Below are 56,194 nucleotides of genomic sequence, written 5' to 3'. Positions count from 1 at the left end.
TCGGTGACTTCCAGCACGGTGAGGCGGTGCTCCCAACCGTCCCCGAAGTCGTAGACGTATGTCGCCTGCGCCCCCTGGCCGGGTAGCAGATCGGCCACGGAGGCCTCGGCTTCCTCCTGCACCGAGGGCGCTTCCGGGAGGGGGGAGTCGAACACCTCCGGGGACTCCTGCCAGACCTGCACCTGGCCGCCGGCACCGGTACGGCGGAAGGCGTGCAGATGGGTATCCATCCACCCCATCGCCTCCTGCAGCACGCAGTGCAGGACCGGGAGCGGTCTGTCGGCACCGATGCGCACCTCCCGCCAGATCGGCGGGGTGACATCGTCCAGGTCGACCCGGACACGGTAGGTGGTGGGCACCGCCCCATCGTGCCCCACCTGAACCCGGATCGTGGCCGGATCGGACCTGCAACCCGCACGCGATATCGGCGGTGCGATTCGATCAGCCGACGTCGCGGATGTAGCGGGAGATCACCCGCACCTGCCGGTAGCCCACCGAGCGGTAGAGATGGTCGGCGCCGGTCGGGCTGGTGGAGTCCACCTCCAGTTCACTGACGCGGTACCCGGCGTCGCGCGCCGCGCGCAGTGCCGAGATCAGCACGTCCTTGGCCAGGCCCTGGCCGCGCACTTCCCGGCGCGTTCCGACCAGGTTAATGTGCACCACCCCGGGTTGGTACTCCCCCGCGATCGCGTAGGCCAGCACCCGGTCGCCGTCGAGGATCACGCGCGAGAGGTGCGGCCGCACGGTGGACATGGTGGCGAAGTGCTCCCAGTCCGAGGCGGAGATCTCACTGTGGTTGCGGTGGTCGCGGAAGGAGTCGTTGTGCGCCTCGCGCGTCGCAGCCTGCATCGCCGCATCCGGGGCGACGGCGCGGGTCACCGTGCCCGGGTCGGTCCAGGAGGCCAGGTCCACCTCCATGGTCAGGAAGTAGTTGTCCGGGGTGAAGCCGAAAGCCTCCAACAGGCGCTGGGTGGGCGAGTCGGCCGGGCCCCCGGAGGTGCGCAACCGCACCGGCTCACCGGGGAAGCGCTCGGCAGCCAGAGCCAAGGCCCGCTCCTGCAACCAGGTGAGCAACTGCGTGCCCAGACCCTGGCGGCGGTGCGCGGGGTGAATGTGCCCGTGCGTGCCCATCAGGGCCTTGCCCTCCACCAGCGTTTCGCGGCTGGACACCGCGCCCACGCCGATCAGATCCGCGCCCTTCCACACACTCATGGTGTCGGTGGCCGGATCGAATCTCGGTTGCTTGAAGGACTCGGCCAGGGCGTCCTGGGTGACCACCGCGCCGGTGCCATCGGCGAGGGCCACGGTGTTGTTCAACTCCGTGGCTGCCGCCACATCGTGCAGGGTCAGGGGCCGCCAGATCAGATCCACGGCGTTGACCTTAGCCTGCCCACGCACCGCAGCGGACCAGACCGTGGGATGGGACACACACGGGCGAACCGTCGGGGTCAGTCGCGTAGGTGAGCCGGCCGAGCGACGACTCGGGCGAGCACACGAGAGATGGGCAGGTGCGCCCGTCGAGGGCATGGTTTACGCGAGCCGGCCGAGCAGGTCCCGGGAGATGATCAGGCGCTGCACCTCGCTGGTGCCCTCATAGATCGTGGTGACCCGGGCATCGCGGTAGAGGCGTTCGGCCGGCACCCCACGGATGTATCCGGACCCACCCAGAATCTGCACGGCATGCCCGGTCGCGCGCACCGCCGTCTCGCTGGCGAACAGTTTGGCCATCGAGCACGCCACCCCGGCCTCCTGAGCGGCGTCCAGACGCGCGGCGCCGGACTCCAGCAGCAACCTGGCGGCCTGATACTCGGTGGCCATGTCCGCCAGGGTGAAGGAGACGGCCTGGAACGCCCCGATCGGCTGGCCGAACTGACTCCTGCCGATCGCGTAGTCGCGGGCGGTGTCCACCGCTGCACGGGTGATGCCGTTGGCGAGCGCGCCGATCCCCAGGCGCCCCTTCTCGAGCACCGACAGGACCGCGCCGAAGCCGGTGCCCTCGGCACCGAGCATGGCGGTGGCGGGCAGGCGGACGTTCCGGAACACGAATCCGCCCACCGGGGAGGCCCGCTGACCCATCTTGTGCTCGGTGTAAGCGCGCTCCACACCGGGCTGGTCCACGTCGACCAGGAACATCGACATGCCACCGCGCTTGCGCTTGGACGCATCCGTGACGGCCAGCACCATCGCGAAGTCAGCCACCGGTGCGTTGTGGATGAAGACCTTCTCCCCGTTCAGGATCCAGTCATCGCCGTCGCGCCGTGCCGTCGTCGCCAGGCCTCCGAGATCGGAACCGGCTGCGGCCTCGGTGAGTGCGTAACTGCAGCGCAGCGTGCCGGCCAGCAGCCCGGGCAGGTACTGCTCACGCTGGTCGGGGGTGCCGTGCGCCACCAGCAGCGAGGCCACCAGTTCCACCAGCCCGCACTGGTCGGCCACGCTGGCGTATCCGTAGGAGAGTTCCTCCATCACCGTGATGTAGTCGGCGACGGTTCCGCCGGCTCCCCCCTCGTCCTCAGCAACGGTGATGCCGAAGAGCCCGAGCCCACCCATATCCTGGTAGATCTCGCTCGGGAACCGCTCGGTCTCGTCGAGTTCGGCCACCACCGGGGCGATGCGGGCTGCGGTGAATTCGCGCACCATCTCCCGCAGGTCGTCGCTGGCTCCGGTCAAATCGGCGGGCGCCGTCATGGGATTCTCCTTCGGGGTGACGGCCGCGTCCGCGGCGTCGGTTCGGGGTTACTGCGGCCCATTGGTTGCGCCGCGGGCATGTTGGCGCCCGCGGGCAGGTGGTTCGGGAAGATGCACGGTCGTGGCGGTAAGCGCCCCGGCCAGTGACCGGGCCGGGAGCAGGACCGGCAGCAGGCAGGCCTGCACGGCGTGGTAGATGTCGGCCTTACCGGGCCTGATGCGGGTGGAGGGGGTCAGGTCCGGGCCGAGTTCGTGGTGCCAGGAGCCCCCGACGGTATCGATGTGGTGCTCCCTCGCGTAGCGCCACCACCGCTGCAACCAGGTGGGGTACTCGAGCAGTTGGGTGGTCTGACCCAGCACGCTCGCGGCCGCGAGCGCCTCGCACAGCACCCAATGCAGACGGTTGCGCACGATCGGTTCACCCTGCCAGTCCACGGTGTAGACGAACCCCTGCTCGCCGTCGACCGCCCAGGCGTCGGTGACGGCGCGGTGGAACAACCGCTCGGCCGCCGCGGTCAGGTCCGCATCGCCCTGCCCCAGGTGCACCAGCAGCCGGGCCCACTCGAAGGAGTGTCCGGGCGTGGCGCCATAGGGTTTGAACGGGTCCTCGCGCTGGTCCGCGTTGTGCTCCAGGTCGGGCCGCCAGTGTTCGTCGTAGTGCTCGGGCAGGCGCCACTCGTGATCGCGGGCGGCCGCGATCATCCGCTCGGAGATGCGGTGGGCCATCTGCGCCCAGCGCCCGTCGCCGGTGGCATCGGCGGCGGCGAGCAACGCCTCCACCCCGTGCATCGCCGAGTTGGCCCCGCGGTAGGGGCTCAGTGTGGTGAAGGTGCGGTCCCACTCCTCCACCAGCGCGCCCTGGGCCTCATCCCAGAACCGCTCGGTCAACACCCCCAGCGCTTCCTCCAGCAGTTCCCGCCCACCGCGCACGCCGGCGAGGGTGGCCGAGGCCGCCGCCAGCACCACGAAGGAGTGCGGGTAGGCCCATTTGGTCGACTGCACCGGCTCGGAAGTGGTCTCATCGACGGCCGTGAACCATCCGCCGTGGTCGGCGTCGCGGAAGACGTCGTTGAGCGCAGCGATGCCGTGGCGCACCATCTCGGTGGCGCCGCGGTGACCGGCGAGCGCGCCGAGGGCGTAGGTATGGGTCATCCGGCAGGTCACGTACAGCATCCGCGGGCGCCCGGGCATCGGCACACCGGTGGTGTCGAGCCATCCGAACCCGCCATGGGGCAGCCGCGCGCCGGTACCGAAGTCCAACAGGTGGGCGGCCTCGGTGAGCATCTCCTGGCTCAGCCCCGCGATCGGCGTGGTCATGACATCACCCCGCCACCGTTGACGTGCACCGTCTGGCCGGTGATGAAGGAGGCCTCGTCGCTGAGCAGGAACCGCACCGCCGGGGCCACCTCAGCGGCGCGGCCGAACCGGCCCTGGATCATCCTCGCGGTCTTACGGGCGCGCCACTCCTCGGGGTAGCCGACCGTCATCGCCGTCTCCAGCGGTCCGGGCGCCACGGCATTGCACCGGATATTCGGGCCCAGTTCGTGGGCGAGGGCGCGAGTCAGGCCGAGCAGGCCCGCCTTGGACGCGGTGTAGGCGCTGGCCTGTGATCCACCGTTGTAAGCCAGTTGGGAAGCGATCGAGACGATCGCGGCCGAGGGTTGGCGGCGCAGGTACGGCACCGCGATCCGGGTCACCCGGTGCGCCCCGTCCAGGTTCACCGCCATCGTGCGTTGCCACACCTCATCGGCGCGGGCGTCCTCCACGCCGACCTCGTGCAGCACCCCGGCATTGTTGACGACGGCATCCAGGCGGCCCCACGACCGCTCAGCGGCTTGCATTCCCGTGAGCACCGACGCCTCCGAGGTGACGTCCAAAGCCACGGCGTGCACGCCGTCGTCGGTGGTGGGCACGGCCTGCAGGTCGGCGGCCACCACACGGGCGCCGGCCGCGCGCAACGTGCTGATCAGTGCGGTGCCGAGGGCCCCGCCGGCACCGGTGACGAGCACCACCTGGTCGTCCAACCGGGCGAACGCATCGGGCACTGGGGAACCCGAAGGGTGACCTTCGGCGGAGGGGGTGGATCGCATCATCCCTGCATGTTACCGTCTACCTTCTACTCACCGGGAGGGCTTTCCACACCATGGAAACCAGCATGCTGGCGAAGGGGCTGCGCGTTCTGCAGCACCTGATGCAGCATCCGCACGGGCAGGGGGTCAGCGCCATCGCTCGCGCCCAGAACCTGCCGGTGAGCACCACCCACCGGATGCTGACGACCCTGGTCGCCACCGATTGGGTCACCCGTTCCCCCTCGGCCACCTACCGGCTCGGACCGCAGATGTTCCTGGCCGTGGAAGCGGTGCACGCCTCCAGTGGGCTGAGCGACATGCACGCCATCCTCACCGACCTGGCCGACAGCGTCGGCGAGACCGTGATCCTGGGCACCTTGATCGGCAAGGAGTTCATCTACCTGGACGTGATCCACGGACCCGGCATGCTCGGCATCAAGGGCAGCGTGGGTCAGCGTGGTCCGCTGCACTGCACCGCGATCGGCAAGTCCTTGCTCACCGCCTTGCCGTTGCCGCAGCGCAACGATCTGATCGTGAGCCTGGAACTGTGTAGTTTCACCCCGAGCACGATCACCAATGTGGCGGACCTGGCCGCAGAGATCGATCGGAGCCTGCAGCGGGGGTACACCGAGGCGAACGAGGAGAACGAGGCCGGCGTGACGTCGGTCGGGATTCCCGTCCCGATGCAGAACGATCCCGATGGCTACTACGCAATCTGCGTCTCCGCGCCGACCCAACGCGCCGACGCGGAGCGGCGGCGCGGGTTCCTGGCCGCCCTTCACCGCAGCCGGGAACTGTTACGTACCACAGGAGTGAGTCCCCGATGAGTCTTGCCCCATCCATTCCCGCTTCCTCCGACGTCGCCCACCCCAAGGGCCAGTGGAGTCCCAAGCCGGTGCTGGCCGCGGCCGAGGTCGCCGCACGCATCCCGGCCGGTTCCACCGTCTTCGTGGGCGGTTCCGGCGGAGGCCTGCAGGAACCGGGCCGGCTGTTGGCCGCGCTCGAGGAACGCTTCACCACCGAGGCCGCTCCGACGTCCCTGACCATCTGGCACTGCTCCGGTATCGGTGACCGGGAGAGCACCGGACTGAACCACCTGGCCCACGAGGGCCTGGTCAAGCGCGTGGTCGGTGGGCACTGGGGCATGGCGCCCAAGATGGCCGACCTCGCCCAGCGCGACGTGATCGAGGCCTACAACCTGCCGCAGGGAGTGATCGCCCAGTTACTGCGCGAGACCGGCGGGAAGCGCCCCGGCCTGGTCACCGGCGTGGGTCTGCGCACCTTCGTGGACCCGCGGGTCGAGGGCGGCCGGCTGAACGCGGTGACCACCGAGCAGATCGTGGAACTGGTGGAACTGGCGGGCCAGGAGTACCTGTTCTACCCGTCGCCACAAATGGACGTCGCGCTGCTGCGGGCCACCTGCGCCGACGAGTTGGGAAACCTCTCCTTCACCGAGGAAGCCTCGATGCTGGAGGCCTTCTCCGCGGCCCAGGCCGTCAAGGCCAATGGCGGCAAGGTCTACGCCCAGGTGAAGTACCTCACCGAGGCCTACGCCATGCACCCCCACGCCGTGAAGGTTCCCGGTGCGCTGGTGGACGGCGTGGTGCTCGCCCCGGATCAGCCCCAGACCTCCCGGCAGTACTACCAGCCGGCCTTCACCGGTGCGGTGCGCGCTCCGGCCACCAGCCTGCCGGGGCTGCCGAAGGGGCCGCGACGGGTGGTGGCCGAACGTGCCGCCGAGGAACTCACCCCCCACTCGGTGGTCAACCTCGGCGTCGGGATGCCCGACGGGATCGCCCAGATCGCGTCCGAACGCGGCCTGACCAAGAAATTGGCGTTCGCGGTCGAACACGGCCACATCGGCGGAACCCCTGCCGGGGGCGTGGAGTTCGGCGCAGTCTACAACCCCGCGGTCAGCATGGACGCGGCCTACCAGTTCGACTACTTCGACGGCGGCGGGTTGGACATCGCCTTCCTCGGTGTGGCCGAGGTGGACCAGTACGGCAACGTCAACTCCTCCCGCCCCAAGGGAGCGATCTCCGGGGCCGGCGGCTTCATCAACATCACCCAGGGCACCAGGCGGGTGGTTTTCTGCGGTTCCTTCACCGCCCTCGGCGCCAGGTTCGAGATCGGCCACGGCCAGTTGCGTGTCACGACCGAAGGTCAGGTACACAAGTTCGTTGAGGAGGTCGCCCAGATCACCTTCAGCGCATCCCGGGCCCGCGAGTTGGGCCAGGAGGTTCTCTATGTCACCGAACGCGCCGTGTTCACCCTCGGCGACGAGGGTCTGGAACTGATCGAGATCGCTCCCGGGATCGATCTGCAGGCCGACGTCCTGGACCGGATGGACTTCACCCCGGTGGTCCGCGACGTAACCCTGATGAACTCCACGTTCTTCCAGTAGGCCCTTCCGTGCTTATCCTCTGACCCATCCAGACAGCACCAACCCAGCAGCAACCCAGCACCAATCCACGCACAACGCACCCCACAGAAGACTCACTCAAGAGAGGTTCACTCCCATGACCAAGTCCATGACCCGCCGCGCACTGGTCGCGACCGCGGCCGCAGCCGCGCTCGTACTGGCCGGATGCAACGGCGACAACGGCGACGACAACGGCACCGGTGACACCAACGGAAACCGAGGCGGCGGTGGCGCCGAGGCCGAGTTCGTCCTGACCGCCGGGCACCAACTGGCCGTCGATACCCCCTTCGACGAGGGCCTGAACCGGTTCGCCGAACTGGTGGAGGAGAAGACCGAGGGCCGTGTAGTGGTGGAGACCCACCCGAACGCGGCACTGGGCAACGAGACCGAGATGTTCCAGGGCATGCAGTCCGGCACCATCGACGTGGGCATCATCGCCCCCGGTTCGATCGGTGAGTTCGCACCGGAGATGTCCATCCTGTCGGTGCCGTTCCTGATCAACTCCCAGGAACAGCGCGACGCCGTCATCGAGGGAGACATCGCCGCCGGACTGGCCGAGAACCTGGCCGAGACCACCGGAACCCGACCGCTGACCTACTTCGGCGGTAGTTTCCGGCAGCTGTTCTTCACCGAGCCCGCCGAGTCCCTCGACGACATCGAGGGCCGGCTGCTTCGCGTGCAGCCCTCGGCCGTGCTGACCGACTCCTTCGCCGCGATCGGCCTGGAGCCCACCGTGGTGGCCTACAACGAGCTCTACAACGCACTGCAGCAGGGCGTCGTCGAGGGCGCGGACAACGAGGCGGTCTTCATCGACTCCCAGAAGTTCTACGAGGTGGCCCCCTACATCCTGCGGACCAACCACGAGGTGACCATCCGTCCGCTGCTGATCTCCCAGATGACCCTGGACAACCTCGGTGAGGAACTGTCCGCGCTGGTGATCGAGGCCGCCGAGGAGGCCGGCGAATTCGAGCGCAACCTCGAGTCCGAGGTCGATGGTGAGATGCTCGACGACCTCGCCTCGCGTGATGGCGTGGAGGTCATCGACGTGGACACCTCGGGTGTCCAGGACGCCGTCGAGGACGTCTGGTACGACTACGCCGAGCAGTGGGACGCGGTGGACACCCTCGAGCAGATCATCGCGCTGCGTTCGGAGGGCTGATGCTTCGGCGTCTCACCGACGCGCTCTACAAGGTCGCGGTCGCCCTCAGCGCCTTTGCGCTGGCGGTGATGGTCGCCGTCGTCGCGTACCAGATCCTGGGCAGGTACCTGCCCTTCCTCACCCGCGCGCTGTGGACCGAGGAGATCGCCCGGATGTGCCTCATCTGGTTGGTCTTCCTCGGCGCAGCGGTGGGGGTACGCACCTCGGAGCACTTCCTGATCGACCTGATCCCCAAGAGCATCGGGGACCGGGCCCAGCGTGTCATCATCACGCTGGGCCTGGCCCTGGTCACCGTGATCGCGGTGGTGTTGTTCATCGGGAGCGTGTCCTTCGTCGAGACCGGCACGGGGCGGACCTCCACTACCTCGGGGATGTCGCTGGTGTATACCTTCACCGCCCCGATGGTCTCCTCGATCCTCATGATGCTGTTCTCCATCGAGGTCTGGTGGGAAGGCATGCGCCGGCCGGACAAGGGCGGTCTTCGGCTCGACGAGGGAGCCCTGATCGAGCCGATCACGAGCGAGACCACGCACCCGAACGAGGGAACCAAGGGGGGTGAGGTGCGATGAGTGCGATGGCCGTCATGATCATCATCCTCACCATCTTCCTGCTGGCCAGCGCGCTGCGGGTGCCGGTGGCATTCGGGCTGTTGCTGGCGTGCGCGCCGTTCCTGCTGCTGCATCCCCAGCTCAGCACCGAGTTGATGGTGCAGCGGATGTATGCGGGGCTGGACTCCTTCATCCTGTTGGCGGTCCCGTTCTTCATCTTCGCCGCGGCGATCATGACCGCCTCGGGGATCACCGAGAAACTCATCGACTTCGCCCGGGCGACGGTGGGCTGGATCCGCGGTGGTCTGGGCATCGTCAACGTCGGTGCCTCGATCGGGTTCTCCGGTATGTCCGGGTCCTCCACCGCCGATGTGGCCGGAACCGGTTCGGTGCTGATCCCGCAGATGATCAAGCGGGGCTATCCGGCCGGTTTCACCGTCGGTATCACTGCTGCCTCGGCCGTGATCAGTTCGGTGATCCCTCCCAGCATCCAACTGATCGTCTGGGGATCGCTGACCAACACCTCGATCGGGGCGTTGTTCGTGGCCGGGATCGTGCCAGGGCTGATGATGGGTGTGGGCATGATGATCGCCGCCTACATCGTGGCCCGCCGGAAGAACTACCCCCGGGAGTCCTCGTTCAAGGCCCGTGAGGCCGGGCGCACGTTCCTGCAGGCGGTGCCCGCCCTGGGCATCATCGTGATCGTGCTGGGCGGGTTCCGCCTGGGATTCGTGACCGCCACCGAGGCGGCGCTACTGGCGGTGGTCTACTCGCTGTTCCTGGCTCTGGTGGTCTACCGCACCGTCAGCCTGCGCGAACTCGGCCGGGTGCTGGTCTCGGCGGCCAAACTTACCTCCGTGGCCCTGTTCGCCCTGGCCGCGGCGACCATGCTTGCCTACGTGCTGACCCTCTACCGGATCCCGCGGCTCTTCCAGGGGCTCGTCGATGCGGTACCCGGGTGGGCGCTGCTGGGTGTGATCGTGCTGATCCTGTTCGCGATCGGACTGTTCATGGACGCCCTCCCGGCCATGGCGATCATGATTCCGGTGCTGGGGCCGGCCGTGGTGCTGGCCGGGATCGATCCGGTGCACTACGGGATCGTGGCGGTGATGACCCTGGCCCTGGGCCTGATCACCCCACCGGTGGGCCTGTGTCTGCTGGTGGCCTCCTCGATCGGGAAGATACCCGTGCTCTCCGCGGTCAGACCCATGATGCCGTTCTTCTTCGTCATGGTCCTGGTTCTGGTGCTGTGCGTGGCCTTCCCCCAGATCGTCCTGTTCCTGCCGAACCTGATCGGGACGTGATGTGGTGATCGACTCCGGAACGCCACTGGTGCAGACCGAACGTGACGGCTCCGCGGTGCGGGTGCGCCTGGACCGGGAGGGCAAACTCAACGCCCTGAACCGGGAGATCCTGCACGGGTTGGACCGGGTGCTGGATCAGGTCACCGAGGGCGCTACCGGCGATGAGCCGATACGCGCGCTGGTGATCACCGGGGCCGGCTCGCGTGCGTTCAGCGCCGGGGCGGACCTGAAACAGGTCAAGTCCGCCGGTGGCACGCAGTTCCACGCGGACAACATGGGCGGGCATCGCCTCTTTGCCCGGTTGCGTGCCCTGCCGGTGCCGGTGATCGCCGCGATCAACGGGGTGGCGTTGGGCGGCGGGCTGGAACTGGCCCTGGCCTGCGACATCCGGGTGGCGGTGGCCGGCGCCCGCCTGGGCCTTCCGGAGGTCAAGGTGGGGGTGCTCCCCGGTTGGGGCGGAACATGGCGGTTGGCCGAGGCCGTCGGTCCGGCCAAGGCCAGGGAACTGGTCCTGACCGGGGAGTTGATCGGAGCCGATGCGGCCGCGCGGCTGGGCCTGGTCAGCAGCGTGCACGACGACGAGGCCGCCCTGGGCGCCCGGGTCGCCGAACTGATCGGGCTGCTGGAGCGGACCAGTGCGGCCGCCGTGGGGCACGCCAAGACGCTGCTGAACGCCCGGGAGGATCCAGCCGGCGTACACGCCGCCGCCGAGACCGGATACGTGGCGGCGTTACTGGGCACCGACTACTTCGGGGCGGCCACGGCCGACTTCTGACACCCCGTGCGGGCCCTGTCCCCGGAGGGACCGCAGGAACTCCCCCGCCCGAGGCGGGGGGCAAATCCGGGGAGCCGATCCGGCCGCGAGGCCGATATGACCGCGGGGAACCCTGGCGAGGATGCGCCGGGAACGTCCCGGAAGGAGAACCCATGGATGAGGCACAACTTCTCGCCCGGCTAGAGACCTGGTGCGCCGAGCGGCTGCCGTGCTACGGCACCGACTTCTTCCCCGGAGCCTTGCACGAGCTGGCCGACCTCGGCCTGCAGTCGCTGCTGTTCGACGGCGAGGAGCTCAACCTCGACCGCGGGCTGCTCGTGCACGAGACCAGCGAACGCCTGGCCCGGGTGATGCCGGGCCTGGCCGTGGCCACCAGCGTGGCCCGGCTGCACGCCTACCTGCTCGCCAAGTACGCCCAGCCCCGGGTGCGCCGGAAGTACCTGGAGGCAACCAAGCGGGCGGAAGCCTTCGGCGGGTTCGCCATGACCGAACCGCATGCGGGCACCGACGTGCGGGCCATGCGCACCGTGGCGGTGCGCCGCGGGGATGAGTACGTCCTGAACGGGTCCAAGAGCTGGATCGGCCTTGCCCCGGTCTCGGACTACGTGATCGTGCTGGCCAAGGAGGGCCATGACGGGCGCGACGCCGACACGATCGCCCTCGTGGTGGAGATGGACTCCCCCGGCGCAACCGGCGCACCCGGACCGGCGCTGTCCGGCGTGCTGGGCATGCCCAACGGCACCCTGGAGTTCACCGACGTCGTCGTTCCGGCCCAGAACCTGCTCACCTGTGACGGCTTTGCGGGGATGATGGACGGGTTGAACCTGGCCCGCATCGAGGCAGCCTCCTACTCCTGCGGGCTCATGTACCGCGCGCTGGAACTGGGCACCGGGCGCGCCGGCTCGCGCGAGGCGTTCGGCAAACCGCTCAGTGCGCTGCCGAGCATCCAGATCAAACTGGGCCGGATGTGGACCGACTACCGGGCCGCCCGCGAGCTCACCCTGGCCGCGGTGGCCTCGTTCGCCGACCAGCCCGGAGGCGACCGGGACCTGATCTCGATGGCGAAGCTGTTCGCCTCCGACGCCGCCCGCCGGCACACCGACGAGGCGATGCAGATCTTCGGCGCCGCGGGCCTGGCCCAGGACGCCCAGGTATGGCAACTGCACAACGACGCCAAGGTCATGCAGATCTTCGATGGCACCAGCGAGATCCACGAGACGATGCTCGGCCGCCGGGCAGTGAAGGAGTTCACCCATGTCTGAGCGCACCTGGCTCCCCCCGGTGGGGGCACGGGCGGAGTTCCGCAAGACCGTCGGGGAGACCGATGTGACGCTCTTCGCCGGCCTCACCGGCGACTTCGCCCCGCAGCACATCGACGCCGAGTACATGCGGGCCCGCCCCGAGGGCCAGCGCGTGGCGCACGGGGCGCTGACGTTGTCGCTGGCCTCGACCGCGGCGTCGAAACTGTGCGCCGACCACGGGCTGACGGCGCTGTCCTACGGGTATGACAAGGTCCGCTTCCTCGCGCCGGTGTTCCTGGGCCAGACCGTGCGGGTCCAGTACGAGGTGGAGTCGGTGAACCCCGAGAAGCAGACCGCCTACTGCCAGGTCCGGGCCAGCACCGAGGACGGCCGGTTGTGCATGGTGGCCGTGCACGTCCTGTACTGCTACCGGGACTGAGGGAGCCGGTTATGGATATCGCCGAGATCTCGACCCATATCCTGCGCGTGCCGCTGGGCGAGCAGCGGTTCTACTCCTCCCAGGCCGCTTTCGGTGAGCGCAAGAGCCTGCTGGTGCGGGTGGTGACCACCGATGGCCTGGTGGGGTGGGGTGAGGGCGGACAGTACGGCCCGGCCGAACCGGTGGCCGCCGCCATCGAGCACGTGCTCGGTCCGCTGCTGATCGGGCGCCGGGCCGACCAGCCGGTGCGCCTGTGGGAGGAGTTGTACGCCTTCAGCCGCGACTTCGGTCGCAAGGGCACCTACATCGAGGCGATCAGCGCACTGGACATCGCCCTGTGGGACGTCTGGGGCAAGTCGCTGGACCGACCGGTGCACGCACTGCTGGGAGGGGCGCACCGGGACAGGGTCGGTGCCTACGCCACCGGCGGGTACTACAGCGACCGCTACGCCGACCAGGCCGCCGCGATCGCCGAACTGCGCGAGCAGGCCCAGACCTACGTGGGCAGTGGGTTCAACGCGCTGAAGGTCAAGATCGGTCTGTTGCCGGTGGCCCTGGATGCCCAGCGGGTGGCGGTGGTGCGCGAGAGCATCGGCACCGAGATCGCTCTGCTCGTGGATGCCAACCACGCCTACAACGCCGCCACCGCCATCCGGATGGGCCGGGCACTGGAGGACCAGGGGGTGTTGTGGTTCGAGGAGCCCGTGGTCCCCGAGGACCGGGACGGCTACCGCCGGGTGCGCGATGCCGTGGACGTCCCGATCGCCGGCGGGGAGGCGGAGTTCACCCGGTACGGCTTCCGCAGCCTGCTCACGCACGGGTGCGTGGACATCATCCAACCCGATATCTGCGCCATGGGCGGGTTCAGCGAGTTCACCAAGGTGCTCGCGCTGGCGAGCAGTTTCGGGGTGCTCACCGTGCCGCACGTGTGGGGTTCGGGAGTGGCGCTGGCCGCTGCCACCCATGCCCTCGCCGTCATCCCTGCGACGCCGCACACCTACGCCCCGGTTCCGCTGGAGAACGCCCCGGTGATCGAGTACGACCGCAGCCCCAACGCCCTTCGCGATGACCTGCTCACCGAGGGGTTCCCCCTCACCGACGGCTCGGTCGCGGTGCCGCAAGGTCCGGGGCTGGGTGTGCAGATCGACGAGGATGTGCTCCGCCACTACACCACGGCCTCGGCCACGGTGAGTCGCTGAGCCAGTCCGCCGCCTGAAGAACGGAGCAGCACGTGCCACACCAATTCGACGGCCTGACCGCGATCGTGACCGGCTCGACCACCGGGATCGGCTACGCAATTGCGCGAGCCTTGCTGGACCGGGGCGCCCGGGTACTGTGCAACTCCAGGTCCAGCGACTGGGAGGGCCCGGATCTCACCACGCAGTACGACGACGCCGCTTACCTGCGCGCCGACGTCACCGTGCCCGGCGAGGCTGCCGACCTGGCCCGGGCCGCGGTCGAGCGCTGGGGCCGGGTGGACATCCTGGTGAACAACGCCGGGGTGACAAGGCAGATCGCCCACGACGACCTCGCCTCGGCCACCGATGAAGTCTGGACGGCGATGCTGCAGGGCAACGTGCTCGGCGCGTGGCACATGGTCCAGGAGTGCGCGCCACTGATGCAGCAGCAGGGTGGCGGCAGCATCATCAACATCACCTCGATCGCCGGGGTGGAACCCAGGGGTAGTTCCATTCCCTATGCGGCGATGAAGGCCTCCCTGAACCACACCACGAAGTTGCTCGCCAAGGCACTGGCGCCGACCGTGCGCGTCAACGCGGTGGCACCGGGTTTCATCGACACCCGGTGGACCGCGCGGTGGCCACAGGCCCGTGAGGGCGCGGCCGCCCGGTCACTGCTGGGCAGGACCGGTACGCCGCAGGACGTGGCGCAGGCCTGCCTGGCGCTGCTGGGGCAGGACTACGTCACCGGCACCGTGGTGCCCGTCGACGGCGGCGCTCACCTGGCGTAGCATCCGGGCCGTACCGGCGTCGTGCCGCCCAGGGGCACGGCCGGGGCACGGAGGTGAGACATGTCTGACGATGACAACACCGGACCGCGGCTCCTGTCTGGTGGAAACCCGCAGATCCCCAAGGGCGAGGGCGACGGACCGGTGCAGGACTACATCCGCGCCATGCCCGGCTGGAAGCACCAGATCGGCCGCCGCCTCGATGACCTGATCGGCGAGGCCGTGCCGCAGGTACGGAAGGCGGTGAAATGGAACCAGCCGTTCTACGGCAGCGGGGATGAGGGCTACTTCCTCTCCTTCCGGTGCTACACCAGGTACGTGCAGGTGCAGTTCCTCAAGGGCACCTCACTGGATCCGGTGCCGCCGAAGGCCTCGAAGCACCCGGAGGTCCGCTACCTCGACATCGGCCAGGACGAGGACGTGGACGAGGCGCAACTGCGCTCGTGGATCGAGCAGGCCAGCGCCTTACCCGGCGAGAAGATGTAAGGCCCGGGCGCCCGGAGCTCAGTGGGCCATCCACCCACCGTCGACGACGAGCACCTCACCGTGCACGTATGAGGCCCCTGGGGAGGCCAGGAACACCACCGCGTGGCCGATATCGGCCGGGGTGCCCCAACGCCCGGCGGGGATGCGCCCGGACAACTCGGCGTAACGGGCTTCGTCGTCGCGCAACTCCGCGTTGATGTCGGTGGCGATGTAACCCGGTGCGAGCGCGTTGACGTTCACGCCTTGCCCGGCCCACTCGTTGCACAGCGACTTGGTCAGTTGCGCCACCGCGCCCTTGCTGGCGGCGTAGGCGGGGATGTTCAGCCCGCCCTGGAAGGAGGTCAGCGAGGCGATGTTGATGATCTTGCCCTCACCGCGCTGCAGCATCGGGCGCCCGAAGTCCTGGCACAACTGGAACACCGCGCGCAGGTTGATGTCGATCACCCGCTCCCAGTCCTGCATCGGGAAGTCGACCGCGGAGTGGCGGGCCTGGACCCCGGCGTTGTTGACCAGGATGTCCACCTGGTGCTCGTCCAGCACGGCCTGCACCACCTGCTCGGTGGCGCTCCGGTCGCCCAGGTCCACCCGGTGCTCGGTCAGGTTCCGCCGGAGCGAGGCGGCGTAGTCGCGATCCTCGGCGGGCACGTCCTGGCGGGCGAGGACGACGACGTCGGCGCCGGCGGCCAGGAGCGCCCGGGTGGCGCCCTGACCGATCCCGCGCCGACCTCCGGTCACGACCGCGGTGCGTCCGGACAGGCTGAAGGGATTGGTGCTCATGAGGACATTCTTGCGCAGTGGGCGGGTGACCCTGTGCCGCCACTCACTTCTCGTCGTCGGCGAGAGCGGTCGGGTTGAGCACCAGAACCTCGTGGTCGATCACCCGCGGGACGTCGATGTGGATGCGGGTGCCGTCCTGATGAACAGGGAGGTCGGCCCCGCCCACCAGCGTTCGGGCGGTGTATCCGGTTGGCTGCCGGCCACCATCTCCTGCCACGGCATGGTCGATCACGACTGTGATCGGTCCGATCGGGATGTCCTCATGCATCGGCATCCGCCAGGCGCCCGCGCCGCTGAGGTTGACCAGGTGCACGATGTAGCGATCATGCTGGCGGTACAGGTGCAGATCCACGGTTCCGACACCGGTGTAGGTCGCCGCGAGCCGTCCCCGCCCGGCCCACCGGATCGCATTGCCCAGCAGCCGGGCGTGATCGGGTTGCAGGCCGCGCCCGAACAACCGGTCCACGTCCGCAGGGAAATAGACCACGCGCCCCTGCGCTACCTGATGGGTGACCACAGCGGGAAGGTCGGTCGCGGCATCGCGCTGCCACGACGTCTCCGGTGGATACGCCGGGAACGGGGCCACGAAGGCGGCCAGCACCCGTGCGCCACGGGGCTCGACGCACTCAAGCCGCCCGCCGAAGGGAACCTGGTCGGTCTGCTCGAACCCGCTGAGCAGTGGATGTCCACCGTCCTTGTCATCACCCCGGACAAGTTGCAGGTAGGTGTGGGCCGGAGAGACCTCCCAGGAGACGTCCGGCAGCGAGACCGCACCGTGATGCCGGTGCTGCGCGCGGACACCGAACAGGTCCGCCAGGGCGAAGTCACGACGGACCGCCCCGTGCTCGTCGTACAGGCTGGTCTCACCCGTTGCGACCAAGGCGCCACCACCGCGCACGAAGTGCCGGATCCGTTCGGCGTCCTCGTCCGACAGCGCCCCGACGTTGGGCAGGATCAGCACGTCCAGGTCGGTCAGGACGTGATCGAGGCGACTTTCGTGCACCGCCCGGTAGTCGATCCGTTCCCGTAACAGCCCGTGCAGGACGCCGTCGTAGGGTGCCTGGCTTCGCACCCGGCCCTCGCCGCGACCGTAGAAGTCGTAACTGCGCTGGGACCACAGGATGCCGACGTTGGCCGCGGCCTCGCGGTCCACCAGGTGCTGCTGGGCCCGCTGGTGCCAGGACCACAGCAGCGGCGCGATCTCGTACTGGCGTCGGTCCTCGTGCGTGGCGCCGATGTGGTGCCACCAGGGCAGGATGCCCCCGGCCATGCCGGCCACCGCCCACATCCGCGCCTCCGGTTCCGGTGCGCTGGCCCGCCGGAACGAGGGGGTGTAGTGGTTGTACATCGCCATGCTCTCCGCGGTGCGTCCCCGCCACCCGAGCAGTTCGTGGACCAGTTTGCCGGTATGGGCATTGGCCTGGAAGCCGGTGGCTTCCTGACGCCGTTGATGGTCGATGAACACCAGCGGCGTCCGCTGCGCGATCCTGCCCAGGTCCCGGAAGCACTCGGCCTGGTCGGCCATCTGGGCGCTGTTCATCCCGATCCACCGGCAGTGCGGTCCACCGGCGGCGGTGGTGACGGCGTTGAAGTGGTCCCAGATCAGGATCCGGCGATCGTAGTTCCACTCGATCCACGCCCGGTACGCCGGATCATCCCAGTCCTGCGCGGCCGGCAGCGGGCGGCCGGCGTGCTGCTCGAAGCCCTCCCGGCAGTGCCGGCAGTAGCAGATACTGCTGCGGGTCAGGCCGCTCCAGCTGTTGTCCGCGAACCCATCGGGCGCGTACCCCTTCACCACCTCGGTCAGGATCTGCGGGATGTAGTCCGTGTAGTACGGGCTGTGGATGCAGGAGATGTACCGGTCACCGGCGCGGTAGGGCTCACCGCCGGCGTCGACACAGAACCAGTCCGGCTCCTGGGCGTAGAACTCCTCCCCGGCCCGGTTGCAGTCCATCCGGGCCACGACGGACAAGCCCTTCGCCCGCGCCCGTTCCGCGATCTCGCCGAACAGGTCCCGCCCGCCCAGGAACGGCGTGCGGTAGTGCCAGGGAACCTCGGTGGGGTAGTACGCCACGATGCCACCGGCGTTGATGATCAGGCCCTGGACCGCGGTCCGCTCCCACTGCCGCTCCCAGAAGGCGTGGTCGTAGCGCTGCGGGTCGATCTCGGTCAGGTTCGTCTGGCCCCACCGCAGCGTCCGTTCGTACCACGGCACCTGGTCGGCTCGCGTCGGGTTCACTTCAGGCCGGTGGTGGCGATGCCGCGGATCAGGTATTTCTGCGCGAAGGCGAAGAAGCACAGGATCGGGACCAGTGAGAGCAAGGACATCGCCATCAGGGTCCCGGTTCCCTGGGCGGATTCGGAGTCCACCAGCGCGTTCAGTGCGACCGGCACGGTGTAGACCGGGGCACTGGTCAGGTAGATCAGTTGACCAAAGAAGTCATTCCAGGTCCAGATGAAGGTGAAGATCGCGGTGGTGATCAGCGCCGGACGCATCAACGGGAACACGACGTACCAGAAGGTTCGGAACGGCCCGGCTCCGTCGATGGCGGCGGCTTGGTCCAACTCCCGCGGGATCCCGCGGATGAACTGCACCATCAAGAAGATGAAGAAGGCGTCGGTGGCCAGGAATTTGGGCAGGATCAGCGGCACGAAGGTGTTCACCAGGCCCAGGTTGGAGAACACGATGTACTGCGGGATCATCGTGGCGTGCATCGGGAGCATCACCGAGACCAGCACGATCGCGAAGTAGATCTTCCGGGCCCGGAAGTCCAGCCGGGCCAGTGCGTAGGCCGTCAGCGAGCAGGCGAACAGGTTGCCGATGATGCAGCTCACCGCGATCACGAGTGAGTTGCCGAAGAACACCAGGAACGGATAACCGGCCACGTGCCAGCCCTGGCGGAAGTTCTCCAGGGTCACCTCGGTGGGGATGATGCTGGGGTCGGTGAGGACGAGGTGCGAGGGCTTGAAGGCGCTCACGCCCATCCAGACCAGCGGGTACAGCATGATGATCCCGAACAGGATCAGCCCGATGTGGCGCAGCAGGGCGTTCCGGCGCCGCGCCTTCAGCGCCGGAGAAACCTCCCGTGCGGCCGACGGCGGGCCGGAGTTATGCACCGATGGGGTGGCCAGGGTTGTCTGCGTGGTCATATCAGTCTCCGTAGAACACCCAGTACTTGGACAGGGTGAAGTGCACCGCCGTGATCAGACCGATCACCACCAGGAGCACCCATGCCAGCGCCGAGGCGAACCCCATATCGAAGTTCACGAAGGCCTGTTGGTAGATGTACAGGGTGTAGAAGAGCGTGGAGTCCATCGGCCCACCGGTCCCACCACTGACCACGTGCGCCTGGGTGAACGCCTGGAACGAGCCGATCGTCTGCAGGATGAGGTTGAAGAAGATGATCGGGGTGAGTAGTGGGATGGTGATGCTGCGAAACTGCCGGACCACCGAGGCCCCGTCGACGCGCGCCGCTTCGTAGAGTTCCTCCGGGATCTGGCGCAGCCCGGCCAGGAAGATCACCATGGGGGAACCGAACGTCCACACGTTGAGCACGATGAGGGTGGACAGCGACGTGGAGGGGTTCTGCAACCAGTTCGTCCCCTCGATTCCGATGAGTCCGAGCACCTGGTTCACCAGGCCGTTGTGACCGAAGATCTGGCGCCAGAGCACGGCCACCGCCACGCTTCCGCCGAGGAGCGAGGGCAGGTAGTAGGCGCTCCGGTAGATCGTGAGGCCCTTGAGACCCTTGTCGAGCACCAGGGCGATCGCGAGGGCGAAAGCGAGTTGCAGCGGTACCGAGATCAGCACGTACATGACGGTGACGCGCGAAGCGTTCCAGAACCGCACGTCGTCGAGGAGCCGCTGATAGTTCTCCGCCCCGACGAAGGTCGGCGAGCTCAGGATGTTGTAGTCGGTGAAGGACAGGTAGAGCGAGGCCAGCATCGGGATGGAGGTGATCACCACCAGCCCGACGAGCCAGGGAAGCATGAAGAGGTGTGCAGCGCCTTCCTGGCGCCGCACACTTCTCCTGCCCTTGCGCTCCCCGGCCTCGTCGGGTGGAGGGCGAAGAGTCTCGGTCCGTGCCGATGTGCTCTGGGCCATGGTGTGGGTCAGTCCGCCGCGCGGTCGATACTGCGGGTGACCTCTTCGATCATGGAGGCGGCGGCTTCGGAAACGCTGGTGTCACCCAGCGTGACCTCTTCCAGGACCCGCTCCATCACGTCCCGCCAGGTACCACTGCCCGGAGGTGCCTCGTAGCGGGGCCGCCGGTTCGGCACCTCACGGTCGTGGTTGACGACCCGGATCATCTCCAGTTCCACGTCGTTGGCGAACTCCTCGTACTCCTGGGCCACACGGGGGTTGGGTGGCACACCCATGGACAGCCCGACGCTCTGCTGCATCGCCACGTTCGAGCTGCAGTAGGTCAGCACGTGCCCGGCCAACTCGGCCTGGTCGTCCTCCAGGCCGGAGTAGATCGCCATCCGCGGGAAGTACAGGTACTGGTGTCCCTCGACGGCGTCGGAGGCGATCGGCAGGTTCCGCAGGCGGAACTCGTAATCGGGGTACATGGGCGCCTCGTCGACGATGTGATTGGAGTTCCCGAACCACAACAGGCAGTCATCGCCCACGTCGGTCCAGCTCACCTGGACGCCGTCCTGTTCGCTGATCGAGGCGGTGGCGCCGGCATCGAGGAGGTTCTTCCACCACTCGATCCAACTGGCCAAGCCGTCCTCGCTGAAGCCCGGTCGGCCGTCCTCGGTCCACAGATCCTCGCCGCGTTGGCGCAGCCAGCCCTCGAAGGGCAGGTCGAAGTGGGCACCGAAGGGCAGGGCGCGCCGCCCGTGCGGGTTGTTCTCGGTGTAATCCACCGCGAACTCCGCGATCCAGTCCCAGGACCAGTCCTCGGGCAGTTCCACCCCATCCTCCTCGGCGAAGGTGTGGTTGTACCGCACAACCGGGATCGAGGAACCGTGCGGCATGGTGTTGTACTCACCATCCAGCTTGAAGTCCTCGATGTCCTGGTCGCTGAAGTCGGACAGGTCCAGGGAGTCCAGGTCATCCAGTCGCCGGTAGAGCCCGTTGGCGTGGTACGTCAGGACTTGCGGCGAGGGGACCCAGAAGATGTCCGCCACGTCGCCGGCTGCCATCTGCGTCGTCATCCGCTCCTGGAACGCACCGTAGTCGGCGAACTCGATATTGAGGTCGATGTCCGGGTAGTCCTCCTGCAGTGAGGCGAGGCCCTCCGCGTACCGCTCGCGGCGCTGGTCGTTTCCCCAGAACGCATATCGGATGCTTCCGGAGGCGTTGCCACCCCCGCCGGCAACCCCACCGCAAGCGGCGAGCACACCGGCGCCGGTCACGGCTCCGGCCAGTACCAGAAGACTGCGTCTGCTGATTTCCTGCATGTCCTGCTCCCTTCGTTGGAAGTACTCGGCCGCGTACGGACCGGTGGCCCTACTCTGCGAGATCCCAGATTGTCTGTCAAGTATTCATGCCGAACTTGTTACCAAACGGTGTCGATCACCTCGAACCGACCGAACTCCGGTAGTGAGATGACCAGATCGCGGCCCTCGATCGCCCACTCGGGTTCGGCGCCCGCCACGCGGGCGCGCACCACCGGGTTGGAACTACGGGCCGGCATCCTGAGGGTGGCGGCCCGGATCGGCACCGGTTCGAGGAAGCGCTGCGGGCCGTCTCCGGTGCGGTTCAGCAGGTGCACCACGGTGCGCCCGGGAGCCTGACCGTGCACGATCTGCGCCTGTACCGGGAGGTCTGTCTCGATCTGACGCGCGTGGCCGCTCAGGCTCAGCACCTTCTCCACCCAGGCATCGCGGACCCGGGCCAGTCCGATCTCGCGGTACACCAGGCCCGGTCGCCACGGGATCATCGCCAACCGACCGGCGCCGACCCGAGCGCTGACCCATCCCGGATGCCCGGTCCGGCGGTGCCCGTAGCACTGCTCGGGAGGCCCGTAGCGGGCCCGGCCCAGCGCCAACCAGTCACGTTCGGCCTCGGGGTCCGGCTCGAGGACGGCGAACCCGCCCACCACCGGGGCCAGGTCGCCGCCATCGGTGTCGCGCATGCTCAGGTGCAGGGATCGGGTCGCCTCGCCCGCGGCGTACCGGGCCAGTTGCCGGGCCGGTCCCCCACCGCCCAGCTGTGACCGACCCTCGACCCAGGCCGAGTCCCCGGTCGCCACCACGGCGGCCCCCACCGCCAGGGCCGCATCGAGCGAGGCGGCCGCGGCGGGATCCAGGACGCCCAGGTCTGGCAGCACGATCAGGTCGTAACGTTGCGGATCCACCTCGGGCAGCGAGTCGAGCGCGACGACGTCGAAGGGCACGTGGCGCTCCGACAGCGCCAGATAGCAGCCCTGGAACTCCGATCTGCGGTCCGTGCTCTGCTCACCGGTTCCCCGCACCAGCGCCACCCTGGCCGCAGAGTGCAGCCCGTCGTAGAGGTCGGTGTTATCCCGGTGGAAGCGAACGATCTGACCGCCCACCTCCAGCGCCACGTACGGGCTGTGCGCGGTTGTACCCATTACGTACGTGGAGGGCTGAGCGCCGTGGGCCATGGCTTGGAGCAGGTACTGGGCGAAATGCTCAGGGTCCTCACCCGCCCAGCGGTAGGGCATGTCAACGAAACCGACGGAATTGACCAGTACCGGGCGCATCGGATCGCCCGAGCGTGCGGCACTGACCGCCTCGGCGGTGGCGTGGTGCCACAGCGGCCGGCCGACGGCGTTGTTCGCCTCGTGGAACGTGACGTCGGCGCCGGCCCCCTGGATGAGTGCCGCATCGGGGTTGAGCCTGTGCACATGTGCCCGCATCCTGGCGGTCAGATCCTTCAGGACCTCGGTGGTGTGCTCCCGCCACCTCGGATAGGACGGAGACGTGTGCTCGGTGGGCAGTGGCACGCCGGGAGCGAAAGCCCGGAACCCTGCGTGACAGGCCTCGCACTGACACACTCCCCAGTAGCGGCGGGAGTAGTCGTACTCGTTGAACGAGAGCCAGTTGAAGAAGAAGCCGCTCAGATCGTAGGCGCCCAGAACCTCGGCGACGACGTCGAACATCACCTGTTGGTAGTACGGTCCGCTGGGACACACGCTGGAGTAGCCGTTGTAGACCTGGTGGGTGCCGTGGGTATCGACGAAGCACCACTCCGGATGCGCTTCGGCACGGCGGGCGTCCACCTTGGAGAAGTCCATCCGGCCCAGAACCCGCAGGCCACGGGCCTTGGCTGCCGTCACGGCGTCACCGATGAGGTCTCCGGACTCGCGTTGCGCCAGCGCCGGATTAACCGTCTGGGAGCTCAGCGTGCTCGGATAGTTGGCGATGATCCCGGCCGTGCTCAGCAGCCAGACGTTGGCCCCGTACGCCTCGATGACGTCGAGTTCGCGGTCCACGTCCAGGCCGGCGTCAATCTCCCTCAGGTTGGTCTGGAAGGTTCGGAAGGGCCGGGTCCACCAACGTGCCTCGGAGTTCATCGCTTCCTCCGCTCCGCTGCCGGCAGTGAACCTTCCAGGCCGTCGGGGACGCCGTAGTCGGAAGCACTCCCCTCCCCCGTCTCCCAGACCAGGTGCACCACCTCCAGGACGCCGATCTGACCGACCGGGACGCGCAGTAGCCCGTCGCGCACCGCGATGGAGACGTCGGCCTGGGCAAGGAGCAACCTCACCCGGGCCCGCCGTGCACCGTCCGGGGCGCGAGCCACCACCTCCTGATCGCGGACGGGCATGGTGCAGCGCCGCTGCCCGCGCATCGCCATCGGGTCGTTGAGGTTCACCAGGGTCACGGCCATCTCACCCTCCGCCCGGCGCACCGCCACATCCAGCAACCCCGGGCCCCGGACGTCCACGAGGGGCGCCTGCTCCCCCAGGGCCCAGCGCACCGAGTTGGCGATCAACTCCCCGTGATCGGACTGCAGGGCGGTCCAGAAGATCTGCCCCACGTTGAAGGCCAGATAGACCGTGCGGCCGCCGGAAGGGTGGTCGCGGGCCACTACCGCAGGCGTCGGTTCGCCGGGGCGGGGATAGACCTCCTCCATCGGGAGATCGGGGTAGTCCGGCACGAACTCCAGTACCGTCGCGCCCTCAGCCGCCTCCACACCCAGGACGTGCGTCCCCCCGACGATGCGTTGCGCGCCGGCGAAGCCGCCGGTGATCGGGTGCTCGCCGGTGAGCGCGACGTAGTTGTTCTTGACCGGCCCCCGCGGCCCCGAGGTGAGCCGCACGCCCAGGAGCGGCCCGAGCGCGAGCTCTGGATCGCCGTCGTCGGCTCGCCGCAGACTGGTGTCGTGGGCTGCGACCACACTGCCGCCGGCGGTCACGAAGGCCTCGATGACGCCGGTCTGTTCGGCGGTCAGATCCGGGCAGGCGGGGAGCACCAACACCCGCACGTGCCGCAACCGGTGCATGCTGAGCATCTCGGCAGCGATGTACTCGAACGGGATCCGCGCCTCGATCATCGCCTGGTAGAAGCCGTTCTCGTGTTCGGCCGCGTGGCGGCGCCGCTCGCTCGTGCCCTGTGCGCGCACGTCCAGCAACGCAACCTCGGCGGTCAACGGCAGCTCGAGCGCTCGCTCGCAGCGGGCGTGCAGCTCGAAGGCCTGCACCACCGGCGCCACCCAGCGGTCATCGAAGTTCTCCGCCTTGAACTTGGTGAACCAGGGACGCGCTCCTTGGGCGAACCCGTCCACGATCCAACTGACGAGTTCGTGCGGGTTGGTGACCGAGTCCTTCCATCGCCACTCCCCGTGCTCGGGGCCCACGGATGAGATCAGCGCCACGGGACGGTCCGGGTACATTCCCCGGCTGCGCTTGCCGATCTGCCCGGAGGTCCAGGCCGGTTCAAGCCCTGAACGCCCCTGTTTGTCGATGAAGAACATCGGATAGCGGTCATCGACCAGTTCGTGCACCAGGTCGCGCGTGAGATTGGCTCCGCGGTTGGGAATGAAGCGCACGTGCGGCTTCACCGCCCGCACCGCGTCGTCCCAGAGCACCACGAGCTCGCTGAGTTTGTGGCCGCGCCAGTTGCGGTAGGCCGCCCACGCCGGATCTCCGGGGCGGTCCGGATGCGGCAGGTGGTACCCGGTGTCGTCGCGAAAGGCCCGGGCGGTGGCCTCGGCGTAGGAGATGGTGTCGTGACCCTCCCAGCGGTTGGCGAAGACGGCGTCGACGTCGTAGTTGCGCACGATCTCCACCGCGACGTCGGTGATGAAGTCCCGGTGGTAGGAACTGAACGGGTCGGTCCACCACACCCCGGGCTGGGAGACGTGCGGGATCGGTTCGCCGTCCGCGTCCCGGGCGAGCCACTCCGGGTGGGCGGTGGCTGCGTCGGCGTGGATGGCGTGCGGATCAACCCGAGCCATCACGTGCATGTTCATGGATCGGGCGGCCCGGACCAGCGTGCCGAAGGGATCGGAGTCGCCCAGGTGGGCGCTGCGGTGGTGCAGCGGAATCTGGGTGGGATAGAAGGCCATATACCCACCGGCGCTGAGGCAGAGCGCGTTCGACTTCGATCGGCGCATCACGTCGATCCAGAAGTCTGGGTCGTAGCGCGAGGGGTCGTCGTCGGTGAAGGTCAGTTGCGTCCACCGGGTCGCGCCGGTGAACCAGTCCGGTGTCCGCAACGGCCGCCGAGCGTCCGATCGGCCCTCCATGAGCGTCACTGCAAATCCCCGTCCACATTGATTGACAGACAAGTTAGCATGTAAGCCATCATGGCACAATCATGAACGATCCGTATCCGGTCAGATCCGTCGGGCACGCTCACATCGCGGACAACCTACTGGAGAACCGAAAGGCCACCATGCGCGACTCCCACTTCACCTACAGCGCGAACATCTCGATCATGTTCGCCGAGCACCCCATGCTCGAGCGCCCGGCGGCAGCCGCTGCGGCAGGGTTCGAGCACATCGAGATGTGGTGGCCGTTCGCCACGGCCTCGGCCGAGCAGGACGACGTGGACAGACTGCTCAGCGCCATCGATGCGGCGGGCGTGGCGCTGCGTGGCCTGAACTTCTACGCCGGCGACATGGCCGGTGGTGAGCGAGGGGTGGCCAGCCATCCCGACCGCGTAGCGGAACTTCAGGCCAGTACCGCGCCGCTGCTGCAGATCGCGGAGGCCACCGGCGTTCGGCACTTCAACCTCCTGTACGGGCGGCGCGACGAGCGCTGGAGCGCGTCGGAACAGGACGAGACCGCGGTCACCTCGATCCGCGCCGCGGCACAGGCCGTGTCCGGTATCGGTGGGACGGTCCTGCTCGAGCCCCTGGCCGAGGGACTCAACGGGGCTTACCCACTCACCCGACCGGAGCACGTGATCGCACTGCTGGACGGCCCGCTGGCGGACCTGGACAACGTCGCACTGCTCTACGACGTCTTCCACCTGGGCAGCAACGGGTTCGACATCGTCGGCGGGGTGGCCGCCCTGGCCGAGCGGATCGGTCACGTCCAGATCGCCGACTCTCCCGGGCGCGGAGAACCCGGCAGCGGCGCCCTTCCCATCGCTGCTGCCCTCGATGCCCTCGCCGATGCCGGCTACCCAGGCCTGATCGCCTGCGAGTACATGCCGACCACCCGCACCGAGCAGACCCTGGGTTGGCTCGGGCGGACCGGGTGACCGCTGCATCCCGCCCGGCCGGGCACGAGGATGGGCCCGCGGGGAATCATGGCGCAGGGCCCCGGGTGCTGCTGGCCGTGGACAAGTTCAAGGGCTGTCTTCGCGGCCGTGAAGTAGCCGCACACTTGCGCGAGGGCATTCTGGCCGCTCTGCCGAACGCGCGGGTGCGGATGCATCCGGTCTCCGATGGCGGGGACGGATTCGCCGACGAACTCACCGCTCACGGCTTCACCCAGCATCGGGTCGCGGCCCGGGACGCGCTGGGCCGGCCGATCGTGTCCTCATTCGCGTTCGGGCGCGGTACCGCAGTGGTCGAAATGGCACAGGCCAGCGGGCTGCAGCTCATCGCCCCCCAGGAGCGCTTGCCGCTGCAGGCCGACACGTTCGGCTTGGGTATGGTCCTGCAGGCAGCCTCGTTGCTGGGGCCGGACAGGATCGTGGTGGGCGCGGGCGGTAGTGCTACCAACGATGGCGGTGCGGGTGTTCTCGCCGCGCTGGGTGCGCGACTGTTCCGGGAGGACGGCAGCGAACTGACCACGTACGGGCCTGCGGCGCTGACCCAGGTGCACCGTGCGGACCTGAGCGGGCTGAGCAGATGGCGGGGACTGGACATCCAGGTGGCCACCGACGTGACGAACCCCCTCCTCGGCCCCTCCGGAGCGGCCGCGATCTTCGGACCGCAGAAGGGCGCCGGCCCGGCCCAGGTGCAGTTGATCGAGTCCGCCCTTCTCAATTGGGCCGATGCGCTGGAGGCGCCCGGCACCGAGTCCGGGCGGGACCGGCCCGGGGCGGGAGCGGCCGGCGGGCTCGGGTTCGGCCTCTGCGCCGGCCTGGGAGCGGAGGTGGTGGACGGGCTGAACACCTTCGCCGCCCTCTCTGGCCTGGCCGAGGCGGTGGCCTGGGCCGATGTGGTGATCACCGGTGAGGGCTCCCTGGATTCCCAGACCACCTCGGGCAAGGCGCCCTCCGGGGTGCTGCGCTACGCGACTGGTGCACGACGTCCGTGCTGGGTGGTCGCGGGCCGAAGCGAGTTGACCGATGAGCACGTACGCGCGCTGGGCTACCGGGGTCAGCGGGCCTTGATGGACCTCGCACCGGATGAGCAGGAGAGCCTGGCGCAAGCGCCGCGCTGGCTGCGCCAGGTCGGGGCCGGGCTGGCCGCTGAGTTCACCGAAGCAGCACCACGGCCTCAGCCGCTCTCGGCGCCGCCGTCCGCCGAGGCCTGACCAATCGTCTCGTGGCGAGCCAGCAACTGGTCCCGAGCACTATGCAGGTGTGAGCGGATCGCATCGACGGCCGCCTTCGGGTCACGTTCCTCAAGCGCCGCGAACACCGCGCGGTGTTCACCGTCGATCACACGGGCGTGCAGCAGATTGCGGTCCTGGACCTGCACCATGCAGATGTGCGCCTCTCCCATCAGTGTGCTGTGCAGCCGGGTCAGGCGCGGGCTGCCCGCAGCGTCCACGAGAGCGCGGTGCACCGCTACGTCACAGCCGGCCATCCGGTCATGGTCACCGCGATCGGCCCAGACCATCAGTTCCACGGCGTGCTTGATCGCTTCCTCCGGAGCCGCGCCCTGCGCGGCGAGCCGGCGGATCGCCTCGGCCTCGAGCAGCACCCTGGTGTCATAGAGGTCGGCGATGTCCTGCGCGGTCAGGACCGGGGCCCGGGCGCTCCGGTGGATGGTGCGTTGCAGGAAGCCGTCGGCCACCAGCCGCTCAACTGCGGCTTTCGCCGTCGTGCGCGCCACACTGAACCGGTCGGCAACGAACTGCTCGGTGATCGCCGCCCCCGGTTCGATCGTCCCGGTTATGACATCCACGCGCAGGGACTCGGCGACCGCATCCACCAGCGAGACCGCATTCAGCGCTACACCCCTCATCGCACCCCTTCGATTGTCAGACTAGATTGCTTGCCATTCATTAGTGTGCCAGGATGGCCGAGCATTCGGCAGGGTTCACGCTCGCCGACCAACGACGCAGATGGGAGATCACATGGCAGCCATCGGCTTCATCGGTCCCGGGATCATGGGCGCGCCGATGATCGACAACTTGGTCGACGCCGGACACCAGGTCCGAGCCTTCGGGCGTTCGGCCACGTCCCGGGAACGAATCCAGGCGGCCGGCGCGACCGTGGCCGATTCTCCGGGCGCCGCCGCAGCAGGAGCCGACGTCGTGGTCACCATGCTCCCGGACACCCCGGATGTGCAGGCGGTGCTGCTGGGCGAGCACGGGCTGGCTCAGACCCTGGCGGCGCCGCAGGTGTATGTGGACATGAGCACCATCCGTCCGGATGTGACGCGAGAGATTCACCGGGTGTTGTCCGAACGGGGTGTCGGCGTGCTCGATGCGCCGGTCAGCGGGGGTGAGGCCGCCGCGAAGGAGGGCACCCTGAGCATCATGGTCGGCGGGGAGGCGAGCGTACTCGCGAGCGTTCACGAGGTCCTGGCGGTGATGGGGGCCACGATCACGCACGTCGGCCCGGCAGGATCGGGCCAGTTGACGAAGGCCGCGAATCAGTTGATCGTCGCGGCGAACATCCAGGCGGTCGCTGAGGCGATCGTGTTGTTGGAGTCAGCCGGAGCCGACGTCGGTGCGGCGCTCAGCGCGATCGGTGGCGGACTGGCCGGCTCAACAGTGCTGGAGCGCAAGCGGGAGGCGTTCCTGGCGGGCACCTTCGCACCGGGGTTCCGGATCGACCTGCACAACAAGGATCTGCGCATCGTGCGCGACACGGCCGACGACGCCGGGGTGGGCCTGCCGATGACGGCGACGGTCTCCCAGTTGATGGTGGCGGCCGGGGCGAAGGGCTACGGCGGGCTGGACCACTCGGCGCTGCTGAAGGTGACCCGGGAGTTCAACGGCGCAGATTGATGGGCAAGTGAGCCTGTGACACAGTTGATGCCATGACTGCTGAGTTCTCGTTGGCACCCTCCTCCCTGACGGATGCGCTCTACGACTCGCTTCGGCTACGCATCATCAATGGGGAGATTGCCGCCGGGGAGAAGCTGACCGAGGCGCGGGTCTCGAGTGAGTACTCGGTGGCCCGCCCGACCGCGAAGGCTTGCCTGGAACGGCTCACGGCGGCCGGTCTGCTGCGCCGGACGGCGCACAAGACGGCGGTGGTCCCCACGTTCGGTGTCGAGGAACTGGAGGACCTGTTCATCGCCCGCGAGGCGGTGGAGAAGGCCGCGATCGAGCGCCTCTCCACGGCCAGGACGGTGCCGCAGGCCGCCGTGCACGCCCAGGGCGCGATCGAGGTCGCCGCCGAGCAACTGAACTTTCCGGATCAGGTCACCGCTGATATCGAGTTCCACTCGGCGCTGGTGGATGCAGCCGGCAGCACCAGGCTCGCCAAGATGCACTCGCTCATCATGGGTGAGGTGCACCTGACGATGGGGCAGTTCCAGGCTCACCGGGCCACCAGTCCGGGGAACGTCGTGGGTGAACACGCGGCCATCATGGAAGCCATCGAGCGGGGCGATACGGACGGGGCCGCGCAGGCGCTGGTGACCCACCTGGAGAACGCGCGCGACCGGTTGATCGCACGCGCCACGAAGGAGCAGTGAATCGCCATGCCATTGATCGAGTTCGAGGGCCAGGCCCCTGACGTTCACCCCGACGCATGGGTTGCGCCCAACGCCACCGTGATCGGCCGGGTGACGCTGGGAGAGGGTGCGAGCGTCTTCTACGGCAGCGTGTTGCGCGGTGACATGGAGAAGATCGTCATCGGTCCGGGGAGCAACATCCAGGACGGATGCGTCGCCCACGTCGACCCCGGTTTCCAGGTAGTGGTGGGATCCAACGTCTCGGTGGGGCACCGGGCCATCCTGCACGGGTGCACCGTGGAGGACGACTGCCTCATCGGCATGGGCGCCGTGGTCCTCAACGGCGCCCGGATCGGTGCCGGCACGCTCGTTGCGGCCGGTGCTGTGGTGCCCGAGGGCGCGGACATCCCGCCCGGCTCCCTGATCGCCGGCGTTCCGGCCAAGGTCCGGCGCGACCTGGACGAGGAGCAGATCGAGGGGCTGCGGCGCAACGCTGCCGTCTATGTGGATCTCGCGCGGCGCCACCGGGCGGCGAACGGCGGAAAGGGCGCCTGACGGTCCAGCTCCGTCAGGGGAGGATCAGTCACGCGCGAAGGCCTTCAGTTTGCCGAAGAAGTCCTCGAGCATGAAGCGGGCATCGATCGCCTCGGCCACGCGGATCCGAGTCCCCGTGGCGGCCTCCTCATAGCCACCGGCCTCGGTGAACCGGACCGGGGACTGCTCACGCCACTCGGCACTGACCGGGCTGATCATCAGCCCGATCGCCGGGGTGTCCCCCAGCGGGCGGCTCTCGATCGGCAGCGCGTGATGGGCGGCGTTGAAGTCCAGCAACTGCTGCACCAGATAGTCGCCGATACGCCCGTGCGGGCGGACGCGCTCCTCCAGCTCGGCGTAGCCGACACTGATCATCCGGTACGTCGACTGCGGTACCTGCCAGATCTCGATCCCGGATGCAGCAACCACGTTCGCTGCCGCGACGTCGTTGGACAGGTTGAACTCGATCTTCCCGCCCTGCGGCAGTTTGTGGCCGTACGGCGCACCCCCGATCCACACCACGGTCACCTCCCGGTCCACGATCGCGGGCTCGAGCAGAATCGCGGAGGCCATGTCGGTAAGCGGACCGAGGAAGGCCACGAAGAGGGGACCCGCGCCCTCCCGCATCGCCTCATCGACTATGAGGCGGGCACCTGGGGAGTCCACCGGGGTTCGCTCATCTGGAATCGCACCCTCCGCCCCGTTGGCGACCACCACGTCTCCCTGCATATCCATCAGCCGCAGGATCAGATCCACCTCCTCGGCGCTCTCCTGCAGACTCTGGTTCGTGCGACGCGTGCCGAAGTGGGCCGGAATGATACCGCGCAGGTCGAACATCGGGGTCAAGAGGGCATGCACGATCGCGAACTGATCATCCGCCTCATTCTTGGCGTCGGTGTTGACGATGACGCGCCGCCGTTGGGCGGGGACTGGCAGGCTCACTACGGCTCCTTTGCGTGACGACTCTCACCTGCACCTAATCACGGCACACCCCCCGGTGCCCCTCAACCCAAGGCGCCGTGCCCAAACCCGGATACGCTCCCGCGGGAGCGTCACACCTCTCGCTCGGCCAACCCGCGGAAGTCGTCGGGCACTCCCCCGGCCCCGCCCAGGGTGGCGGGGAGATAGCCGACGGCGCTCCTGCCGAATCGCTTCCGCGCGGTGTCCATCGAGTGGTCCAGCGCCCAGCGGGCCGCGCCCGCCTGTGATCCGGGGCGCCAGGGGTCGGCGAGGAGCGGCAACTCGAGTTGGACGGCCTGCTGGGTCTGCAGGTTCGAGACCGCGATCCCCAGCAGGGTGACCTCCACGCGGTCCCCGTCTTCGGCGTCGATGGCCCGCCAGGCCAGTGTCTCGGCCACCTCGGTGAGCGTGAGTGTCGCGGAGACCGGCTGCGCCAGCGTGTGGGACCTGCTGGCCGTGCGCATCCCCGGGTACCGCACGCGCACCGTGACCGTGCGCCCGGCCCGGCCCTTGGCGCGCAGCCGCCCGGCGATGCGTTCCGCGAGCCCGCCCATCACCCGGCGCACCAGTTCGGGCGAGACGGCCACCCGGCCCAGCGCGGACTGGGCGCTGACTGACCGGGCCCGGTTCGACGTCGTCACCCGTCGGGGGTCCTCGTTGTGCGCGAGACTGTGCAGTTTGGCGCCGGCGGCACTGCCGAGGAGGTGCTCCAGCACCGGCCGTCCGAGGTCAGCGAGTTCAGCGATGGTGTGGATCCCGAGTTCGGCCAGGCGGCGCTGCGTGACCGGGCCGATGCCCCAGATGAGCCCGACCGGGAGCGGGTGCAGGAAGGCGGTCTCCTCGTGGGGCTCCACCACCACCAGCCCGTCCGGTTTGGCGACCTGGGAGGCGATCTTGGCCAGGTGCTTTGTCCGGGCGGCACCGACCGAGATCGGCAGCCCGACTTCGGCGCGCACCCGGCGGCGGATGAGTTCACCGATCCGCGCCGGCGGGCCGAACAGGTGGACCGAGCCGGTGACGTCCAGGAAGGCCTCATCGATCGAGACGCGCTGCACGGCCGGGGTGAGGTCGCCCAGGATGGCCATCACGTCGTCGGCGATCGGCTGATAGCGATGGAAGTGCCCGCGGATGAAGATGAGGCCGGGGCAGAGTTCAGCCGCTCGCCGGCCCGGCATCCCGCCCTGCACGCCATGAGCCTTGGCCTCATACGAGGCCGCCAGCACCACGCCACCACGCGCGCTGCCACCGACGGCCACCGGGCGGCCCCGCAGGCCCGGCTCCAGCAACTGCTCGACCGAGGCGTAGAACGCATCGAGGTCGGCGTGCAGGATGGTGGGCCCGGTGGACACAACTCGTAGTGTAAACGAACATATGTTCGATTACTAGTGAGGCTGAGTATTGAGACGGCCATGCGGGCAGCGGTGAGCGTGAAGGCGCCCGGGATGGACGTAACAGGCCACTGCGTCGACCGGAGGCCGGCGGCTCCCGCCTACGGCGCTGTCTCGGCGAGCCAGTGGTCGCGCATCTCCACCATGTCTTGGCGGGCCTGTGAGGTGAGCAGGTCCGCGGTGCCCAGTTGCACCACGCCGTACTGATCGCGAGGGTCCACCCCGATCGCCCGCAGCATCGGCTCGGCGCGCTGCGACACGCTGCCCTTGATGCCGAAGGACGCCAGCAGTTCTCCGACCGAGATCGCCGACCCCCGGTCCCCCACGGTTCCGTTCGCCCGGCCGATCACCCAGGCCACCGCCGCGGCGGCCCGGACCGGAGATGCCTTGCGCCGGAAGATCACCGGATCGGTAGTCGCGACCCGGGCCAGGAAGCGTCGCATCGCGGTGCGGTGCTCACTGTCCAGCAGGTCCTCGGCACACTGGTCGCAGGTATCGAGCACCTGCTGGACCACCGGGTAGATGTCCTGCGCGATGCCGGCCCACTCGAAAGCCTCTTCAGGCAGCGGATCAACATCCAACTCCAGCAACGCACGCCGCCCCCCGACCGCCCGATCCAGGTCCCGCAGGACGATCTCTGCGACGCCGGTTTCGGTGCTCTGACGAAGGAACGTAGCCAACTCGCCCGCGACCCCCGGGGGCCGGTCGGCGTGGATGAGTTCGTTGTACCGCGGCTCCCATGTGCCGACGGCGGCGAGAACCTGCTGCGTCAGGCCCCCGCGGATCCCGGCCCGCTCGTGGGCGTAGCGAATGAAGGCACGCAGCAGGTCCGGCAACTTCGCCAGGAAGGTGGCTTCGGCGATGACCTTGCGCGGGAACCAGTCGGCGAGCAGGATCTCCACATTCACCTGGCTCCAGCGCAAGGGGTCCCCAGAGCCGTAGTCGGTGCCGAACCACAGCACGCTGCGCAATAGGTCGCGGTTGTCGGGCCGATCCAGGGCGCGCCCGACAGCGGAGGTGAAGAAGTCCTGCGCGATCGCCTCGGTCTCTTCATCCGTCCACTGCTTGCGCTTCGGCGCGGCACCGCCGGTGGGCAGCATCCGCACGATCCACTCCACCGCGGGTCGGCACATCGGCCAGGTGTCGGTCTCCAGGGGCGGGATGGTGCGGGCACCGAGGTCGATTGCCTGCTCGACCCGTACACGGGTGTCCGCGGGGTCGGCCGGGGCCAGCCGTTGGTCCTGGCCCTCGGGCGAGTCCTGCGGTGGCAACTTCCGGGAGAAGTGCCCCACCACCTCCTCGACCGGCCCCGGCATGAGGAACGCATCCTTGACCACCGTGCCCATGTTGTGGTCGATGTACACCACTGCCGTGATCGACTGTCCCGTGGCCAAGGTGGTGCCGATCAGGTGGTTTTCGCCGTCGCGCAGCACGTGGCTGAGACTCCACGCCTGCTCGTGCGCGCGGGCGTGGCCCAAGCCGGTGAGCCAGTGGGGCATCGGATGACGACGTCTGGTCAGTTCGCGCCCGATCCGTCCGGCGAGCAGGTCGTCCTCGGTCAGCGCCTGGATGATCGTCAGCGCGGCGGTCGTCTCCGCGTAGGGAGTGCCGATAAAGGTTTCGACCAGTTCCGCCAGGCTGACCGGGGCCTCGGCGAAGGGGTCGTGGGGCAGAGTGGCCGCCATCAGGCTGCTCACGGCGCCAAGCAGGTCCAGCGGCTGATCACTGCGAAGCGCCTGGCGAAGCCCCTGGAACAGGCTGAGGTGTTCGGGCGTCTCCGACACCGCAGGCCCTGGCTGGACCGACGTCAGATGACGTTGCTGCGGGCGGCGCTGGTGGCCCTTGCGGCGCTTCTTCTTCGGCATTTCCCCAGGATAACGACCAGGCTCACACCCGTGAGAACAGGGCCTCGTGGTGCCAGACCTGCGTGGCGGGCCTCCCCGTCATCCTGGTCGACACCGACGTGCTCATCGCACATCTGCGCGGTATCCCGGCGGCACGAGCGTGGTTACACGAGGCCCGCGCGGCGAGCTCGCTGGCGGTCAGCGTGGTCACGATCGCCGAACTCGCCGGGGGTATGCGTTCAGCCGTGCGACGCGCGGTCTGGAACCTGCTGTCGATCATGCAGTCCATTCCGGTCACCGAGCCCATCTCGCGCACGGCCGGTGAGTTCGTGCGCGAGTTCCGGCGCAGCCACACCAGCATCGGTCTACCCGATTACCTGATCGTGGCCACGGCCGCCCATGCCGGAGCCGAGATCGCCACGCTCAACGTCCGGCACTTCCCGATGTTCCAGGACCTACAGCCATCATTCGCTGTGCGGTGATCTCGCCGCACGACCGATCTCAGGTGCCGCCGCTGCGGACCCTCCAGGCAACCGTCGCGGCACTCTGTCCGACATCTGTTCAGGTAGCGGACCCCAGAACTGCTCGATCCAGTTCCGAGCAGTTTCCCCGCTGGACGGTCCGTGATCCGTGCCGTCCATGGCCCAGACCGAGCAAGCCCCGCTCGGGGACATCGGTCACCGAGTTCAGCGGCAGGCGATGTCGAACTCCACCTCGAGGGCGACGTCGTGGCGGTGCCGGTTAGCAGGATCATCGGACACAACGAGCGCTGGCCGTAGGCAGGCGGCAGGCGGCAGGCGGCAGGCGGCAACCATCGGAATGCCCGCGGAACAGGTGAGCGGTGATGTTTAGATCGGGCACTGGTTTCGGTGTAAACCGGGCACTACTCAGTGCGTAAAATGAGCATCCGTAGGTGCGTAGAACGGACACCGGCGAATATTTGCCAACGAGAGGACCTGACCAGCATCTGCCTCAACACCGCGGGCCTGGTCAATCTGGCCACGTTGTCTGAGAGCACGGGCATCGACCGAAGGACAGCCCGAGCCTACGACCTGCTCCTGGAGAACCTGCTGGTCACCGAGCAGATACCGGCCTGGTGGACGAACCGGATCAAACGCCTGGTTCAAAGCCCTAAGCGCTACGTCATCGATTCCGGTCTCGTCGGCGCGACACTCGGGCTCGACCGCCAGGGCGTGCGCAAGGACGGCAACATCCTGGGACGGCTGCTCGATACCTTCGTGATGTCCCAACTCCGGGCGGAAGCAGCCGCAGCCGCAGCGCGAGCACGACTCTTCCACCTGCGCACCCACGGTGGACGCAACGAGATCGACCTCATTGCCGAGTACGAGGACGGCCGCGTGTTCGGCATCGAGATCAAAGCGGGCAGTGCGCCCACCCCACGAGATGCCCGACACCTGCGCTGGCTGGCTGACGAACTCGATGATCAGTTCATCGGTGGTGCCGTGCTGCACACCGGCCCGCGCCGCTACCGCCTCGACGACCAGATCGTGGCCGCCCCGATCTCGGCGCTGTGGGCGTCATAACCCTCGCGACTACCGCGAACCGCCGCGATCAGGCTGCGCGTTCACCTCGAGCCAGTCGCTCACGCGGAAGCATCACAGCGAGCGGTGGCGGCCACGCGCTCCAGCGGGAGCACAGATGGAGGACATAGCTCCCGCTCGGCAAGCCCGTCCTGCGGCACACTGGCCGGGTGCCCGCTGACCCGTTCGCCGCGCTGCTCGCCGACCCGCCGGACCTGCCGGTGCGCCACGGTCTGGAGCAACTGGACGAGGCCCTCAGCGGCGGCGGCACCGCGGTGCTGCAGTCCCCGCCGGGCAGCGGCAAGACCACCCTGGTTCCCCCGGCGCTGGCGGCGGGAACCGGTGCGCGGGTGGTCGTCACCCAGCCTCGCCGGATCGCCGCACGGGCCGCGGCAGCCCGGCTGTCCCACCTGATCGGTCGTCCCGTGGGTAGCGAGGTGGGCTTCAGCGTCCGGGGTGAGCGCCGGGTCTCCCCGGGCACCCGGGTGGAGGTGGTCACCGCCGGGCTGCTGCTGCGCCGGCTGCACGCCGACCCCGAACTGCCCGGCGTCGGCGCCGTCGTCCTCGATGAGGTGCACGAGCGCCACCTGGACACCGACCTGCTGCTGGCCCTGCTCGTGGACGTGCGCTCGGCGCTACGCGAGGACCTCACGGTGCTGGCGATGTCGGCCACGATCGAGGCCGAACGGGTCGCGGCCGTGCTGGGCCCGGCCACACCGGTGGTGACCGTGCCGGGCCGGCTGCACCCGGTCACGACCAACTGGCGCCCGCCGCCGGCCACCGCCGCCCGCCTCGACCAGCGCGGCACCACCCCGGCCTTCCTCAACCACGTCGCCACCACCACCGCCGAGGCCATGCGGGCCGATGACGGCGATGCACTGGTCTTCTTGCCCGGCGCCCGGGAGATCGACGACGTCGTACGCCGGTTGCGTAGCGCCGGTGCGCTGCCGGCAGGTACTGACGTGCTGGCCCTGCATGGGCGCCTGCCGCCGGCCGAGCAGGACCGCGCACTGCGGGAGGGCCGACGACGGCGGGTGGTCGTCTCCAGCGCCGTCGCCGAGTCCTCGCTCACCGTGCCGGGAGTGCGGATCGTCGTCGACGCCGGGCTGGCGAGGGTGCCGCGCACCGATCACAACCGCGGTCTGGCCGGTTTGGTCACCCGCAACGTCAGTCAAGCCGCCGCCGAGCAGCGCGCCGGCCGGGCCGGACGGGAGGGCCCGGGCCAGGTGTACCGGTGCTGGGCCCAGGCCGACCATGCCCGCCTCGATGCCCACCCCGCACCGCAGATCCACACCGCCGACCTCACCTCCGCGATGCTCGAACTGGCCCGCTGGGGCACCCCGCGCGGTGAGGGCCTGAACCTGCTGGATGAGCCCCCAGCCAGCAGCGTCCAGGCTGCCGAGGCCGTGCTGGTGGAACTGGGTGCGATCGATGCCGCCGGAATGATCACCGCTCGCGGGCGGGCGATCGCCGACGTCGGTGTGGAACCGCGGCTGGGCCGGGCGCTGCTGGATGGTGCCGGTGAGGTCGGCGCGAACCTCGCCGCCGAGACCGTGGCCATGCTGGACCAGGACACCCCAGCCCCCGGCGGTGACCTCACCGCACTGCTCCGCCAACTGCGCCGGGGCGGGCAGGCCACGGGTGCGTGGGAGCAGCAACGTCGCCGGCTGCGCGCCGCCCTTCCCGGCAGCGGGGCGCGCTCCACCCCGCCGGCCAGGGTCACGCCCGGACGCCGGGGCGTCGACGGCAGCACAAGACTCGACCTGGCCGTCGGCACGGTCACCGCCCTGGCCCACCCCGGCCGCATCGCCCGGTTGCGGCCGGGCGGGTCCACCTACTTGATGGTCGGCGGCACCGGCGCGCGCCTGGCGCCGGGCAGTGCCCTGGCCGGCAGTTCGTGGCTGGCGGTCGCAGACGCCGCCCGCTCCCCCGGGCAATCCGATGCCATCATCCGCGCGGCCGCCCCGATCGATGAGGCCACCGCGCTGGAGGCTGCCGGTCGTGCATTGTCGGAGGAACGCGAGGTGACGTGGCACGAGGGTCGTATCCGCGCCCGGCAGGTGCTGAAGCTGGGCGCGATCGAACTGTCCAGCCAGCGTCTGGTCGATCCCGATCCCGGTCTGGTCGCCCGGGCGGTACGCGAGGGTCTGCAGGCGCAGGGCTTGGACCTCATCGGCTGGCCGGCAGCGGCGGCCGGGTTACGCCGTCGGCTGTCGTTCCTGCACGCCGCGCTCGGCGCACCCTGGCCGGATGTCTCCGACGAGGCGCTCCTCGACACGGTCGAGCAGTGGCTCGGCCCGGACCTGGCCCGGGTGCGGACCACGGCGGACCTGCGCCGCATCGACACCACGGCTGCGCTCCGGCGCCTGCTTCCCTGGCCGCAGGCCGGTGAGTTGGACCGCCTCTCACCCGAACGCATCGAGGTGCCCAGCGGGTCGAAGATCGCGGTGGACTACACCAACCCACAGCGCCCCGTGCTGCCGGTACGGATACAGGAGGTGTTCGGGTGGGACCAGGCGCCGCGGCTGGCCGGGGGCCGGGTGCCGCTGGTGTTGGAACTACTCTCACCGGCTTCCCGACCGGCCGCCGTCACCGCAGATCTGGCCACGTTCTGGGCCTCCGGTTACCCGCAGGTGCGCGCGGAACTGCGTGGCCGCTATCCGAAGCATCCCTGGCCGGAGGACCCGACGACGGCGAGGCCCACCACGCGGACCAAGCGCGCCTCCCGGCGCGCTCGCGACGCGTGAATCATCCGGGCGAACCTCCTCATCTCGTCACGAACTTTCCTCATAGGGTTGGTTGACGGTGGTGAATTACCCTCGCTAGTTTGTCGGGCGAAGCAAAGGAGCGCTCCGTCCGTGATGTCACTGAAGCCGTTGCTGAAAACTCCTCGAGACCCGTCGGGTCTGTCGACGCGAGTTTCCGGTGCCTCGGCGGTGGCGTCCGCGGCCGGTCCCAACCCCCATACACCCGAGGATGTGGTTCGATCATGGCTCGCTCTCGCTCGCGTCTGACCCGCACCGGCAGTGTCGCCGCTGCCGCTGCCCTGGCACTGGCCGGCTTCACCGCATCGCCCGCGGTCGCCGATGACGAGGATTTCCGTGTTCAGCCATACCTGCAGAACCCGGCCACCGACGGGATGCTCATCACCTGGATGTCCTGGGATGACGAGCCGGGCGAGGTGCAGCTGGAGGGCCAGGACCCCATCGAGTCGGACCCGGAGGTTCAGGAGGCACTGGACTGGACGGACAACAACCGGCAGCAGGCCATCGATCACCCTGAGTGGGGCGACTGGTTCCGCGAGGGCCGCAACTACCGCCATCAGGTCCAACTGAGCGACTTGGAGCCGGACACCACCTACACCTACACGGTGCGCCAAGGGACCTCAGAGATCACGAACACCTTCACGACCGCGCCCACATCCGATGACTGGGAGAACATCAGGCTCGTCGCGATGGCGGACTCCGAGACCGATCCGGCGGGCCGCACCTCCCATCGCGAGTGGGTCCCGGGTGCCATCGCCGAGGGGAGCGAGCGCCCTTCGGTCACCGACAGCCTGTGGGCCGAACGCTTCGGTACCACGGAACAGCAGGGTGAGGAGATCCTGCAGTACGCCCTGACCGAGGATCAGGGCTTCGCCTACAACATGGAGATCGTCACCGAGCGCGACCCCGACCTGATGCTGTTCGCCGGTGACCTGGTCCAGGGTGGCGGTTTCCAACCCGCCTGGGACGAGTGGTTCCGGTACCTGGCCGGAGAGGTCGGCAACCCGGCCTCCAGCCGGCCGGTGGTCACTGCCCTGGGCAACTGGGAACCGTTCGGAGCCTCCGATGGTGGGTATGAGATCGAGGCGGTGATGAACGGTCGGGACTCCTTCCACTCCTATTTCACCCCGTTCCCGAACGGCACGCCGGAGCACCAGGGCAACTACCACCGTCTCGACTACGGCCCGCTCACCGTGATCACCCTGGACTCCACCAAGGGCATCCCGGACGACCACCCCGACAATTACGCCGAAGAGGACAAACTCTCCGGCATCGAGTACGACGGTCCGGGCCCGGACACCCAGTCGAGTTACACCAGTACGGAATACATTGCCGCCGGCGGTGACAACCTCTCGCCCTACAACGAGGGCAGCATTCAGTGGAACTGGGCCGAGGATCAGTTGGCGGACGCCCGCGAGCAGGGGCAGATCATCGTGGTGCAGTTCCATCACGCGCCCTACTCCTCCGGGGAGCACGGGCTTCCGATGAACCACGAGGACACCTCGGGTCAGGGCGGGACCCCGATGCGCATTTATTCGGAGATGTTCGAGCAGTACGGAGTGGCGGCGGTGTTGTCAGGGCACTCGGAGATGTTCGAGCGCTCACTGGTCGACCTCACCGGTGACGGCAATGCCGTCAACTACTACGACGTCGGCGTGGCCGGGGACGGCCTGCGCGGCGAGCGCAGGGCCAACGGGAACCTGCTGTCCGAACCGATCCTGGAATACAACCCCTACCGGGTGTGGTCCGCCGACCAGTTCGAACCCGAGATCTGGGATGGGGAGACGCTGGTCGACGGCGGCAAGCACTACGGCCACCTGGAGATCAACATCGAACGCGACGCGGACGGCGGGGCGACGATGAGCCTGACGCCGGTGTACTCCTTCCCGCTGCTCGATGACGACCTCGACGTACTCGGCACCGAACGGCGGATCTACGACGACGAGGTGTCATTGGCGATCGGCGCTGACGGCACCGTGGAACCGGAGGAACGGGACGCCGTCGACGCGGTCGCTGACCTTGCCACCGCGTTGCAGGAGTACGTCGACGCCGGCGATGTCGCTGGTCCGATCGCGAACCAGCTGGAGAACGCCCTGCGCCAGGCTGAACAGCACCTGGAGGGCGACCGCACCAACCCGGCGAGGGTCGCCATGGAGCGGTTCGTGCGGCACCTGGACAATCCGAAGCGTCCCGACACCCTCACCGAACAAGCCGCGGAGGACCTTCGGGTCCAGGCGATGAGCGTGCTTGACCTCATCTGACGACGTCTGAACGACCCTCCGATTCGCCGGTCGGCGGTCTGCGGTCGGCGGTCGGCGGTCGGCGGTCGGCGAAAGTTACAGTGGCCCCAGCACCCGGCGTGGGTCTGCGTCCAGTGCGAGCGTGTCCGGCAGGTGGAGGTTGGGGCTCCTCATAACGGAAGCGGCTCTCCATGATCGCCGCGATAGGGGTCGACCAGGTCCAGCCCGAGGTGCGCGAAGTCCTCGGTGTCCCGGGTCGCCAGGGCGCTTCCGCTGAAGCGTGCGATGGCTGCGATGAGTGCATCCATCGCCCCGATCGGGCGCCCGATGCCGCGTCTGGTCGCCACGATGTCGGCGTACTGCGCCGCGCATGCGGGCACTAGCGGCAAACAGACGCCGAGGGTGTCGAATGCGGCTGTCGCCACCGACTCGATCCGGTCGCGGCGCTGTCCGGCGGGCAGCAGCGCGACGCCAGCGAGGATCTCGGCGCGCGTGACCACCGTGGTCACGGGTTGCTCGGCCAGGCCGCGTACCCAGTTCAGCACTGCTGGAGAAGCAGCAGACCCCCGCATGAGTTCGGAGACGACGTTGGTGTCGAGGATGATCACGACTGCAGGTCGGCCGCCGTCGCCGGTTCATCCTCAGGTTCCGGCAGGTCCACGCCGCCAACCTCATACCTGACGGCGATCAACTGCTCGACCCAGTTCAGGTCGGCTTTCCCGGTGGATTCCAGTGCAGCCAGGAGGATCCCCCGAGCCTCCGCCTCCATCGAGCGACCGTGGGCAGCCGCCCGCATCCGAAGTCGCTGTTTGGCTTCCTCGGGCAGTTGACGGATGGTGATCGCGGCCATGTTGCAATGATATCACTGCAGCACGCGTCCGGATCGAACGTGACGCGGAGTTCGCCGGTCGGCGGAACTACCGCGGCCCCAGGGTCCGGCGTGGGTCTGCGTCCAGTGCGAGGTCTCCAGCAGGTGGAGGAGTTGGCGCTCCTCATAACGGAAGTGGCTCTCCATGATCGCCGCGATCCCCTCGAGGTGACGATCCAACTCGACCGGGGAGGCCGCTCTCGACACCGCTTCCTGCAACCCCGAGAGCAGGTGGGCGATCATCGAGTGGTCCTGCTCCAGGCGTTGCAGGGTCGGCCGCAGTTCGGGATGCGCTGCCGCGATCGCGGGAAACAACTCCCGGTCCTCACCCTCGTGGTGCCCGGCCAACGCGGTGCAGAACCCGTGGCAGAACAGCAACAGGTCACGCGTCGCCGAGTCGGCGTCGCCTCCGGCGTCCACCGCCTCGCGCGTGACTCGCAGCGCCTCACGCAACTGCTGATGCACGGCACGTAACTCTCGACTCCAGGCCACCAGCCTGGTCTTCTCGCCCTCAGTCACGTGAGGGCGAAGGGCATGACGTGATCATCGTCGTACTCCTTCGTGTCCCACGCCTCCATGCCTGACACTGCCTGCCACCAGCACGCGACGCTGGTCGTTAGCGTAGTCCAGTATCAACGGCGCCTAACGGAGTACCGATCGAGCGCCGCGCCCGAACTGTCCCTAGGTGCATGGGAAGCACGCGGCTCCGATCTCACGCTCTCCGCGCTGGGTTCGTAAGTGGCTCGTGCGCGCCTCGACTGTCTGTGCATAGGAGCGGAGACTGAGTGTGGCCAAACTCTCGAAGAGGGCGCCGATCTGCGTTCCGGTGTTCGAGGCGCCGCCACCGGCTGTGCTTCCGCTGAGCATGGACTCCTTGGTGGCTTTGAGTAGCCGTGCCGCAGGCGCCGGGTCGGCCAGATGATGCTTAGGAGCCGCCGTCAGGCCCCGCAGCCTCATTGTCTCGGGCGACCATGCTGGTAGCGGATCCAGCAGCCATAGCGACGTGAGCCAGTCCCGGTACCGGATGCTCGTGGCTTTGCTCGGCGGATCTGCGTCGCCTGGGTTGGCCGAACGCCGAATGGACTCCCACGTGGCTGTGGAGGATGTCGCGGCCGCATAGGCCACGATCCACGACCGCAGGCTGTGCAGTCGCCGCACCGTTACGCCTTGCTCATCGGCGAAATCCCGAGAATGCGCCCGGACGAGGTAACCGTGAAGTCAAACGATACCTTTGCGAGAGACTAAACGAAACGTTCACGCGAGGACGATGTGGCTGGAGAACCCGGGCAACGCAGGGTGTATCAGGGGGCTGATCGGGTGGGCCGGCCGGGATACTGTGTGCCTCCGCTGGATCAGGCCGGTTCGCTTCTCCGACGATCACGGCTCTCCGATGCCGTAGGTGAAACGGCCGGTACTCCAGTTCATGGTGGCGTTGTAGGTGTATCCCGAATGCCGCCCACCTGAGAGTTCCTCATTCGCCACGAAGCATGCGAAGACCGTTGTCTGCTGTGCGAGATCCTCCAGCGACCCACCGCCCACAGGCGAACACGTCACTTCGAGGACCGGCCCGTCGATGAGACCTTCCTCGATGTGTTCCTCAGCCAAATCGCCGATGGAGTCCTCGATCTCCGGGACCGCTTCTTCGCGCCGTTCCAACTCGGCCTGCTGCCCTGCTTCCTCTGCATCGCGTTCCTCAGCCTCGGCTTGCGCAGCGGCCGCTGCCGCCTCCTCCTCTTCCTCCGCAGCCGCAGCGGCCTCTTCTGCCGCGTCCTGCGCAAGTTCCGCTGCGCGTGCCGCCTCGCGAGAATCGTTGATCGATATCGCAGCGAACGTGCCCCCACCTACGAGCACAAGGGCAGTAAGGACGGCCACGACCACCCATTTCGCACGTGAGCCTTTCGACGGAGTTGGCCCACCAAATTCTCCTCCGTCAGGATCCGGCAGATCCAACCAAGTCACGCCATCCCAGTAGCGGCGGCCACCGGATGGTGTGGGGTACCAGCCAGGACCCGGAGTCATCGGAGGTTGGGTCATGGCTGCACTCCTTACGCTGCGAAGGCCCCGTGGTCGGCCATCTCATTCCAGAGTAGGCCGCGGGTCTGACACCGGGCGAAGGTCCTCGTATCACGTTTCGGCAACGACGTATCGGGTACTCGGGGAGATGTGGTCCGCCACCTGCGCGACGTAGCAGCAACATCGGACTTGCTGAGGTATGTCTGCTTGCCGGATATCGCGCGGCCGGTCGCGGGGCGGGCGGATTCAGCGTAGGTCGGGTTCGAGGTAGATCGACATCTTCAGGGGCGCAGCCGCCCGGGCACGCTCCTCGGCGGCATCGATCGCGCCGGCGATCTGCGCGGCGCTGTCGGTGCGGGTAACCGCGATCTTGGCGGCGACGAGGATCTGGTCGGGGCCCAGGTGCAAGGTGCGCATGTGGATCACCGAATCGACCCCGTCGCCAACCAGCGCATTCTCGATCGCGCGGTGATGTTCCGGGACCGCTGACTCCCCGATGAGCATGGAGGCCATCTCGATCGCGAGGAAGACGGCGATGATCACCAGCAGGACCCCGATCGCCGCGGTTCCGGCGGCGTCCCAGCGCCCGTCACCGGTGAGGAGGGTCAGCCCGACTCCAGCCATCGCGAAAACCAGACCGACGAGCGCGCCGGTGTCCTCCAAGAGGATCACCGGAAGCTCTGGTGAACGGGTCTTGCGGATATAGCGCAGCCACGGCAGCCGGCCGCGCACCTGGTTGGCTTCCTTGACGGCGGTGCGCAGCGCGAAGGCCTCCATGACGATGGCCAGGCCCAAGACGAGCGGAGGCACCCAGTGCCACGCGTCGATGCCGTGTGGATCAGACCACTTGTGCCAGGCCTCATACAGCGCGAAGCAGCCACCGAGGGTGAACAGCACGATGGAAACGACGAAGGCGTACACGTACCGCACTCGGCCGTAACCGAACTGGTGCGTCGGGGAGGGCTGCCGCTGGGCGCGGCGCCCACCGATGAGCAGTAACGCCTGATTGCTGGAGTCGGCCACCGAGTGGACACCCTCGGCGAGCATCGAACTGGAACCGGTGAGGATCCAAGCAAGAAACTTCGTCACCGCAATGCCCAGGTTAGCCACGAGCGCGGTGACCACTGCCTTGGTGCCGCCACTAGCAGCCATCGGGGCTCCCCTAGTCGAAAGGGTCTCCCGCCGCAGCATAGAGCCGAGTGTTTCCGAACACGAGTTGCCCCGGGAGCGTCTGGAGGCCGCGGACTGCGAGGAATCAGCGGGTCGTCGTCGTACCGCTGCTGCCCCTGGCCTTGGCCCGCAGCCAGAGGAACACTCCGGTTCCCACGAACAAGATGATGCCGATGAGGGTGAGCCACAGCAGGCCCTCGATGATCGCGCCGATCACCGACACCACGAGCCACAGCACGAGCAGGAAAATCAGGAAGCCAATCATGAATGGGACGGTAGCAACACCGGGCTGCACCGGCATGTTGAGCCGTGGTGTAGGGGTGATCGGGCGTATCCAAAGTCGGGGCCCAATCTGCCTCGGAATTCATGTTCTGAAATCCATCGAGAAGTCCGGGCGCAGGAGTATGCTCCGGCTCATCGCAGCCTGCGAGTATTCGGAGGTGATGGGGTGAATCGATGGTTACCGATTCTCGTCGCCCAAGTTCCCGCACGAAACCCCGCCACGGCCACCAGCGAACTCGGCGATGAGGTTTCCGAACTTCTCAAGGACTTTCCCGAGACCAGGCTTCTGCTATATCCCGAATATCACACGTGTGAAGTCTCGGGGGATCCGGAAGAGCGCGCCGCCCTGTACGCCGAACTGGCAGAACCGCTGGAGGGTCCCCGGGTGCGGGAACTAGCCGCGATCGCCCGGGCGAACGCTGTGTGGCTGTTCCCGGGGACGATTATCGAAAGCGGGCCGTCCGGTGAGGTGTACAACACCGCCATCCTGCTGAGTCCTGCGGGTGAGGTGGTCTGCTCCTACCGAAAGATATTCCCGTGGCGCCCGTTCGAACCATTCACCTCCGGGTCCACGATGGCTGTGGGAGACATCCCGGATGTGGGACGCATCGGGTTGAGCATCTGCTACGACATCTGGTTTCCGGAGGTGGCTCGCCACCTGGCCTGGATGGGGTCAGACGTCATCTTGTGCCCGGCACAAACGAGCACGTCCGACCGTGAACAAGAACTGATCCTGGCCCGCGCTACCGCGATCCAGAACCAGACGTTCGTGCTGAGCGTGAACGCCTCCGCTCCCCATGGAACCGGTCGAAGCATCATCGTCGACCCCGAGGGGATCGTCCGCTCCCAGGCACCGAGTGAAGCACCGGCCTTCCTGACCGACGTCCTCGACCTCGGCGCCGTCGCACGGGTCCGCAGGTACGGCACTGCCGGCCTCAACCGCATGTGGGATCAAGTCCGCACGGACGACGCCGAGATCCCACTACCTCTCTATAACGGATCGATCAGCGCACAGCGCTGGCGGCCGCACTCTTCACGAGATTAGGAGAGCAAAGTGACCACGCCCAAACTCGAACGGACCGTGACTCTGTGGCCGATGGTCCTTTTCGGTCTTGCCTACATCACGCCTTTCATCGTTCTGACCACATTCGGCGCGTTCTCGGAGGTCAGCGGGGGCATGCTCGCCGGCAGCTACGCGTTGACGACCATCGCGATGATCTTCACCGCGATCAGTTACGCGAAACTTGCCAGAGAGTTCCCGGTATCGGGTTCCGCCTATACCTACGCACGCCGCGCGATCGGGCCCCGCACAGGATTCATGGTGGGGTGGGCGATCCTGTTGGACTATTTCTTCCTGCCCATGGTCGTCTGGTTGATCGGCACCGCCTACCTGACCGCCGAATTCCCCGGCGTTCCCGGTTGGGTGTTCCTGCTCGGCTTCATCCTGCTCACCACGATTCTCAACGTCATCGGCATCAAGGTCGCGACCCGGGTGAACCTGGCGCTCATCAGTTTCCAGGTTCTGGTGCTTCTATTCTTCGTCGGGCTATCGCTGCGCCGGGTCTTTGCTGATCCTGATCTGGCCGTCACCACTGAACCGTTCTGGAACGCGGATGTGGGTCTGACGCCGCTGGTAGCCGGAGCGGCGCTGGCGGCGTACAGCTTCATCGGATTCGACGCCGTCAGCACATTCTCCGAAGAAGCGGTGGACCCGAAACGAACTGTGCCCCGTGCCATCATCTTGACCGCCGCGATCGCCGGTGCCGTGTTCGTCGCCGTGGCTTTCGTGGTCCAACTGGTCAGCGCCGGAGCGACATACCCCGACCCGGACAGCGCTGCTCTGGATATCGCCCGGACGATCGGCGGTGACCTGTTCGGGGCGGTGTTCCTCGCAACCGTCATCGTGGCGCAGTTCACCGCCGGCATACCCATTCAAGCGGCCGGCTCCCGACTGCTGTTCGCGATGGGCCGCGATGGGGTGCTACCGCGCAGGATCTTCGGCTACGTCTCCCCCCGATTCCGGACACCGGTGTTCAACCTCGCGCTCACCGGCGCCGTCGGCCTCATCGCGGTGTTCCTCGATGTGACCACCTCCACGTCCTTCATCAACTTCGGTGCCTTCACCGCCTTCGCCTTCGTCAACATCTCCGTGATCGTTCTATTCATGCGGCAGCGCCACGAGAAGCACCGGAATGTCCTCAGTTGGACGCTCCAGCCACTGCTCGGCCTTGGGGTGATCACGTGGCTACTGGTCAATCTCGACGTCAACGCGCTGACGATCGGGGTGATCTGGCTGGTCCTCGGGTTCGCGTGGCTCCTCATCATGACAAGAGGCCTGCGGCGGGAGCCGCCCGAGGTGAGGCTGGAGGAGGTCGTCGCCGACGCGTGATGGCGCCGTGCACACGTGCAGTACCTTCACGAAGCGCGAGGTCAAGAGCGACGATGAGCCATCTCGGGCTGCTCGGCGCACTCAACCCTGCACGTCGGCATGGAACCAGTCACTTGCGCCGTGCAGGAGCACGTCAAGGCGCAGGCCGCTCAGAGCCGCAGCAGCAACCGAAGCACGCGATCCACCTCAGACATCACCGCGATGTCAGCACGGCCCAAACGATGCACCAGCCGAGCCGTGCTGAGGGTACGCGGCTGCTCTGCCTGCACGTAACTAGTCTCATCCAGGCCCGATGAGCCCGGAGTAATCTCCACGCGCGTGGGGTAGCCCCGTCTCGACCGGGTGATCGGGCAGAGCGTCACCAGCCCATAGCGGTTGGCGGGATCATCGGAGACGACGAGGGCGGGCCGATGGTAGGCAGCCTCGCGGCCGATCGGGTCGCCGAGGTCTACCAGCCACACATCGTGACGAAGAGGGGTTTCAGCCACGCCGGGATCCATCGCGCGCGGTCGCCGCATCCCACAGCGCGTTCTCCTCGGCCTGGTCGGCTGCCACTTCCGGATCGACCCGTTCCGCGGCCGCCGCTGCCCCATAGTCAGCCCAGAAGAGGGCCCGCTCGTACTCCTCCAACGCCCGGCGCACGACTTGCTCGGCAGTCTGACCGGTTCGTGCACCGACGTCATTGACCCGGTCGCGGGTCTGCTTGCTGAGTTTGATCGTGGTCGCCACGCACTGAGTATACGCGTTCGAGTCATCTATGTATACCTTCCGCAGGCTCAGGGCCACGGCGAGAGTGAAGTCAACGTCCCACGCTTCGCGCCGTATGCAGGCTCCCACCCGGTGTCCTCTCGGATAGATGACTGCACCCCTTGAGGCTGCTGACTGGCGCTGAGAATGTATGGAGTTCGCTGATGGCAACTGGGGAGCGGCGGATCGATCGCTGGGCACGTTCAGTGTGGGCGTCCGGCATCCCCTCAGGGGTCGAGCGCCGGATACTGCTGGAGAGTCCGCACGCCACGCAGCCCGGGTTCTGGAAAACTCCGCCGGGTGTGGTGTTGGTGATCGTGCTCGCCTTCTCAGGGATCGCCGGAGTGGGGGCTTTCCTCTCCAGTCCGGATCTGACCGCCTGGCGTCGAGGTTTCGATGCCGAGCAGGCCCTGATACTCGCCGGTGTCTGCTTTGCCCTGTCGACGGTGTTCGTGATTTTTCTAGCCGTGAGTTGGGCACGTCAGGGACGCGAGCGTGGGGCGGCCGCCGTTGTCTTGTTGACGATGGTGCCTGTGTGCGCAACCGGACCTTGCAGACCTTGGCGGACCGAAGCCTCCTCGCGCGCGAGATCGTCGACCGCGCACGAGATGTTCCCCTCGGTGAACTGCACACCTTGGATGATGGAGCAGAAGCGCTAAGGCCTGACCCCTGAGGGATGAGTTACCCGCGAAGTGGGTTCACAATGCGCACTCCGCGCAACGTCGCCCCCTCAGGGAAGTCTTCACTCCCCCGCGGCGTCGCCAGAGCGCGCCAGGCGCGTTGTTGGCGGTCCGGATCAGATTCGTCGAAGGGATAAGCGAGTCGTGTCCAGGAATGCCCCACGAGATGCGCCGACCGTCGTAGAGGTCCTCTCGAGACCATCCACGGCCCCCAGACGTCCCGCTCATCGACCTCGACAGCTCCAGAAGCCAAGTCACCGTGCGTTGTTGGCGTTCGTCCTCGCCGTCGTCCTCGGCGTACTTGTGCGCATTGGGTTACGGGCAGTCGTGACCAGCCCGCCGGCGGCGCATGAACCCTGCGAGGTGCGTACGCCGCAGTATGATGAACTCATACCGAGGAGGAACCATGGCAGTCCGTAAGGTGGCGATCACTCTCCCTGAAGAACTCTATGAACTCGTCGAGCGCGCCCGGGCAATCGAGCATCGAAGCCGCTCGGAGGTCGTCCAAGAGGCTCTTCGTACCCACTTCGGCGAACCGACTTACCGGCCGACCGAGGCCGAACGTGCCCAACTCCTCGCGGCCCTTGATGCGATCCAAGCCGACCCGCAATCAGTGCGTGAGTGGTCCGAGGTTCGCAACGACCTTCGTCAGCACAGGTGAAGGTTCACATCACTAGGGACGCTGAGAGCGACCTCGTAACGGCCCGTCGCTACTACGCGGCGATCGACTCGGCGCTGGGCGAGCGCTTCTTGGACGATTTCGACGCTGTGATCGACCGTCTCGCCGTGTTTCCCGACGGCGCACCTCCGGTTGAGGGTTTCACCGCGCTGCGGCGAACTCGGATGCGCCGGTTCCCGTACGGCGTCTTCTACACCCGTGCTGGAGAAGCGGAACTGATCGTCGTGCGTGTGCTGCACACCAGACGCGATCAACCCGCCGCCCTTGAAGGCCCGCCCGCCTGATCGCCGCAAACGGGCCTCCCACCGTTATCGGTCACCAATCGGAGTCATCACCCCATGAACTCCCACGTCCCACACCCCTGGCTGCTGAATCCAGCATCACTCCCCTGGATCGTGACCGTCGAAGGGCCCGACGTGAAGTCGTTGGAGATGATGTCGCTGAACTCACCGGAGAATCCGGAGAGCCGCTCCCAATAGCATCCGCTACCGCCGTCGGTGCGGTAGGTGCCCGGCTCAATGTCCTCGCCGACCCGCCAGGTGCCGTTCCCGAATGAGTCGCTCGGCTCCGCCGCTCCGGCGGCGGCCTCAGCCTCGGCCTCCGCGGCAGCCTGCGCTTCTTGGCTCTCCGCCTCCATGGCTTCCACGCGCTCCAGCGCCTCGTCACGCTCGGTCCTGGCAGCGGTGATCTCGCCCGCGATTTCGTCCCGCTCCGCGGCTACGGACTCGAGGTCGGCGGCCACACTGTCACGATCGGCCTCCGTCTCCTCCAGTTCCGTGACAAGCGCGTCCCGCTCGGCCTCGACATCTGCCACTGCGGCCTCGATCTCGGCATCGAGATCCCCCGTCGGCGTGATCTCCTCTGTGTCCCCTCCGGCGCCCGCAGCAACGCCGATAGTGAACGCAAGCACACCCACGATCACGGGTGTCAGCCAGCGGCGCAAGCGTCCCTTGCGAGGCGGCGCTGGAGCATCGGTCCCTACCCCCGAGGCGCCATCAGCAGTCGGACTCTCATCGAACTGTGGGTCCGGGGAGTAGGAGTAATCCTGGTAAGGGTCATTCGTCATCGTCCTTGTCCTTTCAATCGATCGTGATCATCAGGTTCAGACCCGAGTTCGGGTGATAGGTCCAGGTGGCGGTGTAGACGTCCCAGGAGTCACTCACGCGTCCGTCAAGAGCCCGCGTTGCGGCGATCTGGGTGGTAACGCGGGTCGGCACGTCCAGGGCAATGAAGGCACACAGCACTTCGAGGTAATCCATGCCGAGGGGGTTCTCCTCCCCGGCGGTCTGCAGGAGCAGGGTGCGGCCCTCATCGGCCAGTTGCGCGCCGAGGTCTTCTTCAAACCCACAGCGCTCGTAGGCGGCTTCCAGCGCAGTAGGCGCCGGGGGCCGGCTCTGCCAGTAGGCGGTACCCGCCAAGACGAGTACCACCACCGCGATTCCGAGCAGACCGATCAAACGCCACCGACGGCGCTTTCCCCTTTCCTGCTCGGCAGCCAGAATCGCCTCAACCGAGTAGCCCTGCCCAGCAGCGGGCCCTTCTCGCCGCGATTCGGTATCCATCGCGATCAGAACCGGGGAAGTTCGAGCAGGTTGTTGGACTCCCGCCCGTCGGCAACGGTGGTGATGTAGCGCAGCCCGTTCACCGAGGTAGCCACGACCACCGGCGCCTGCGCACCCGTTGCGTCGTTGTGGCTGCGGTACTGCTGGCCGGCCAAGATCCCGGCGACGGTTTCCGCCAGGGTCGCGGTGCGCAAAGTGCCGGTGGTGGCGAACGAGAACTGCACCGCGGTGATGTGACGGTTAAGGGTGCCCGGATCTTCCAGGCGAACCTTACGGATATACATCATCGAGAACCTCCTGTTAACGGGAGAACTGATCTGCCCTCCGCTGGTCTCCAGGAACGTAGAGCGACGTTCACTCGCATTTCCAACACCATGGCGATAAGCCCCCTTATCGCCTGGATAGCGCCCGGTGTCTGCATCCATCGCTACGATGAAGTCATCGCCCATCGACCGACAGGAGACCGCCATGGCACCCAGCCCCGCACCAGGCGCGGAGGAGCCTCAGCCACCGGCTGCTCTGTTGTCGATGTCCGGCATCGCTCGGCTGGCCAAGGTCCGCCGGCCGGTGGTGACGATCTGGCGGCGGCGCAAGGCCCAAGGCCCGGACCCGTTCCCCGCGCCGGTCAACCCCGGCCACCCGGAACTGCAGTTCGACGCTACGGAGATCGCCGCATGGCTCACCCGTACCGGCCTGGGCAACAACGCCAGTGCCCAGGAGGACCTCGCCGCCCACGTCCGTCCGGGCCCCGCGCACCTGAGCGCCGACTTCGACGCGGCGGTCGCCGCCCTCCTCACCCTGACCACGCTCACCGGCGCCTCCCTGACCGAGACCGTCCCCGCGGAACTCCTCGACCTCGCCGACGACGTCGATCCCCATGACGAGTTCTGTTACCGCGAAGTCGAGGCCGCCCACCAGAACCCCGAACTGGTCTCCCACGCCGAGCAGGTTGCCGATGCGTCCTACTCGGCGGCCAACGCTCTGGAGCAGTCGCTGCAGGAAGCACGACGGCGCGCACCGAACCTCCCGGACGTGCTCTCCCGTCCGGCACTGAGGTTGCTGGCCGATCTGGCAATTGCGCTGCATGAGGGAGACGACGGCGAGATGCACTTCGCCGATCCGTTCCCGCAGGCGGGTGACCTGTTGGCGGCGGTCCGCGAGCGCCTGCCTGAGCACATCCCAGCGGTCGCACACACTCCCGAGGTGACCACCGCCGTCGGACGGAACACCCTCCGGCGATTGCTGTCGGGCGGGTGGGGACGACGGCGACTGTCCGGAGAACTCGGCGCGGCACCGTCCGCCGTGGTGCTGACCCAGGTCGATCACGAGGACGACCCGCGAGGCTCCGCGCTGCACCTGTTGCGACAGATCGATGACATCGCCTTGGAAATGCACGCCGGTCAGCGTGCCGTGATCGTCGGCCCGGCCCAGGTACTGATTGACGAACTGGCCGACCGGGAGGCGGACAACCTGCGCGCGCATCTGCTCCGGCTGGACCGGGTTCGCTCCATCATCCGGTTGCCCGCCGGTAGCGTGCCGCGGCGCCACAACCGAGCCATGGCGGTGTGGGTACTGGGGGCCACGCACCCCGGCGTGCCCGCCGAGCGGCGCTGGACCACCGTCTGCGACCTTACCGACCGCGGCCTCACCCCAGCGTTGTGCATTGACGTCGTCAACGACACGCTGGCTGCGATGGGCGATGAGCAGACCGTACGTTCCCACGCGTTCCACTACTCCCGCCGGGTCGCGGCACGCTCCGTCATCGCAGCCCACGGCCCACTGATCCCCGGCCCCACCACCGCTCCCCCACGGCCGGCGACATCCGGCTCCCACACCGCGGCGCGCCTGATGACCCTGGCCGAGCGCCTCGATAGCGAACCAGCCCAGCCGCTCGCGCCCGCTGTTCGCGTCTTTCACGCAAGCGCGCCGACCACGCGGCGGCCCAGTACGCACGAGACCATCGAGCACTGGCTGGACCGAGGTGATCTGGAACTGATCCCCGGCCACCGCCTCAGCGGCGAACCCACCGACGAAGCCGGTGTCCCCGTGCTGGGCGCGGACCAGATAATGGACGGCAGCCTGGCCCCTGCTCAGGTTCACATCGACCTGCTCACCCTGGCCGAGGACTACCCCGCCGCGCACTTGAGCGAACCTGGTGACGTCATCCTCACCACCACCGGCGGGCTCCGTGCCGCCGTCGACCATGAGGGCAGCGCCCTCGTCACCTACCCCGCGCGCATCCTGCGGCCAACAGAAACACTCGACCCACACCTACTCGCCCGCGCGCTCAACCGTCACGGAGCCACCGGCGGTCGGGCTTGGCGGTCAGTGACACTGCGCCCGGTTCCGGAATCCCAACGCAAGGCGCTGCGCGAGGCGATGGCCGCAGTGGACAATGCACACAGACACGCTCATGCCCGCATTGCCGCACTGAAGGAACTCCGGGACGACTTGCTCGACGGCATCGCCGCCCGGGTTCTGCAGTTCGACACCCCCACGACAGCCCCACCGGAAGGACACTAGGACGTGCCACCCAAGCGCAAGGCCGCCGAACCCTCGGCAGCCAATTCGGTCAAGGGACCGAGTTCGATGAAGGAACTCAAGGACACCCTGTGGAAGGCCGCGGACAAACTCCGCTCCTCCATGGATGCCTCGCAGTACAAGGACGTGGTGCTGGGGCTGGTGTTCCTCAAGTATGTCTCGGATGCCTTTACCGAACGTCGTGAGCAGATCAGCGCCGAACTGACCGAACAGGGCATCGGTGAGGACCAGATCGACTCCTTCACTGATGACATCGATGAATACACCGGCCACGGAGTGTTCTGGATCCCGGCCACGGCACGCTGGGACTACCTGGCCACCAACGCCAAGGGCCTACCCGCCTCCGGCGCCGAACCGGCACGTTCTATCGGCGAACTGGTCGATGACGCCATGGAACTCATCATGGGCGCCAACCCCAGCCTGCGCGGCACCCTGCCCCGGATCTATAACCGCGACAACGTCGACCAGCGCCGACTGGGTGAGTTGATCGACCTGTTCAACACCGCCCGGTTCACCGGCCACGGGGCCACCAAGGCCCGGGACATTCTGGGCGAGGTGTATGAGTACTTCCTCGGCAAGTTCGCGGCCGCCGAGGGCAAGCGTGGCGGGGAGTTCTACACGCCCCCGGATGTGGTGCGCGTGCTGGTGGAGGTACTCGAGCCCTACTCCGGTCGGGTTTATGACCCGTGCTGCGGATCGGGCGGCATGTTCGTGCAGACCGAGAAGTTCCTGCAGCGCCACGACACCGACCGCACCGCGATCTCCGTCTACGGCCAGGAGTTGAATGACCGCACCTGGCGCATGGCGAAGATGAACCTCGCTATCCACGGCCTCAACGCCAACCTCGGTCCCAAGTGGGGGGACACCTTCGCCCGCGACCAGCACCCGGACATCGAGATGGACTACGTGCTGGCCAATCCCCCGTTCAACATCAAGGACTGGGCCCGTTCGGAGGAGGACTCCCGCTGGGTCTACGGCGTGCCACCGGCCAACAACGCCAACTACGGCTGGATCCAGCACATCCTGTCCAAACTCAGCCCCCGCGGGTCTGCGGGTGTGGTGATGGCCAACGGGTCGATGTCCTCGAACTCCGGCGGGGAGGGCAAGATCCGCGCCCAGATCGTCGAGGCGGACCTGGTCTCCTGCATGGTCGCGCTGCCGACCCAGTTGTTCCGCTCCACCGGCATCCCGGTCTGCCTGTGGTTCTTCGCTAGAGACAAGACCGCCGGCCCTGGTGGTGCAACCGACCGGACCGGCGAGGTGCTGTTCATCGACGCCCGGAACTTGGGCCACATGATCGACCGCGCCGAACGCGAACTGCGCCAGGAAGACATCGCCCAGATCGCCGACACCTTCCACGCCTGGCGGGGCACCGAATCAGCGACGACGGCGGGCCTCACCTATGAGGACGTGCCGGGCTTTGCTTACTCGGCCACCTTGGGCGAGATCAAGGAAGCGGACTACACACTCACCCCGGGCCGGTACGTCGGCGTCCCTGAGGTGGAGGACGACGGCGAGCCGCTGGAGGAGAAGATCGATCGTCTGACGACGGAGTTGCTCGAGCAGTTCGAAGAGTCGTCGCGGTTGGAACAGGTCGTACGCGAGCAGTTGGGCAGGGTCAGATAATGGCCTGGGCGACACGCAAACTCGGAGAACTCACCTCAAAGATCGGCTCTGGAGCCACGCCCCGTGGCGGCAGTACGGTGTACCGTCCATCCGGCACTACATTCATCCGTTCGCAGAACGTACACGACCACAAAATGCGCCTTGAGGACGTGGCCTACATCGATGATGACTCAGCGGCGGCCCTATCATCCGTAGCAGTGAGTCCAGGGGACGTCCTTATAAACATTACGGGCGACTCAATTGCTAGGACTTCATTAGTCGATCTAAAGGCCCTACCCGCTCGGGTGAGTCAACACGTGGCCATCCTCAGGCCCACAGATG

At 67.7% G+C, this 56,194-nt stretch carries 54 protein-coding genes and 1 pseudogene (1 of these 55 cut by a window edge); 27 read left to right on the top strand and 28 right to left on the bottom strand.

All coding sequences use genetic code 11. The features are described from left to right. The 5 genes from ACPL7H_RS04110 to ACPL7H_RS04090 all read right to left on the bottom strand — a co-directional run. A protein-coding gene (locus ACPL7H_RS04110) for a plasmid pRiA4b ORF-3 family protein (RefSeq protein ID WP_424795849.1) crosses the window boundary here: on the bottom strand, nt 1-359 show its 5' portion. 1,060 nt of this gene lie to the left of the window's left edge; only the first 359 of its 1,419 coding nucleotides appear in the window; its start codon is at nt 357-359; its stop codon lies off the left edge, out of view. Nucleotides 360-441: 82 nt separating this feature from the next. Beyond that, nucleotides 442-1,428 carry a GNAT family N-acetyltransferase gene (locus ACPL7H_RS04105; RefSeq protein WP_424795848.1) on the bottom strand — a complete coding sequence of 329 codons (987 nt, stop codon included), beginning with the start codon at nt 1,426-1,428 and terminating at the stop codon, nt 442-444. A gap of 102 nt (nt 1,429-1,530) precedes the next feature. Next, the gene (locus ACPL7H_RS04100) at nt 1,531-2,685 is read right to left on the bottom strand and encodes an acyl-CoA dehydrogenase family protein (RefSeq protein ID WP_424795847.1); all 1,155 of its coding nucleotides are present in this window, start codon (nt 2,683-2,685) and stop codon (nt 1,531-1,533) included. A 48-nt stretch (nt 2,686-2,733) separates the two neighbouring features. Next, nucleotides 2,734-4,002, bottom strand: a complete 1,269-nt coding sequence (locus ACPL7H_RS04095) for an AGE family epimerase/isomerase (protein ID WP_424795846.1) — start codon at nt 4,000-4,002, stop codon at nt 2,734-2,736. Continuing rightward, complete coding sequence (locus ACPL7H_RS04090; protein WP_424795845.1) at nt 3,999-4,778, bottom strand: SDR family NAD(P)-dependent oxidoreductase; 780 nt, start codon at nt 4,776-4,778, stop codon at nt 3,999-4,001. The genes ACPL7H_RS04095 and ACPL7H_RS04090 overlap by 4 nt, the downstream gene beginning before the upstream one ends. A 50-nt stretch (nt 4,779-4,828) precedes the next feature. Here ACPL7H_RS04090 and ACPL7H_RS04085 point away from each other — a divergent pair, with 50 nt between their 5' ends. The 11 genes from ACPL7H_RS04085 (at nt 4,829) to ACPL7H_RS04035 (ending at nt 15,094) form a co-directional block, all read left to right on the top strand. Further along, the gene (locus ACPL7H_RS04085) at nt 4,829-5,581 is read left to right on the top strand and encodes an IclR family transcriptional regulator (protein ID WP_424795844.1); all 753 of its coding nucleotides are present in this window, start codon (nt 4,829-4,831) and stop codon (nt 5,579-5,581) included. Continuing rightward, on the top strand, nt 5,578-7,158 hold the full coding sequence (locus ACPL7H_RS04080) for an acyl CoA:acetate/3-ketoacid CoA transferase (RefSeq protein ID WP_424795843.1): 1,581 nt from the start codon (nt 5,578-5,580) through the stop codon (nt 7,156-7,158). Before ACPL7H_RS04085 ends, ACPL7H_RS04080 begins: the two co-directional genes overlap by 4 nt. A 115-nt stretch (nt 7,159-7,273) precedes the next feature. Then, a complete protein-coding gene (locus tag ACPL7H_RS04075) occupies nt 7,274-8,335 on the top strand; it encodes a TRAP transporter substrate-binding protein (RefSeq protein ID WP_424795842.1) in 1,062 nt (353 codons plus the stop codon). Further along, nucleotides 8,335-8,904 carry a TRAP transporter small permease gene (locus ACPL7H_RS04070; protein ID WP_424795841.1) on the top strand — a complete coding sequence of 190 codons (570 nt, stop codon included), beginning with the start codon at nt 8,335-8,337 and terminating at the stop codon, nt 8,902-8,904. The genes ACPL7H_RS04075 and ACPL7H_RS04070 overlap by 1 nt, the downstream gene beginning before the upstream one ends. Further along, nucleotides 8,901-10,187, top strand: coding sequence for a TRAP transporter large permease (locus ACPL7H_RS04065; RefSeq protein WP_424795840.1), 1,287 nt, complete (start codon nt 8,901-8,903; stop codon nt 10,185-10,187). Before ACPL7H_RS04070 ends, ACPL7H_RS04065 begins: the two co-directional genes overlap by 4 nt. A 4-nt stretch (nt 10,188-10,191) precedes the next feature. Beyond that, on the top strand, nt 10,192-10,962 hold the full coding sequence (locus tag ACPL7H_RS04060) for an enoyl-CoA hydratase/isomerase family protein (protein ID WP_424795839.1): 771 nt from the start codon (nt 10,192-10,194) through the stop codon (nt 10,960-10,962). A gap of 152 nt (nt 10,963-11,114) precedes the next feature. After that, the gene (locus tag ACPL7H_RS04055) at nt 11,115-12,224 is read left to right on the top strand and encodes an acyl-CoA dehydrogenase family protein (RefSeq protein ID WP_424795838.1); all 1,110 of its coding nucleotides are present in this window, start codon (nt 11,115-11,117) and stop codon (nt 12,222-12,224) included. Then, a complete protein-coding gene (locus tag ACPL7H_RS04050) occupies nt 12,217-12,642 on the top strand; it encodes a MaoC family dehydratase (RefSeq protein WP_424795837.1) in 426 nt (141 codons plus the stop codon). Before ACPL7H_RS04055 ends, ACPL7H_RS04050 begins: the two co-directional genes overlap by 8 nt. 11 nt (nt 12,643-12,653) lie before the next feature. Next, nucleotides 12,654-13,841 (top strand): mandelate racemase/muconate lactonizing enzyme family protein, encoded by a 1,188-nt coding sequence (locus ACPL7H_RS04045; protein WP_424795836.1) that lies wholly within the window; start codon nt 12,654-12,656, stop codon nt 13,839-13,841. A gap of 32 nt (nt 13,842-13,873) precedes the next feature. Next, on the top strand, nt 13,874-14,611 hold the full coding sequence (locus tag ACPL7H_RS04040; protein ID WP_424795835.1) for an SDR family NAD(P)-dependent oxidoreductase: 738 nt from the start codon (nt 13,874-13,876) through the stop codon (nt 14,609-14,611). 60 nt (nt 14,612-14,671) lie between these two features. Beyond that, nucleotides 14,672-15,094: a DUF1801 domain-containing protein gene (locus tag ACPL7H_RS04035; RefSeq protein WP_424795834.1), complete on the top strand. Its 423-nt coding sequence runs from the start codon at nt 14,672-14,674 to the stop codon at nt 15,092-15,094. Nucleotides 15,095-15,112: 18 nt separating this feature from the next. On the opposite strand, the gene ACPL7H_RS04030 is transcribed toward ACPL7H_RS04035, so the two are convergent. The 7 genes from ACPL7H_RS04030 to ACPL7H_RS04000 form a co-directional block, all read right to left on the bottom strand. Continuing rightward, nucleotides 15,113-15,871, bottom strand: coding sequence for an SDR family oxidoreductase (locus ACPL7H_RS04030; RefSeq protein WP_424795833.1), 759 nt, complete (start codon nt 15,869-15,871; stop codon nt 15,113-15,115). Between the two features lie 43 nt (nt 15,872-15,914). Then, nucleotides 15,915-18,110: a beta-galactosidase trimerization domain-containing protein gene (locus ACPL7H_RS04025; protein ID WP_424795832.1), complete on the bottom strand. Its 2,196-nt coding sequence runs from the start codon at nt 18,108-18,110 to the stop codon at nt 15,915-15,917. Beyond that, nucleotides 18,107-19,021, bottom strand: a complete 915-nt coding sequence (locus tag ACPL7H_RS04020; RefSeq protein WP_424795831.1) for a carbohydrate ABC transporter permease — start codon at nt 19,019-19,021, stop codon at nt 18,107-18,109. Before ACPL7H_RS04020 ends, ACPL7H_RS04025 begins: the two co-directional genes overlap by 4 nt. A gap of 1 nt (nt 19,022) precedes the next feature. Then, complete coding sequence (locus ACPL7H_RS04015) at nt 19,023-19,976, bottom strand: carbohydrate ABC transporter permease (RefSeq protein ID WP_424795830.1); 954 nt, start codon at nt 19,974-19,976, stop codon at nt 19,023-19,025. Between the two features lie 8 nt (nt 19,977-19,984). Further along, nucleotides 19,985-21,280: an ABC transporter substrate-binding protein gene (locus ACPL7H_RS04010; RefSeq protein ID WP_424795829.1), complete on the bottom strand. Its 1,296-nt coding sequence runs from the start codon at nt 21,278-21,280 to the stop codon at nt 19,985-19,987. A 98-nt stretch (nt 21,281-21,378) separates the two neighbouring features. Beyond that, nucleotides 21,379-23,361 carry a beta-galactosidase gene (locus ACPL7H_RS04005; protein WP_424795828.1) on the bottom strand — a complete coding sequence of 661 codons (1,983 nt, stop codon included), beginning with the start codon at nt 23,359-23,361 and terminating at the stop codon, nt 21,379-21,381. Beyond that, nucleotides 23,358-25,535: a family 10 glycosylhydrolase gene (locus ACPL7H_RS04000; RefSeq protein ID WP_424795827.1), complete on the bottom strand. Its 2,178-nt coding sequence runs from the start codon at nt 25,533-25,535 to the stop codon at nt 23,358-23,360. Before ACPL7H_RS04000 ends, ACPL7H_RS04005 begins: the two co-directional genes overlap by 4 nt. A gap of 71 nt (nt 25,536-25,606) precedes the next feature. On the opposite strand from ACPL7H_RS04000, the gene ACPL7H_RS03995 reads away from it, so the two are divergent. Next, the gene (locus ACPL7H_RS03995) at nt 25,607-26,497 is read left to right on the top strand and encodes a hydroxypyruvate isomerase family protein (RefSeq protein WP_424795826.1); all 891 of its coding nucleotides are present in this window, start codon (nt 25,607-25,609) and stop codon (nt 26,495-26,497) included. After that, a complete protein-coding gene (locus tag ACPL7H_RS03990; protein ID WP_424795825.1) occupies nt 26,494-27,723 on the top strand; it encodes a glycerate kinase in 1,230 nt (409 codons plus the stop codon). The genes ACPL7H_RS03995 and ACPL7H_RS03990 overlap by 4 nt, the downstream gene beginning before the upstream one ends. Here ACPL7H_RS03990 and ACPL7H_RS03985 read toward each other — a convergent pair. Next, nucleotides 27,687-28,379, bottom strand: coding sequence for a GntR family transcriptional regulator (locus tag ACPL7H_RS03985; RefSeq protein WP_424795824.1), 693 nt, complete (start codon nt 28,377-28,379; stop codon nt 27,687-27,689). The two genes, ACPL7H_RS03990 and ACPL7H_RS03985, sit on opposite strands and share 37 nt — an antisense overlap. A gap of 112 nt (nt 28,380-28,491) precedes the next feature. Here ACPL7H_RS03985 and ACPL7H_RS03980 point away from each other — a divergent pair, with 112 nt between their 5' ends. Genes ACPL7H_RS03980 through ACPL7H_RS03970 form a run of 3 tightly spaced genes read left to right on the top strand, consistent with a single transcriptional unit; the run spans nt 28,492 to nt 30,599 of the window. Further along, entirely contained in the window at nt 28,492-29,370 is an 879-nt protein-coding gene (locus tag ACPL7H_RS03980; RefSeq protein WP_424795823.1) for an NAD(P)-dependent oxidoreductase, read from the top strand. A 32-nt stretch (nt 29,371-29,402) separates the two neighbouring features. Beyond that, nucleotides 29,403-30,065 (top strand): GntR family transcriptional regulator, encoded by a 663-nt coding sequence (locus tag ACPL7H_RS03975; RefSeq protein ID WP_424795822.1) that lies wholly within the window; start codon nt 29,403-29,405, stop codon nt 30,063-30,065. Nucleotides 30,066-30,071: 6 nt separating this feature from the next. Then, nucleotides 30,072-30,599, top strand: a complete 528-nt coding sequence (locus tag ACPL7H_RS03970; protein ID WP_424795821.1) for a gamma carbonic anhydrase family protein — start codon at nt 30,072-30,074, stop codon at nt 30,597-30,599. Between the two features lie 24 nt (nt 30,600-30,623). Here ACPL7H_RS03970 and ACPL7H_RS03965 read toward each other — a convergent pair whose 3' ends face one another. The 3 genes from ACPL7H_RS03965 to ACPL7H_RS03955 all read right to left on the bottom strand — a co-directional run bounded on the left by ACPL7H_RS03965 (nt 30,624) and on the right by ACPL7H_RS03955 (nt 34,791). Continuing rightward, nucleotides 30,624-31,520 carry a nucleoside hydrolase gene (locus ACPL7H_RS03965; protein ID WP_424795820.1) on the bottom strand — a complete coding sequence of 299 codons (897 nt, stop codon included), beginning with the start codon at nt 31,518-31,520 and terminating at the stop codon, nt 30,624-30,626. A gap of 110 nt (nt 31,521-31,630) precedes the next feature. After that, nucleotides 31,631-32,887, bottom strand: coding sequence for a DNA polymerase IV (gene dinB / locus ACPL7H_RS03960; RefSeq protein ID WP_424795819.1), 1,257 nt, complete (start codon nt 32,885-32,887; stop codon nt 31,631-31,633). Nucleotides 32,888-33,027: 140 nt separating this feature from the next. Next, nucleotides 33,028-34,791 (bottom strand): hypothetical protein, encoded by a 1,764-nt coding sequence (locus ACPL7H_RS03955; RefSeq protein WP_424795818.1) that lies wholly within the window; start codon nt 34,789-34,791, stop codon nt 33,028-33,030. Nucleotides 34,792-34,853: 62 nt separating this feature from the next. Between ACPL7H_RS03955 and ACPL7H_RS03950 the strand changes: the two genes are divergently transcribed. From ACPL7H_RS03950 to ACPL7H_RS03935, 4 genes are all read left to right on the top strand, one after another. Then, nucleotides 34,854-35,252 (top strand): type II toxin-antitoxin system VapC family toxin, encoded by a 399-nt coding sequence (locus tag ACPL7H_RS03950; RefSeq protein WP_424795817.1) that lies wholly within the window; start codon nt 34,854-34,856, stop codon nt 35,250-35,252. Nucleotides 35,253-35,669: 417 nt separating this feature from the next. Next, a complete protein-coding gene (locus ACPL7H_RS03945; RefSeq protein WP_424795816.1) occupies nt 35,670-36,314 on the top strand; it encodes an ATP-binding protein in 645 nt (214 codons plus the stop codon). A 167-nt stretch (nt 36,315-36,481) separates the two neighbouring features. Next, on the top strand, nt 36,482-39,058 hold the full coding sequence (gene hrpB, locus ACPL7H_RS03940; RefSeq protein WP_424795815.1) for an ATP-dependent helicase HrpB: 2,577 nt from the start codon (nt 36,482-36,484) through the stop codon (nt 39,056-39,058). Nucleotides 39,059-39,300: 242 nt separating this feature from the next. Then, complete coding sequence (locus tag ACPL7H_RS03935) at nt 39,301-41,337, top strand: FIMAH domain-containing protein (RefSeq protein ID WP_424795814.1); 2,037 nt, start codon at nt 39,301-39,303, stop codon at nt 41,335-41,337. A 149-nt stretch (nt 41,338-41,486) separates the two neighbouring features. Here ACPL7H_RS03935 and ACPL7H_RS03930 read toward each other — a convergent pair whose 3' ends face one another. From ACPL7H_RS03930 to ACPL7H_RS03900, 7 genes and pseudogenes are all read right to left on the bottom strand, one after another. Next, on the bottom strand, nt 41,487-41,924 hold the full coding sequence (locus tag ACPL7H_RS03930; protein ID WP_424795813.1) for a type II toxin-antitoxin system VapC family toxin: 438 nt from the start codon (nt 41,922-41,924) through the stop codon (nt 41,487-41,489). Continuing rightward, on the bottom strand, nt 41,921-42,166 hold the full coding sequence (locus ACPL7H_RS03925; RefSeq protein WP_424795812.1) for a FitA-like ribbon-helix-helix domain-containing protein: 246 nt from the start codon (nt 42,164-42,166) through the stop codon (nt 41,921-41,923). The genes ACPL7H_RS03930 and ACPL7H_RS03925 overlap by 4 nt, the downstream gene beginning before the upstream one ends. 12 nt (nt 42,167-42,178) lie before the next feature. After that, nucleotides 42,179-42,703 (bottom strand): hemerythrin domain-containing protein, encoded by a 525-nt coding sequence (locus ACPL7H_RS03920; RefSeq protein WP_424795811.1) that lies wholly within the window; start codon nt 42,701-42,703, stop codon nt 42,179-42,181. A 162-nt stretch (nt 42,704-42,865) separates the two neighbouring features. After that, a pseudogene (locus tag ACPL7H_RS03915) lies at nt 42,866-43,360 on the bottom strand (DUF4143 domain-containing protein); the annotation flags it as partial. A 201-nt stretch (nt 43,361-43,561) separates the two neighbouring features. Beyond that, the gene (locus tag ACPL7H_RS03910; protein WP_424795810.1) at nt 43,562-44,218 is read right to left on the bottom strand and encodes a DUF2510 domain-containing protein; all 657 of its coding nucleotides are present in this window, start codon (nt 44,216-44,218) and stop codon (nt 43,562-43,564) included. Nucleotides 44,219-44,443: 225 nt separating this feature from the next. Beyond that, entirely contained in the window at nt 44,444-45,349 is a 906-nt protein-coding gene (locus ACPL7H_RS03905; RefSeq protein WP_424795809.1) for a cation diffusion facilitator family transporter, read from the bottom strand. 103 nt (nt 45,350-45,452) lie between these two features. Next, nucleotides 45,453-45,632, bottom strand: coding sequence for a hypothetical protein (locus ACPL7H_RS03900; RefSeq protein WP_424787781.1), 180 nt, complete (start codon nt 45,630-45,632; stop codon nt 45,453-45,455). Nucleotides 45,633-45,815: 183 nt separating this feature from the next. Here ACPL7H_RS03900 and ACPL7H_RS03895 point away from each other — a divergent pair, with 183 nt between their 5' ends. Together ACPL7H_RS03895 and ACPL7H_RS03890 are read left to right on the top strand one after the other, a co-directional pair. Continuing rightward, complete coding sequence (locus ACPL7H_RS03895) at nt 45,816-46,694, top strand: carbon-nitrogen hydrolase family protein (protein WP_424795808.1); 879 nt, start codon at nt 45,816-45,818, stop codon at nt 46,692-46,694. Nucleotides 46,695-46,703: 9 nt separating this feature from the next. Beyond that, complete coding sequence (locus tag ACPL7H_RS03890; RefSeq protein WP_424795807.1) at nt 46,704-48,038, top strand: APC family permease; 1,335 nt, start codon at nt 46,704-46,706, stop codon at nt 48,036-48,038. 149 nt (nt 48,039-48,187) lie between these two features. On the opposite strand, the gene ACPL7H_RS03885 is transcribed toward ACPL7H_RS03890, so the two are convergent. Both ACPL7H_RS03885 and ACPL7H_RS03880 read right to left on the bottom strand, forming a co-directional pair. Next, entirely contained in the window at nt 48,188-48,526 is a 339-nt protein-coding gene (locus ACPL7H_RS03885; protein ID WP_424795806.1) for a type II toxin-antitoxin system PemK/MazF family toxin, read from the bottom strand. Then, the gene (locus ACPL7H_RS03880; RefSeq protein ID WP_424795805.1) at nt 48,519-48,767 is read right to left on the bottom strand and encodes a hypothetical protein; all 249 of its coding nucleotides are present in this window, start codon (nt 48,765-48,767) and stop codon (nt 48,519-48,521) included. Before ACPL7H_RS03880 ends, ACPL7H_RS03885 begins: the two co-directional genes overlap by 8 nt. Before the next feature lie 182 nt (nt 48,768-48,949). Between ACPL7H_RS03880 and ACPL7H_RS03875 the strand changes: the two genes are divergently transcribed. The 3 genes from ACPL7H_RS03875 to ACPL7H_RS03865 all read left to right on the top strand — a co-directional run bounded on the left by ACPL7H_RS03875 (nt 48,950) and on the right by ACPL7H_RS03865 (nt 50,428). Then, a complete protein-coding gene (locus ACPL7H_RS03875; RefSeq protein WP_424795804.1) occupies nt 48,950-49,444 on the top strand; it encodes a hypothetical protein in 495 nt (164 codons plus the stop codon). 427 nt (nt 49,445-49,871) lie between these two features. Further along, nucleotides 49,872-50,126 (top strand): ribbon-helix-helix protein, CopG family, encoded by a 255-nt coding sequence (locus ACPL7H_RS03870; RefSeq protein ID WP_424787777.1) that lies wholly within the window; start codon nt 49,872-49,874, stop codon nt 50,124-50,126. After that, entirely contained in the window at nt 50,123-50,428 is a 306-nt protein-coding gene (locus tag ACPL7H_RS03865) for a type II toxin-antitoxin system RelE/ParE family toxin (protein ID WP_424795803.1), read from the top strand. Before ACPL7H_RS03870 ends, ACPL7H_RS03865 begins: the two co-directional genes overlap by 4 nt. Before the next feature lie 47 nt (nt 50,429-50,475). Here ACPL7H_RS03865 and ACPL7H_RS03860 read toward each other — a convergent pair whose 3' ends face one another. From ACPL7H_RS03860 to ACPL7H_RS03850, 3 genes are all read right to left on the bottom strand, one after another. Next, nucleotides 50,476-51,066, bottom strand: a complete 591-nt coding sequence (locus ACPL7H_RS03860) for a hypothetical protein (protein WP_424795802.1) — start codon at nt 51,064-51,066, stop codon at nt 50,476-50,478. Between the two features lie 157 nt (nt 51,067-51,223). Continuing rightward, complete coding sequence (locus ACPL7H_RS03855) at nt 51,224-51,706, bottom strand: hypothetical protein (RefSeq protein WP_424795801.1); 483 nt, start codon at nt 51,704-51,706, stop codon at nt 51,224-51,226. A gap of 5 nt (nt 51,707-51,711) precedes the next feature. Continuing rightward, complete coding sequence (locus ACPL7H_RS03850; protein ID WP_424795800.1) at nt 51,712-52,155, bottom strand: DUF3892 domain-containing protein; 444 nt, start codon at nt 52,153-52,155, stop codon at nt 51,712-51,714. 19 nt (nt 52,156-52,174) lie between these two features. On the opposite strand from ACPL7H_RS03850, the gene ACPL7H_RS03845 reads away from it, so the two are divergent. Both ACPL7H_RS03845 and ACPL7H_RS03840 read left to right on the top strand, forming a co-directional pair. Further along, on the top strand, nt 52,175-54,229 hold the full coding sequence (locus tag ACPL7H_RS03845) for a hypothetical protein (protein WP_424795799.1): 2,055 nt from the start codon (nt 52,175-52,177) through the stop codon (nt 54,227-54,229). A gap of 3 nt (nt 54,230-54,232) precedes the next feature. Then, the gene (locus tag ACPL7H_RS03840) at nt 54,233-55,873 is read left to right on the top strand and encodes a type I restriction-modification system subunit M (RefSeq protein WP_424795798.1); all 1,641 of its coding nucleotides are present in this window, start codon (nt 54,233-54,235) and stop codon (nt 55,871-55,873) included. Nucleotides 55,874-56,194 lie beyond the last annotated feature (321 nt).

Source organism: Pseudactinotalea sp. Z1732 (assembly GCF_049724975.1).
GTDB lineage: Bacteria > Actinomycetota > Actinomycetes > Actinomycetales > Beutenbergiaceae > CALKWS01.
This window is presented reverse-complemented; position numbering and strand designations above follow the sequence as displayed.

Excerpts from the sequence above, each read along its gene's own strand:
- ACPL7H_RS04100 (WP_424795847.1), bottom strand. The coding sequence starts at position 2,685 with ATGACGGCGCCCGCCGATTTGACCGGAGCCAGCGACGACCTGCGGGAG.
- ACPL7H_RS04095 (WP_424795846.1), bottom strand. The coding sequence starts at position 4,002 with ATGACCACGCCGATCGCGGGGCTGAGCCAGGAGATGCTCACCGAGGCC.
- ACPL7H_RS04090 (WP_424795845.1), bottom strand. The coding sequence starts at position 4,778 with ATGATGCGATCCACCCCCTCCGCCGAAGGTCACCCTTCGGGTTCCCCA.
- ACPL7H_RS04085 (WP_424795844.1), top strand. The coding sequence starts at position 4,829 with ATGGAAACCAGCATGCTGGCGAAGGGGCTGCGCGTTCTGCAGCACCTG.
- ACPL7H_RS04080 (WP_424795843.1), top strand. The coding sequence starts at position 5,578 with ATGAGTCTTGCCCCATCCATTCCCGCTTCCTCCGACGTCGCCCACCCC.
- ACPL7H_RS04075 (WP_424795842.1), top strand. The coding sequence starts at position 7,274 with ATGACCAAGTCCATGACCCGCCGCGCACTGGTCGCGACCGCGGCCGCA.
- ACPL7H_RS04070 (WP_424795841.1), top strand. The coding sequence starts at position 8,335 with ATGCTTCGGCGTCTCACCGACGCGCTCTACAAGGTCGCGGTCGCCCTC.
- ACPL7H_RS04065 (WP_424795840.1), top strand. The coding sequence starts at position 8,901 with ATGAGTGCGATGGCCGTCATGATCATCATCCTCACCATCTTCCTGCTG.
- ACPL7H_RS04055 (WP_424795838.1), top strand. The coding sequence starts at position 11,115 with ATGGATGAGGCACAACTTCTCGCCCGGCTAGAGACCTGGTGCGCCGAG.
- ACPL7H_RS04050 (WP_424795837.1), top strand. The coding sequence starts at position 12,217 with ATGTCTGAGCGCACCTGGCTCCCCCCGGTGGGGGCACGGGCGGAGTTC.
- ACPL7H_RS04045 (WP_424795836.1), top strand. The coding sequence starts at position 12,654 with ATGGATATCGCCGAGATCTCGACCCATATCCTGCGCGTGCCGCTGGGC.
- ACPL7H_RS04035 (WP_424795834.1), top strand. The coding sequence starts at position 14,672 with ATGTCTGACGATGACAACACCGGACCGCGGCTCCTGTCTGGTGGAAAC.
- ACPL7H_RS04030 (WP_424795833.1), bottom strand. The coding sequence starts at position 15,871 with ATGAGCACCAATCCCTTCAGCCTGTCCGGACGCACCGCGGTCGTGACC.
- ACPL7H_RS04020 (WP_424795831.1), bottom strand. The coding sequence starts at position 19,021 with ATGACCACGCAGACAACCCTGGCCACCCCATCGGTGCATAACTCCGGC.
- ACPL7H_RS04015 (WP_424795830.1), bottom strand. The coding sequence starts at position 19,976 with ATGGCCCAGAGCACATCGGCACGGACCGAGACTCTTCGCCCTCCACCC.
- ACPL7H_RS04010 (WP_424795829.1), bottom strand. The coding sequence starts at position 21,280 with ATGCAGGAAATCAGCAGACGCAGTCTTCTGGTACTGGCCGGAGCCGTG.
- ACPL7H_RS04005 (WP_424795828.1), bottom strand. The coding sequence starts at position 23,361 with ATGAACTCCGAGGCACGTTGGTGGACCCGGCCCTTCCGAACCTTCCAG.
- ACPL7H_RS04000 (WP_424795827.1), bottom strand. The coding sequence starts at position 25,535 with ATGGAGGGCCGATCGGACGCTCGGCGGCCGTTGCGGACACCGGACTGG.
- ACPL7H_RS03995 (WP_424795826.1), top strand. The coding sequence starts at position 25,607 with ATGAACGATCCGTATCCGGTCAGATCCGTCGGGCACGCTCACATCGCG.
- ACPL7H_RS03985 (WP_424795824.1), bottom strand. The coding sequence starts at position 28,379 with ATGAGGGGTGTAGCGCTGAATGCGGTCTCGCTGGTGGATGCGGTCGCC.
- ACPL7H_RS03980 (WP_424795823.1), top strand. The coding sequence starts at position 28,492 with ATGGCAGCCATCGGCTTCATCGGTCCCGGGATCATGGGCGCGCCGATG.
- ACPL7H_RS03975 (WP_424795822.1), top strand. The coding sequence starts at position 29,403 with ATGACTGCTGAGTTCTCGTTGGCACCCTCCTCCCTGACGGATGCGCTC.
- ACPL7H_RS03970 (WP_424795821.1), top strand. The coding sequence starts at position 30,072 with ATGCCATTGATCGAGTTCGAGGGCCAGGCCCCTGACGTTCACCCCGAC.
- ACPL7H_RS03955 (WP_424795818.1), bottom strand. The coding sequence starts at position 34,791 with ATGCCGAAGAAGAAGCGCCGCAAGGGCCACCAGCGCCGCCCGCAGCAA.
- ACPL7H_RS03945 (WP_424795816.1), top strand. The coding sequence starts at position 35,670 with ATGAGCATCCGTAGGTGCGTAGAACGGACACCGGCGAATATTTGCCAA.
- ACPL7H_RS03935 (WP_424795814.1), top strand. The coding sequence starts at position 39,301 with ATGGCTCGCTCTCGCTCGCGTCTGACCCGCACCGGCAGTGTCGCCGCT.
- ACPL7H_RS03925 (WP_424795812.1), bottom strand. The coding sequence starts at position 42,166 with ATGGCCGCGATCACCATCCGTCAACTGCCCGAGGAAGCCAAACAGCGA.
- ACPL7H_RS03910 (WP_424795810.1), bottom strand. The coding sequence starts at position 44,218 with ATGACCCAACCTCCGATGACTCCGGGTCCTGGCTGGTACCCCACACCA.
- ACPL7H_RS03905 (WP_424795809.1), bottom strand. The coding sequence starts at position 45,349 with ATGGCTGCTAGTGGCGGCACCAAGGCAGTGGTCACCGCGCTCGTGGCT.
- ACPL7H_RS03900 (WP_424787781.1), bottom strand. The coding sequence starts at position 45,632 with ATGATTGGCTTCCTGATTTTCCTGCTCGTGCTGTGGCTCGTGGTGTCG.
- ACPL7H_RS03875 (WP_424795804.1), top strand. The coding sequence starts at position 48,950 with ATGGCAACTGGGGAGCGGCGGATCGATCGCTGGGCACGTTCAGTGTGG.
- ACPL7H_RS03870 (WP_424787777.1), top strand. The coding sequence starts at position 49,872 with ATGGCAGTCCGTAAGGTGGCGATCACTCTCCCTGAAGAACTCTATGAA.
- ACPL7H_RS03855 (WP_424795801.1), bottom strand. The coding sequence starts at position 51,706 with ATGGATACCGAATCGCGGCGAGAAGGGCCCGCTGCTGGGCAGGGCTAC.
- ACPL7H_RS03850 (WP_424795800.1), bottom strand. The coding sequence starts at position 52,155 with ATGGGCGATGACTTCATCGTAGCGATGGATGCAGACACCGGGCGCTAT.
- ACPL7H_RS03845 (WP_424795799.1), top strand. The coding sequence starts at position 52,175 with ATGGCACCCAGCCCCGCACCAGGCGCGGAGGAGCCTCAGCCACCGGCT.